Source organism: Pseudomonas sp. Leaf15, assembly GCF_001421425.1.
Classification (GTDB): domain Bacteria; phylum Pseudomonadota; class Gammaproteobacteria; order Pseudomonadales; family Pseudomonadaceae; genus Aquipseudomonas; species Aquipseudomonas salomonii.
On record NZ_LMKI01000019.1, the window covers coordinates 1 to 54,145 of the forward strand.

Sequence of the window (54,145 nt, forward strand, 5' to 3'; positions counted from 1 at the left end):
TGCCGAGCCACAGCGAGGCACCGAGTGTTGGGGCGAAGACTTTTTGGTTACTTTTGTGTCTTTACAAAAGTGACCCGCCGTCAGGGCGGAACCCTAAGCCGCCGTTACCTATATATCGGATATTCACCCAACCCAACCCAACCCACCCACCACGCCACGCCACGCCACCACCAAGTGCCATCACTTTGCACCTATCCCCCCGCCCTCGACTAGCGTAAAAAAGTGCCCCTAACTCCGTGAAGTCAGAGGCCTGCTATGCCTGTCGCCGTCATTGATGGACAACCGCTGCTCTACGTCGACCAGGGCACCGGCCCGGTCGTTCTGCTGGGCTCAAGCTACCTGTGGGACCGCCACATGTGGGCGCCGCAAATCGAAGCCCTGTCGCAACAGTACCGCGTGATCGTCCCCGAGCTGTGGGGCCATGGTGAATCCGGCCCGCTGCCGGCCCAAACCCAGTCCCTCGACGACCTGGCACGCCAGACCCTGGCCCTGCTGGATCAACTGGACATCGCACAGATCAACCTGGTGGGCCTGTCGGTCGGCGGCATGTGGGGCGCGCGCCTGGCATTGCTGGCGCCGCAGCGCATCAACAGCCTGGTGCTGATGGACACCTACCTCGGCGCCGAGCCCGAGGCCACGCGCCAGTATTACTTCTCGCTGTTCAAGATGATCGAGGACGCCGGCGCCATCCCTGAGCCGTTACTGGATGTGATCGCACCGATCTTCTTTCGGCCAGGCATCGACCGCGAGTCGGCGCTGTACCAGGATTTCCGCCAGTCGCTGCAGGCTTTCTCCAGGGAGCGCCTGCTGGACAGCATCGTGCCATTGGGCCGTCAGATCTTCAGCCGCGCCGATATCCTCGACCAACTGCACCGCCTGGACACCGACACCACCCTGATCATGTGCGGTGAGCAGGACAAACCACGCCCACCCGCCGAATCCAGGGAAATGGCCGAGCTGATCGGTTGCAGCCTGACCCTGATTCCAGACGCCGGGCATATCTCCAGCCGCGAAAACCCGGACTTCGTCAACGAAGCCCTGCTGACCTTCCTCGCCAACAACGCCTGATCGCGCGGTTCCGCCTTTGCTCATGGATCAAAGGCGGAAGTGCCCCACCATGCCCTTAAGTTCAGCCCCCAACTGCGCCAGCTGAATGCTCGACGCGGCGTTACCTTGCATGCTCAGCGCCGATTGGTCGGCACTCGCGCGGATACTGGTGACACTGCGATTGATCTCTTCGGCCACCGAGCTTTGCTCCTCGGCGGCGGCGGCAATCTGCTGGTTCATCTGCTGGATCAGGGACACGGCAGCGGCGATGCTGCCCAGAGCGCTCTCGGTTTCCAGTGCATCGCTGACGGCCAGTTTCACCAGTTCGCCGCTTTGCTGAATCTGCTGCACCGACGACTGCGCGGCACTGCGCAAGGTGCTCACCAACCGTTCGATTTCCTCGGTCGATTGCTGAGTGCGCTTGGCCAGCGCCCTCACCTCATCGGCCACCACTGCAAACCCTCGGCCTTGCTCGCCGGCACGGGCGGCCTCGATGGCGGCGTTAAGGGCCAGCAGGTTGGTCTGCTCGGCGACACTTTTGATCACCCCCAACACCGTGCCGATGTGCTGGATTTCGGCACTGAGGCTGTCGATACTGGCGCTGGCACTGGTGCTGGAGGACGCCAGCAACTCAATGCGCTGCAGACTCTGACGCACCACCTGCTGGCCGCTGTCGACCTTGGCATCGGCGGTCTGCGCCGCTTGCGCCGCTTCTTCGGCGTTACGCGCCACGTCATGCACCGTGGCGGTCATCTGGTTCATCGCCGTGGCGACCTGTTCGGTCTCCTCCTTCTGGCTGCTGACCTCCAGATTGGTTTGTTCGGTGACGCTGGAGAGTGATTGTGCAGAGCTGGCCAATTGCTCGATGCCGGCCTGCAAGCCGCTGACCATCTGGCTCAAGCCAGTGCCCATCTGTTGCATCGCTAGCATCAGCTGGCCGATCTCATCACGGCGACTGACCTCCATGCGCCCGCTCAGGTCTCCGGCGGCAATCTGCTGGGCCACGGCAATCACACTGCGCAACGGCGCCACGATCAGGCGGGTAATCAGCCAGGCGGCAATCAGCCCCACCAACAACGCCAACGCCGAAGAGCCGATGATCAGCAGCGTGCTTTTCTTCAATTGCGCCTGCATTGACTGGTCTTCGGCGGCATACGCCTGGTTGACCCGGCTGACCACCTGGTCGGCGCGGTCATGCAATTGCTTGTAGACGATTTTTTCCTGAGCCAGCAAACCGGTGTACTCAGCGAGTTTTTCGCTGAACGCGGCAATATGCCCGGACACCTCGTTGAGCACGGTCTGGTAACCCGCGTCCTTGACCGCGGTTTTCAACTGCTCGACCTGCGCCAGGGCCTGGTCGGCCTGTTCGATCTTGCCCTGCTCGGCGTTGTCTGCATCGGCCTTGCGGCTCTGGTCTAGGCGCACCCGCGCCTCGTTCATGGCTTGCAGCATCAACCGCGACACCTGGCCGACCTGCCCGGCCTGTTCGATAAACTCGGCGCCCTCCTTGCCTTGGCTTTCCTTGAGGCCATAGGCGCCATCGTCGGCCAGGCCGGCTTGCAGCACATCGAGGTTATTGGCCACGCTGGAGACCGACCAACTGGCCATCTCCAGCGCCAGGTCCTTGGTCTGGGTCAACTCGACAAATTCGTCGAACGCCTGGCGATACGCGGCCAACGCCTGCTCAACGTCGCCCATCACCGGCACATTGGCGGCGGACTGGGCCTTGAGCGTGGCCGCCAGGGCAGCCAGGGCATCGACGCTTTCATGCAAGGCATCGACGGCTTTGGGGTCGGCATGCAACGCGTAGTCCTGCTCGATCAAGCGCACCTTGAGCAAGCCGCTGTTGAGCGAGGACATCGCATTGAGGCCTTCGAAACGCTGGGCAACGGTTTGCAGCGACCACACGCCAATGGCCGCCACCAGCGCCGTCAGCAGCAGCACCAGGGAGAAGCCCAAGCCCAGTTTTTTTGCCATACCGAGGTTGGCGAAACGTCGTTGCACGGCCGAAATCATTGCACTTGAATCCTCTGCACGGGCAGCTGCCAGCAAGCCTGGTTGCCATGCAGCGAGATTCGCAACGAGACGCCATTGGCACAAGACGTTGGCGTCACAATAATGGCAAAAAGCTACATGCTCGTCGTTTTCAGAATGGTCGAGGTCGATCTGGCAGGCCCCATGGCCCGGAACAATGCCAACGCCCGCTGATCAGCAGCATAGGCCACATTAATGCGCAGCCAGTCACTGTGTTCGCCGCGGGGAGTGAACAGCGCCCCGCCCGACAGCAAGACGCCAAGCCTGCGCGCGCACGCCTGTAACCGGGAATGATCGCCCAGGCCCGGCCGCGCCCACACGAACATACCACCGGCAGGCACGGCAAACACCTGCCATTCCTCATCCTCCAGCACCTCCAGAGTGGCTGCCATTTGCGCATTCAAACGCTTGCGCAGGCGTTGCACCCACTTGCGGTAAGTGCCATTGGCCAACAGCGTGGCGACCACTGTTTCGGCAAACCGTGACGTGCCGATACCGGTCAGGGTCTTGAGGCTGGCCATTCGCGCAACGATCGCCGTGCCGGCACTGACGTAACCCACGCGCAGGGCACTGCTAAGGGTCTTGGAAAAGCTTGATACGTAGATCACGCGGTCATCATGGGGCAAGGCCGACAACCGCGTGCAACTGGCGTGCTGCAGGTCGCCGAAAACATCCTCTTCAATGATCAGGAAGCCATCACGTTGCGAAAGCTCCAGCAACCGCTCGGCCACGGCGCGGCACAAGCTGGTGCCCGTGGGGTTGTGGTACAGGCAGTTGATGAACAGGCACTTGGGGCGATGGCGCAGCAGCAGTTGCTCGAGCACCGGCATGTCCGGGCCGCCCACGGTGCGCGGAACTTCCAGCAACGTGACGCCATGGCGCTCCAACTGTCGATAGAGGTTGGCGTAGCCCGGCGTCTCGACCACCACCGTATCGCCGGCCTTGAGCAGCGAGCGTATCAACAGGTCCTGTGCGTGGCTGGCTCCATGGGTGGTCAGGATGCGATCCAGGCAGGTAGCCACCTTTATCTGGGTCAGCCGCTTGAGCAGCTGCTCGCGCAATGCCGGCAGGCCCAGTGGCGTGCTGTAGTTAAAGAGGCCGGCCGTGTCGGTGCGGCTGATTTCCCGTATCGCGTAGCACAGGTCATCGCTTTCACGCCAGGTGTCCGGCAGCCAGCCGCAACCGAGCTTCAACTCGCCCAACGGGCCATCGACGTAGGCGCCCCAGCCCAGCTCTGCACCTTCATACCAGTGGCTTTCAAGGCAGACAGGTGGCTGGGCGACCACAAATCCCGAGCCTTGCCGGGACGCCAGTAAACCCTGGGCAACCATTCGCTCGAAAGCCTCTATCACGCTGGACTGGCTGAGCAGGTTGTCGAGGGCCAGTTGCCGGATAGACGGCAAGCGCGTGCCGGGGCTCGCGCCGCTCTTGCGTATCCATTGCGCCACCGCGCTGACGATTTGCTGCACCACCGGTACAAGGGCTTGTCGATCGATCCCTAAATCCATGAGCCACTCACTTCAACTGTCTGTTATTCAACCCCAAACAGTTAAGCACAGAAGCTTGCCAAAACCGGTCGCTAACTTTTATTAAAGTATTGATTTTATTGACTTATTTACCTTCTGATACACATTCTGACGAGGCCTTGTGCCAGCCATGGAAACGCCCCACAGCGCCCCCATCCTTTTCGAAGAGTGCATGGCATTGCGTCCTAGATAGCCGTTGCGCCGCCATCCACCGCCAAAGCTTGCCCTGTGGTAAACGCCGCCCCATCGCTGCACAGGTACAGCACGGCACTGGCGATTTCCTCGACCTTGCCAATGCGCCCGACCGGGTGCATGGCGGCGGCGAACTCGGCTTTGCGCGGATCTGCTTCGTAGGCACGGCGGAACATGTCGGTGTCGATCACCGCCGGGCACACTGCATTCACGCGGATTTTCTTCTTCGCATATTCGATCGCGGCCGATTTGGTCAGGCCGATCACGGCATGCTTGGACGCCGCATAGATGCTCATCTTCGGCGCAGCGCCCAACCCGGCGACCGAGGCGGTGTTGACGATCGCACCGCCGCCCTGGGCCAGCAACAGCGGCAGTTGATACTTCATGCACAGCCATACGCCCTTGACGTTGACTCCCATGATTGCATCGAACTCATCCAGGCTGCCGTCGGCCAGCTTGCCCTTCTCGATCTCGATGCCGGCGTTGTTGAAGGCATAGTCCAGGCGCCCATAGGCAGCGATGGTCTGTGCCATCAATTGCTGTACGTCGGCGTCCAGCGTGACATTGCAGCGCACGAACAGCGCTTCGCCGCCTGATTGTTGAATCAACGCAACCGTGCCCTCGCCGCCCGCCACATCCAGGTCGGCAACCACTACTTTCAAGCCTTCTGCGGCAAATGCCAGCGCGGTGGCGCGGCCGATACCAGCGGCGGCGCCGGTCACCAGGGCGACCTGGCCGGAAAACGTCATGCTCATGGAGGATGTCCTATGCGAGAAATAGCCGTGGGCCGAGTCTAGCCAAGCGCATGGCGGGCGCGTCAGCACTATCATATGGCCGGTTGGAGTCGCATGAATGGCAGTGATAAGACGCACGGGCCAACTATCAGCCCGACCTATCGGCGGGCATTCGCACTCACCCTTAACCTTGCCCCCAAGCCGATGAAGGTCTATCACTCAAGGCTCACTTTTTGAAGAGTCCCTGCCATGACTGCCCAGACCAACCGCCAATTCCTGCTCGCCAAACGCCCGGTCGGTGCGGCCACGCGGGAGACCTTTACCTACCAGGAAGTGCCGGTGGGCACGCCAGCAGATGGGCAAGTGCTGGTGCGCAATGAATACCTGTCCCTGGACCCGGCCATGCGTGGCTGGATGAACGAGGGCAAATCCTACATTCCACCGGTCGGCATCGGCGAAGTGATGCGGGCGCTGGGCGTGGGCAAGGTGATTGCCTCGAACAACCCGAAATTCGCGGTGGGTGATTATGTGAACGGCGCGCTGGGCGTGCAGGATTATTTCCTGGGCGAGCCGCGCGGCTTTTATAAGGTTGACCCAACACTGGCACCGCTGCCGCGCTACCTGTCAGCGCTGGGCATGACCGGCATGACCGCCTACTTCGCCCTGCTCGACACCGGCGCGCCCAAGGCCGGCGAAACGGTGGTGATCTCCGGCGCCGCTGGTGCGGTGGGCAGCATTGCCGGGCAGATTGCCAAGCTTAAGGGCTGCCGCGTGGTGGGCATCGCCGGGGGCGCCGACAAGTGCAAATTCCTCATTGATGAACTGGGCTTTGACGCGGCCATCGACTACAAAAGCGAAGACGTCACCGCCGCCCTCAAGCGCGAATGCCCCAAAGGCGTGGATGTGTATTTTGATAACGTTGGCGGCGACATTCTCGACGCCGTGCTCAGCCGCCTGGCCTTGAAGGCGCGGGTGGTGATCTGCGGCGCAATCAGCCAGTACAACAATAAAGAAGCGGTGAAAGGCCCGGCCAACTATTTGTCGCTGCTGGTCAATCGTGCACGCATGGAAGGGTTTGTGGTGATGGACCACGCGGCGAACTTCGCCGCCGCCGGGCAGGAGATGGCCGGCTGGATGGCCCAGGGCAAGCTCAAGAGCAAGGAAGATATTGTCGAGGGCCTGGAGACCTTCCCGGAGACGTTGATGAAGCTGTTCAACGGCGAGAACTTTGGGAAGTTGGTGCTTAAAGTCAGCTGACCCACCGCAGAACCTGGTGTGAGCACTGTCAATGTGGGAGCTGGCTTGCCTGCGATAGCATCAACTCGGTATGGCTGAAAGACCGAGTTGCCCGCATCGCAGGCAAGCCAGCTCCCACAGGTATCAGGCGATTTCGGCGACGACTGCCGCCAATGCCTTGGCCGGATCCGCCGCCTGGCTGATCGGGCGACCGATCACCAGGTAGTCCGAGCCTGCATCCAGCGCCTGACGCGGCGTCAGGATACGGCGCTGGTCATCCTGGGCACTGCCCGCCGGACGAATCCCCGGGGTCACCAGTTGCAGCGACGGGTGCGCGGTCTTCAGCGCCTGGGCTTCCAGGGCCGAACAGACCAGGCCATCCAGGCCAGCCTTCTGCGCCAATGCCGCCAGGCGCAGGACCTGCTCCTGCGGCTCGATGTCCAGGCCGATGCCGGCCAGGTCTTCGCGCTCCATGCTGGTCAGCACGGTCACACCGATCAGCAAGGGTTTGGGGCCGCTGCGCTGTTCGAGCACTTCGCGGCACGCGTTCATCATGCGCAGGCCGCCGGAGCAGTGCACGTTGACCATCCACACGCCCATTTCGGCGGCGGCTTTAACCGCCATGGCCGTGGTGTTGGGGATGTCATGGAATTTCAGGTCGAGGAACACTTCGAAGCCTTTGTCACGCAGGGTGCCGACGATTTCGGCGGCGCAGCTGGTGAACAGCTCCTTGCCGACCTTGACCCGGCAAAGCGTGGGGTCCAACTGGTCAGCCAGCTTCAGTGCGGCGTCACGAGTGGGGTAATCCAGGGCGACGATGATAGGAGTCTGGCAGACGGACATTGGAATGGGCTCTCAGGCAAGTCGAAATCGGCGCGGATTGTAGCGCAAGCGGCGCCGTTGCGGGATCCGATGATCGGTAAAATACTGATCAAGCGCGCATAACCGGGGATTTCGAGTCATTGTGTCAAGACCGATACATTCCCGACATGCCCTCAACACGCCCCACGGCTAGCCTCGCGCACATGACCGCTCGCCCGGCACTTCCAGCCATGGAACCGGGCGCCTATGCTCAATGCAACAACCCAGGCAGATGATCGCACTATGCATACCCCTACCGTCTCTGTAAACGAAGAGCAAAAAGGCGCGGTGATTGCCGAAGACAAGCGCTGGAACACCCGCGCGCTGATCGTCGATGACGACCTGCCGATCCGCGAACTGCTGATCGACTACCTGGCCCGCTTCAATATTCTCGCCACCGGCGTCACCGATGGCACGGCCATGCGCACCGCCATGCAAGCCGAAACCTTTGACGTAGTAGTACTCGACCTGATGCTGCCGGGCGAAGACGGCCTGTCACTGTGCCGTTGGTTGCGCACTGAGTCGGACATCCCGATTTTGATGCTCACCGCACGCTGCGAACCCACCGACCGCATCATCGGCCTGGAACTGGGCGCCGATGACTATATGTCCAAGCCGTTCGAGCCGCGCGAGCTGGTGGCGCGAATCCAGACCATCCTGCGCCGGGTGCGCGATGACCGCACCGAGCAGCGCGCCAATATCCGCTTCGACAACTGGCGCCTCAATAGCGTACTGCGCCAATTGGTGGCCGACGATGGCCTGGTGGTGCCGCTGTCCAACGCGGAATTTCGCCTGCTGTGGGTGTTCATCGAGCGCCCGCGCCGTGTGCTGAGCCGCGAACAATTACTCGATGCTGCCCGTGGCCGCTCCATCGAAGCCTTTGACCGCAGCATCGATCTGCTCGTATCACGCCTGCGCCAGAAGCTTGGGGATGACCCGAAAGCCCCGCAACTGATCAAGACCGTGCGCGGCGAAGGCTACCTGTTCGACGCCCGGGATATCGGTTGATGCGCGCCACCTTCAATACGCTGTTTGGCAGGCTGTTCGGCGTATTGCTGGTGGCCATTGTGCTCGCTCATGTACTGGCCATTTTCTGGTTCCGCCACTACGGCCCGCCACCACCGCCGCCCCAGGAAACCTTCGTCGAGCAGCCTGACGGCACGATGAAGCCATTGGCCCGCCATCACCGGCCCTGGTACGGCGGCCCCGTGGTGCCGCTGACCTTTCAGTTTATCTCGCTGATCATCGCCGCCTGGTACGGCGCCAAACTGCTGAGCCGGCCGATCCAGCGCCTGAGTGCAGCCGCCGAACGCTTGAGCCTTGACCTCGACAGCCCGCCGCTCAACGAATCCGGGCCACGGGAAGCACGCCAGGCTGCATCGACCTTCAACCTGATGCAAAAGCGCATCCGCGAGCAAGTCAGCCAGCGCGCGCGCATGCTCGGCGCCGTCTCCCATGACCTGCGCACGCCGCTGTCACGCCTCAAGCTGCGCCTGGAGCAAATCGAAGACACCAAGCTGCAAGGCCAGATGCGCCAGGACCTGGACGACATGATCGGCATGCTCGACGCCACCTTGAGCTACCTGCACGAACAGCGCACCAGCGAGACCCGGCACTGGCTCGACGTGCAGGCGCTGGTCGAGTCTCTCAGCGAAAACGCCCAGGACCAAGGCTCGGACGTGCAATTCTGCGGCACTTGCGCGCCTTTGCAGGTGCAACCGATGGCACTGCGTTCGTGCCTCAACAACCTGATCGACAACGCCCTGCGGTATGCCGGCACAGCGCGTATTGAGCTGGCAGACAGCCGTGGCGCCCTGGTGATCCGCGTGATCGACCACGGGCCAGGGATCGCAGCCGATAAACGCGAGGCGGTGTTCGAACCGTTCTTTCGCCTCGAAGGCTCACGCAACCGCAACTCCGGTGGCGTTGGCCTGGGCATGACCATTTCCAAGGAAGCCGTGGAGCGCCTCGGCGGCCACCTGAGCCTGGAGGAAACCCCAGGCGGTGGCCTGACGGCCGTGATGTACTTACCGAGGGCCTAAAGCGCTTTATCTTCGCGACGTTCCTGGGACTGGGTTGCGCTCCAATCCGTCAGCAGGCTGTAGGCCACCGCCAGTAAGGTCGGGCCGATAAACAGGCCGATGAAGCCAAAGGCAATCAAGCCGCCAAACACGCCCAACAGCACGATCACCAGCGGCAGGTTGCCGCCTCGGCTGATCAGGTACGGCTTGAGCACGTTGTCCACGCCACTGATGATGAACGTGCCCCACACACCGAGGAACACCGCATAGGTGTAGTCGCCCTTCCATGCCAGCCAGGCCGTGGCGGGAATCCACACCAGCGGTGGGCCCATGGGGATCAGGCTGAGCAGGAAGGTGACGATGCCCAACACCAGCGCGCCCGGCACGCCGGCAATCAGGAAGCCGATCAGCGCCAGCAGGGCCTGGGCCGCCGCCGTACCAATCACGCCGTTGACCACCCGCTGCACAGTGCCGGCCACCAGTTCGATGTAGTAACCGGCGCGTTCGCCGATCAGGCGCTCCAGCAACCGATGGGCAAACATCGCCAGCCGTGGCCCATCACGGTAAAAGAAGAACACGAACACCAGGCTCAGGGTCAGCTCAAGAATACCGCCGCCAATTTGCGCACTGCGCGCCAACAGCCAGTTGCCCACCTGCCCCAGGTACGGCTTGATGCTGACCATCAGCGCCGCACCCTGTTGGTCGATGCTGTCCCAAGTCGCCACCAGTCGCTCGCCAACAAAGGGGATCGAGTTCAGCCAGGCAGGTGCGGCGGGCAAGCCGTCAACCTGGATATCCTTGATCAGGCCCACCGCATCGCGCACATGGTCGGCCAGGTTGAACCCCAGCCACACCAGCGGCACCGCCACCAGCAACATCCAGCCCAACGTGAGGATGCCCGCCGCCAGGGATTCGCGCCCACCCAGCCAGCGCGTGAGCAAACGCATCAGCGGCCAGCTGGCAAACGCCAGCACCGCGCCCCAGAACAGCGCCGACCAGAACGGCGCCATTACCCAGAAGCTGGCACCAAACAACACCAGCAGCAGGATTTGCACCAGTAGGCGATCGTTATTGAGCATCGGGTATCTCGAGAATAAGGCTGTAGGAAGAGAGCTTAGGCGAACGGCGCGGGTCCGTTCGCCTTGATAACGGTCAGCGTATCAGATGCAGGTGCAAACCCTTAGCGTCACCGCTGCCGGTTTCCAGGCGGGCGGCCCGCACGCCACTGTCGATCAGGCCCTGGCGCCAGGCTTCGGCGGTCGGCCCGGTGAGGCTCACGCGCAAGGTGGCGTCGAGGTTCAAGCCACGGGAAATCAAGGTCAGCCAGGTGGCGTCAGGCGCGCTGCCAAGTGCCGGAAAGTCCAGCTCGCCGGTGCTTTTAAGCTCGCGCAGCAAGGTTGCCGAGGTGGGCAGCAAGTCGCCCAATGGCGCGCCAGCGTCCAGTTGTTCTACATGCAGATAAGCACGGCGGTTGCCGCGCGTAATGCCATACAGTGCCACCAACGAGTGGTCCTGGGGGGCGGCCAGGCGCAACAGCAGGTATTCCTGCTGGCCGTCGGCGCCGACCAGCTTGGCGTTGCCGAACACTTCATTGGCCCACAGGCTGCTTTCGCCGCAATCACGCGCCTGGCACCAGAACAACAGCTGCGCGCCGTTTGCCTGCAACGCTTCACGCGTCGCGGTAAAGGCGGCGCTGGACGTGTGCTCGGCGGGCAGTTCATAGGTGATGGCAGTGGTTTGGCCGCGGGCCGTGGCCTGGCCTTCGTAGCGCAGCTGGCCGCTGATCTTGCGGATCGCGCCCATGGGGTAGATGCGTTCTTTTTCTTCAGCGGGGCGGTAATCGACGATTTGCGCATCGACCTGACGGGCCACGGCCGGCAGATCCCGGCTACCTGGCACATCGGCGGCGAACACCAGGGGGCTCAAACAGCACAGCCCAAGGGCACGGAGACATTCTTTACGCAGGCTCATCGGATGAGTGAGCCCTGGCCATCGAAGTGCACAGCAGTGTTGAGTTCGTACATGGTTGACTCCCTTTCAATCCGCCCAGCCTCGGCAGTTGACCCCGCCAAGTCAAGGCGTGGAGAAGAACCGATTGAAACAGTCTGCAACAAGGATCGCGCCGGGCTCATCATTAAGGTGCAAATGATGGCCGCCCGGCAGCGTGTTCACCGTAAAAGGTAGCTGAGAAAGCAATTCGGAATGTTTCGCCAACATGCCGTCAGCCGCGACGACCAACTGTGTAGCGCAACCTACGCGCCGCACGAAAGCCATCGCCTGCTCATCGGTCAGGCGCATCGGCGATGCCAGGGTCAAGCGCGCGTCGGTGCGCCAGGTGTAGCCGCCCGGCACGGGCATCAAACCGCGCTGGGCCAGCAGTTCAGCGGCTTCACGGCTGACTGCCACCACGCCTTTCATGCGCGCCTGCACCGCGAGATCCAGGGTGCTGTAGACCGGTTTGCGCTTGTCTTGCAGCCTCAATTGCGCCTGCAACGCCATGCCGAGGCGCTCGGCAGCGTTCTCGCCAGCGGCGGTCGGCGGGATCACGCCGTCGATCAACCCCAGGTGGGTGACACGCTCCGGCAATGCCCCGGCCAGCACCAGGGAAACGATGGCGCCCAGGGAATGGCCAAGTAATGCAAAACGTTTCCAGCCCAGTTGTTCAGCCACTTGCAGCACATCAAACACGTAATCCCACAAGGCATAACCGGCCCCGGCCGGCCGATGAGCCGAGTGCCCGTGCCCGGCCATGTCCAGCGCAACGATGCGCAGCCCCTCAAGCTTGGGCGCCAGCCGCGCAAAGCTGTTGGCGTTGTCGAGCCAGCCATGCAAAGCGATCACCGGCAGGCCGTCTTCGGGCCCGAACAGGTGCGCGGCCAATTCGATATGCGGCAGGCTCAGGCGCACTTCTTCGACCGGGTTGCTCATGCGCAGCTGCGCTCGCGGGCTTGCCAGCGGGAAAACAGGTGCTTGATCAAGGTCGCGGTGTCCTGGGGGCGTTCGAGGGGGAACATATGGCCGCCGGGCATGGTGAGCATTTCGCCCATGGGCAGGCGGTCGACACCACTGGCATGGTGACGCATCACCACCCGGCTCTGGCGACCGCGTACCACCGCCAGCGGCACTTTCAGCTGGCGAACCTGGCCTGGGCTGGTGTGGGGCACGCCCCGGTAGATACTGATTTCGGTGGCCGGGTCAAAGCGCAAGCGCAGGCGATCGCCCACCTGTTGCAGGCCGTGTTGCAGGTACGCGTCAAAGCACTCCGGGTCGAAGCCGCGAAACAGCGTCTTGCCGGCGAAGTAGCTGCGTGCGGCAGCCAGGTCGCTGAATTCTTCACGTCGACCCAAGGTGCGCCCCGCCGGCGTCAGGCGGTCGATAAAACCAAAGCGCTTGGCGGCGCGAATCACCCAGCGGTCAGCGCGGGTCAACACCGGCGAATCGAGCATCACCACGCCACGGTACAACTGCGGGCAGCGCATGGCGGCGTGCAAGTGCAGTACGCCGCCCAAGGAATGGCCAACGCCCCACACCGGCTCCGGTTGCTGTTCCAGGTGGTGGATCAGCTCGTCCACCAGGTTTTGCCAGTTGTCATCCACCGGAAACCTGGGGTCGTGACCGTGCTGCGGCAAATGCGCCACCGCGTATTCCGGGGCCAGGGCGGCAAACAACTTGCCGTAAGTGGCCGAAGGAAAGCCATTGGCATGGGCAAAAAACACGTGCTGCGACATACAGGATCCATCTACGAGAACAGAAGTGAATTGTCACCAGCCTTTAACCGCACAGCAATGACCGTAACCGCCAGGAATGATGACACTCACGCCACGCCTATCGTGCCGGAGGGTTCTCGCCCAACGGCACCACGGCCATGGTCAGGCGCGACACGCAACTGGCCTTGCCATCGTCACTGGTCAAGCGAATGTCCCACACCTGGGTAGTACGGCCGATATGAATCGCCCGTGCCACCGCCGTCACCCGCCCGCTGCGCACACCCCGCAAGTGGTTGGCGTTGACCTCAAGGCCCACGCAATAGAATTTGCTGGCATCAATGCACAGGTAAGCCGCCATGGAGCCGACGCTTTCGGCCAGTACCACCGACGCGCCACCGTGCAGCAGGCCATACGGCTGGTGGGTGCGATGGTCGACCACCATGCTCGCGGTCAGGGACTCGTCGTCGAAGCTTTCGAAACGGATATCCAGCAATTCACCGATGGTGTTTTTCTGGCTGGCGTTGAGTTGCTCGATATTCGGTTGGGTGCGCCACAAGCTCATGAAATCGTCCTTATTGGTTTTATTACGACCCTAATCCTGCCACACAATCGGCTCGCTGCGTTCGCTCCAGGCCGAAAATTGTGCGCCGTAAGTCGACTCGATCACGTTGCGTTTTATCTTCAGGGTCGGCGTCAGAAAGCCGTTCTCTACCGCCCAACTGTCTTTGACCACCACCAGTTGGCGCAACCGCTCGTGCTTGTCCAGCGCACCGTTGACCTGTTCCAGCCAGCGTTCCAGGCTGCTGCGCAGCGCTTGCCGGTCCTGGCTGCCGGCCGACAACACGCACAAGCCCATCGGCGCCAGCAAGCCATCGCCGACCACGCACACCTGTTCGATGCGTGCATGTTCAGCCAAGCGGTTTTCGATCGGCGCCGGGGCCACGTACTTGCCCTTGCTGGTCTTGAAGATCTCCTTGAGCCGCCCGGTCAGGCGCAGGCGGCCGTCGGCATCCTGCTCGCCCTTGTCGCCGGTGCGCAGGAAGCCATCCTCGGTGAGGGTTTCGGCGGTTTTCTGCGGGTCCTTGAAATAGCCGAGCATGGTCGCGCCGCTGCGCACCTGCACTTCGCCCATTGGGTCGATGCGCACTTCAACGCCAGGGCATGGCAGGCCGATCCAGCCCAGCGTTTGCTGGCCAGGGCGGCACACATGGGAATAGCCGCAGCTTTCGGTCATGCCATACACCTCCAACACATCCAGGCCCAGGCGTTGATACCAGCGCAGCAAGGCTTCCGGCACCGGGGCGGCGCCGGACAGCGCGATGCGCAACGCGTCCAGGCCCAGCCCGGCCAACACTTTGTGGCCGACGCGCTTGCCGATAAAAGGCAGGCGCAACAGGGTATCGAGGCGTTTTTCCGGAATTTTGGCGTAGACGCCCATCTGGAACTTGGTCCAGATACGCGGGACGCCGAACAAGGCCGTGGGGCGCGCCCGGCGCAGGTCGGTCAGGAAGGTGTCGAGGCTTTCGGCGAAAAACACGGTTTGCCCGGTATAGATCGCCGCCAGCTCGACAAACATGCGCTCTGCCACGTGACACAACGGCAGGTAGGACAGCAGCCGGTCGTCCTCGCCCAAGCCAAATATCTGCGTGCCGCGCGTGGCGGCAAACCCCAAGGCGCCGAAGGTTTGCATCACGCCTTTGGGCAAGCCGGTGGTGCCGGAGGTGTAAACAATGGTGGCCAGGTTCGCGGCCTCTGGCGAAGGGTTGTCCTGAATCGGTGAACTGGCTTGCAGGTCTGCCCAGCTGAAATCAAAGTCGCCGGCCGGGCACAACGGCAGGCTGATGGTCGGCAATCCGGCCGGGATGCCGGGCGCCATGGCGGGCCAGTCATCCAGCTTGCCGATCAACACCAGCGCTGCCTCCGAATGCGTGAGCACATGGTTGACGGAGTCCGCCGTGAGGTTGGGGTACAACGGCACCGACACATGCCCGGCCATCCAGATCGCCAGGTCGGCAATGATCCAGTGCGCGCAGTTTTTCGAGATCAGGGCAATGTGCGAGCCCTGGGGCAATGCCCGGGCGCGCAGCCAATGCGCGGCGCAACGGGCCTGATGGCCGACATCGCCCCAGGTGAGCGTCTGCACCTCGCCGCCGCCGATGGGTTGCACCAGAAAAGGTTTGCGCGGGTGTCGCGCTTCACGTTCGAAGAAGACCTGCAACGGCAAACGAAAAGCGACAGGCATGGGACGCGCTCCTTTGTGATCCGATGATAGCCAACCAAGCACTTGCTTGGTTGACTATATAGCACACAAAAAGAAGCGATCCAGCTTATGGGTTTTTTACGCTGACCAGGCTCATCAGCCCTGCCAGCGGAAAATCGCCTTCCAGCTCCGCCAGGCTGGCGGTGTGCATCGGCTCTGGCTGGCGCTGGTGACCATGCTGCAAAAAGCTGATCAAGCTGCCCACCAAGGGCTGATGGCTGACCAGCAGCACGTTGTCATCGGTGTCGAGCTTTTCCAGCACGTGCAGCGGGTTGCCCTCAGGCGTCAACCACGGCACCGTGCGGACCTGCGGCTCGAAACCCAGCGCCTCACGCACCAACTGCGCCGTCTGCTGCGCCCGCACATAGGGGCTGGCGATAATGGCGCTGATGGGCTGGCCAATCAGGTGCGCGGCACTGCGCAACACTTCGCCACGGCCATGCTCGGTGAGGTTGCGCTCGGCGTCGGTGCGCGCATGCCCTTCGGCTTCACCGTGACGCAAAATCCATAGCTTCACAGCTTCGGCTCCTCATCACGCACCGGGTGCGGCGCCGGCGGCACGCTGTGGGCGGCTTCGCCTTCAGGTGCACGTGGGGTTGGCCAATCGGCGAACGGCCAGGGTTTCTGTTCAGTATGAAAGCTGCCGAAACGGCCGATCTGCGCCAGGAACTGGCTGAGGCTGTCGCCAAAATTCATCAGGCCCAGATTCGGCGCGCCGTAGATCAGGCGATAAATCAGTTGCACCACCACCAGCGCACCGAGCAGGAACTGCGCCACTTGCCACACCAGGGCAAACACCAGCATCCACAGGATACGCAGCAGGATGGACTCGTATTTTGGGGCGTCTTTCGGATCGTTCATGTGCGCGTTCCTCAGTTGAAACCACTGGTGGAAATAAAGTCGACGTCGGTTTTGGGCTCGGCGCGCATCAGCAGCTCGATCACCTGGTTCAAGGTGCGCCCTTCAAACAGGATCGCGTGCAGCCCGGCGACCAGCGGCATGTACACACCGACTTCCTGGGCCTTGGCCTTCAGCACCTTGAGGGTGTTGACGCCTTCGGCGACTTCGCCCAGGCGCGTGACCGCGTCTTCCAGGCTCAGGCCCTGGCCGAGAGCGAACCCGACCTGGTAGTTGCGGCTTTTGGGCGACGAGCAGGTGACGATCAAGTCGCCTACGCCGGCCAGCCCGAGGAATGTCATCGGGTTGGCGCCCTGGTTCACCGCAAAACGGGTCATTTCCGCCAGCGCGCGGGTGATCAGCATGCTCTTGGTGTTCTCGCCCATGCCCAGGGCCACGGCCATGCCGGCGATGATCGCGTAGACGTTTTTCAGCGCCCCGCCCAGCTCGACACCAAAGCGGTCGCCACTGGCGTAGACGCGAAAGGTACGGCCATGCAGCACGGCCTGGACGCGTTCGCACAGTGCCTCGTCTTCGCTGGCCACCACTGTGGCGGTCAGCGCGTGTTCGGCGACTTCCCGCGCCAGGTTCGGCCCGGACAGCACGCCGATGCGCGCCTGCGGGGCGATCTCGGCGAGGATTTCGCTCATCAGCTTGAAGGTCTGCGCCTCAATGCCTTTGGTCAGGCTGACCAGCAGCTTGCCGGCCAGACGCTCAGCGTGGGGCGCCAATACCGAGCGCAAGGCGCTGGAAGGCAGCGCGACAAAACACAGGTCACAGTCGGTCAGCGTCGCCAACAGGTCGGTGACCGGCTCCACTGCCGGATGAATCTTGATGCCTTTAAGGTAACGGGGGTTTTCCCGATGCACGCGGATGGCCTCGGCCTGCTCGGGATCGCGCATCCACTGGCGCACCGCGTGGCCATTCTCAGCCAGCAGGTTAGCCACGGCGGTACCAAAACTTCCGCCTCCCAGGACCGCAATAGGGCGCTGTTCAGTCATATGCAATCCGTTAATCCTTACATGGCGATGGCGGCATTATACGGGGCGACCCGCTTGCGGCCAGCCCCTGCGTCAATTCGTGCGCTTGTCGGAAAATGCCACACTTGTGTGAAGTAATTGCAAGTCCCACGACTGGCAAATGGCCCCACCTCAGTTAACATGGGCGGCTATCCGTAATTATCAAGGCCGTGCCGTGTATCTGGGCCCTCCTCCTCGCTCATCGCTGTTGCTGATGTTGCTGTGCAGCACACCTGCGCTGGCTGATGACCTGTTTCTCGACAGCCAGCCGCTGCCGCAAGTGTTGACCGCCACACGCCTCAAGCAATCGGCCGCGGCCGTGCCCGGCAGCATGACGGTGATCGACAGCGAGCTGATCAAGGCCAGCGGCGCACGCGACATCGCCGAGCTGCTGCGGCTGGTGCCGGGGATGATGGTCGGCTACACCAGCGGCAACCAGGCGGCAGTGAACTACCACGGCACCAGCGCCAGCGACGCGCGGCGCATGCAAGTGTTGATCGACGGGCGCTCGGTGTACCGCGCGGGCCTTGCCACCGTGGACTGGAGCGACATCCCGGTGGCCATGGAAGATATCGAGCGCATCGAGGTGTTCCGTGGCCCCAACACCGTCAGCTACGGCGCCAACGCGCTGATGGCGGTGGTCAATATCCTCACGCGCTCACCGGCCAACAGCCACGGTTCGCGGATTAAAGTCATCCGTGGCCAGCGCGGCATCAACGACTACTACGCCAGCCAGGGCGTGGGTTGGGAAACCGGTGACTTGCGCCTGTCCTTGTCCGGTCAGCAGGACGATGGCTTTGACAGCGATGCCGTCGGTGCCGACCGCCGCGACGGCCGCCGCCTCAACCGCTTCAGCCTGGCGGTGAGCCAGACCCTGAACGCGCAACAGAGCCTCGACTGGCAATTTGACGCTAAGGAAGGCACCAACCAGCGTCCCTATACCTACACGCCGGTGTTTGCCGGGATTACCGAAGGCGGCACCAATTCCGATGCCGTCGCCAAGGACTATGCCGGGTCGTTGCGCTGGAACGTCGACTTCAACCCCGAGCACAGCCTGTACATTCAAGGCTCGGCCCAGCAATGGGACCGACAGCAGGTCTGGAAAGCCTGTGACGCAAAGGTCTCGTTCAGCCCGGAGCTGACGCAGTTGTGGCAGTTGAACCCCAACTATGCCGAACGGTTGGCGCGGCACATGGACACCTACAGCCAGGGCGTTGCACCACCCGGCAGTGCCGCCGAACAAACGCTGGGCAACCAGGTGCTCGACCAGTGGCGCAACGGCGCTAACCAAAGCGTCTGCGGCGACATCGACCAAAGCACCCGCGAAAGCCGCTACGATTTGGAGATCCAGGACACCCTGAGCCTGTCCGACAGCCTGCGCCTGGTCAGCGGCATGAACTACCGTTACGACCGCGCCGACTCCGATACCTACTTCAACGGCACCCTCGACGACACCACCTGGCGCTTGTTCGGCCACCTGGAATGGCGCGCCAGCGAACACTGGCTGTTGCAGGGCGGCGCCATGTACGAAGACACCCACCTGAGCGGCAACTCGCTGACGCCGCGGGTGGCGGTCAACTACCTGATCAACCCGCGCCACGGCCTGCGGGCGGTGTACTCCGAGGCGATTCGCTCGCCCGACATGTTCGAGAACAACGTCAACTGGAGCTACCGCGTCACCAATTTGAGCTCGCCGACCTACGGGCAGAACTCCGGGCAATATTTTGTGGTAACGCGGGGCCCCGGCAACCTCGATAAAGAGTTGATGCGTTCACGAGAGCTGGGCTACAACGGCTTCTTTGCCGACTTCGGGTTGAATGTCGACGTGAAACTGTTCTACGACGAAATCACCGAGATGATCAGCTCGCCGCTGCGCAACAACCAATACATTGCCAGCAACGCCAACAGCGCACGGTTCACCGGCGCCGAATCGCAGTTCGACTGGCGCATGAGCAATACCGACCGCCTGCGCCTGACCTATGCTTACGTCGACGCCGCTTCCAGCAACCCGCTGGACAAGGCGCAAACCGCGCGCAACAGCGGCTCGGCCGGTTGGCTGCGCGAGTGGGGCCACGGCTGGTCCAGTGCGCTGTTCTACTATGGCGACGATGCGCTCAACCAATATCGCTTCGAACGGGTCGACCTGCGGGTGGCCAAGCGCATTGCCCTGGGCAAAGCCAATGTGGAGCTGGCCGGCATGTTGCAACAACGCCTCGATAACCAGCCCACCACCTGGGCCGATAACCACTACGACAGTCGTCATGTCCTCTATTTCAGCGCGGAGCTGGAATTCTGACATGGGCGCTCAGTCACGGATGACCCTCTTCTTTATCTTTCGGCGCTGGCGCCGTGCCTTGCTGCTGGTGTGCCTGTTACTGACAGCACCGGCGTGGAGCGCCGATATCCTGTTGACCGCCGCCGAAGACGGTGCCGGCGTACAGGCATTTACCCAAGCCCTGGCCCGGCAGCGTCCCGAGGACCAGGTGAGCTTTGTCCCGCTCAAAGACTTGCCCGCGCCCAGCCAGTTGCCGCCCGGCACGCGCCTGATCCTGCTGGACCTGCCCGGCCTCGACTGGCGCCTGCAGGATGACCAGGGCCCGCCGACCCTGGTGTTGCGTATCAGCCGCCTGCAGGCACGCCAGCGCCTGGGCACCACCCACCCGGCAAAAATCAGCCTGTTGTGGAGCGACCCGCCGCTGGCGCGCCAACTCAAGCTGATCGCCAATATCCTGCCGCAGGCCCAACGCATCGGTGTGCTCTATGGCAGCGACAGTGAGTTCCTGCTGCCGGAGCTGCGCGAGTACGCAGCGCCCATGGGCCTGCAGATCGTGCCGCAGCGCTGGGACAACATCAGCGACAGCCGCCCGCTGCAAAACCTGCTTAAAAACAGTGACGTGCTGCTCGGCCTCGACGACCCGCAGTTGTACAACCCGAAAACCGTGAAGAACCTGTTGCTCAGCAGCTACGCCCAGCAACTGCCGCTGGTGGGCCCCAACGCCGGGTTCGTCAAGGCCGGCAGCCTGGCCAGCACCTACAGCGACCAGGCCGACTGGCTGGATGTACTCGACCGGCTGCTGGATCACCCGCCAGCCAACTGGCCACGCAGCGTGTACCCGCAACACTTCAAAGTCGTGGGCAACCCGCAAGTCGCGCGCTCACTGGGGATCGAACAGGTGGACGAAGCCGCCGTCGCCGCCCGCCTGGCCGAAGGAGAAAAACGCCCATGACCTTGCGTCGTCGCTGGGACATCAACACCCGCACCCAGCTCATCACCCTGGGCCCGGCGCTGTTGCTGACCCTGCTGTTGATCAGCTTCTTTACCTTCGTGCGTATCCAGGACCTGCGCCAGGAACTCGACCACACCGGCCAGTTGATCGCCAACCAACTGGCCCCGGCCACGGAGTACGGGGTGATTTCCGGCAACAACGATGTGCTCGAAAGCCTGCTGCGTGCCACGCTGGCCACCCCGCATGTGCGCTTCCTGGAGATTCAGGACAGCACCGAGAACATCCTGGTGTATGTCGAGCAACCTTCGGAGAAACACGACCGTTCGCTGTCGGTGAAAGTGTTCCAGGCACCCATCCGCTTGCAGCATATCCAGCTGGGCAATGACTTTTTTCAGGACAACCTCAACGAACCCAAGGCGCCGCGTGCCGATTACCTGGGCCGGGTGATCGTCGGCATGTCCAACGACGCCTTCAGCCAGCGCCAGCAGGAGATTCTGTTCAAGGCCGGCATCCTCGCACTGTTCGCCCTGCTGTTTACCTTCCTGCTCGCCCGGCGCCTGGCCGCCAGCCTGTCGCAGCCGATCAGCGCCATGGGCCACGCGGTAAAAGCCATCCAGCAAGGCGACTACAAGACACCGCTGCCGATTGTCGATGACTCGGAGCTGGGCGACTTGTCGCGACACATCAACAACCTCGCCGAAGGCCTTAACCAGGCCAGCCGCGAACAGCAGCAGGCCATGGCCCAGTTGATCCAGACCCGCGAAGAGGCCGAACGGGCCAACAACGCCAAGTCGGACTTCCTGGCGATGATGAGCCACGAGCTGCGCACGCCCATGAACGGCGTGCTGGGCATGCTGCAACTGCTGGAAACCACCGAGATGACCGAGGAGCAGACCGAATACGCGGCGCTGGCATCGGAGTCCACCGAGCACCTGCTTAAAGTCATCAACGACATCCTCGACTTCTCACGCATCGAACGCGCCGCGCTGGAGCTGGAACATATCCCCTTCAACCTCGCCGACCTGATCAACAGTTGTGCCCAGGCCTTCCAGCACAGCGCACAGCAGCGCGGGTTGAGCCTGGAGTTGCCGATTCCGCCGGGCATGGACGCCTTGCGCGTGCAGGGTGACCCGACCCGTATCCGCCAAATCCTGGTGAACCTGATCGGTAACGCGCTCAAATTCACCGAGCACGGCAGCGTCACCGTCGAGCCCCATTGGCAAACCCTCGACCATGAACTGGTGTGGTTCACCTGCACGGTGCGCGACAGTGGCATCGGGATTTCCGCCGAACGCCTGGAGCTGATGTTCGATGCGTTCCAGCAGGCTGACAGTTCCATTTCCAGACGTTACGGCGGCACCGGCCTGGGCCTGCCCATTGCGCGCACGCTGGCCGAACGTATGGGCGGCACGCTGCGCGCGCAAAGCCAGGAAGGCCGTGGCTCGGTGTTTACCCTGGAAATCCCCCTGGCCATCGACCAGCACAGCCTGCCGGCGATCGCCCTGGACGCCGAGGGCAAGGCCAGCGCGGGTGATGGCCGCCATGTGTTGCTGGTGGAGGACAACCCGGTCAACCGCACCGTGGTCGAAGCCATGTTGCGCAGCCTGGGCTTTGAAGTGAGCCTGGCCATCGATGGCGCCGAGGCGATCCGCAGTGCCGAGAGCCTGATTTTTACCGCGATCCTGATGGATTGCCGCCTGCCGTTGATCGACGGCTACGAAGCCACCCGCCGGATTCGCCAACTGCCCGGCTGCGCCGACCTGCCGATTATCGCGCTGACGGCCAACGCCTTGCAGGGTGATCGCGAAGCCTGTCTGGCAGCCGGAATGAACGATTACCTGGCCAAGCCGTTCAAACGCACGGATTTGCAGCAAATCCTGCAGCGCTGGGTGCAATAGCGCCGCGCCATCAACCAACTGCGACTGGCGCGAGAGACGAAAGTGCGGCAGTCTTAGGCACCCAAACGGGCCGATAAACAGGCTCGGTTTAAAATTTCAGTGAACAAGTGTACATTGAGTGCCTTGACGCTGTGACTTTCACTACAACGCAATAGTCTATGTGTAGGCTGCCGATATGAGGCATGAACGCTTCATTCGGTCCGGGAAGATTTACCCTGCCCTGCCGCATGGGATTATTGAGGAGCTCGCATGACCAAACAAAACGCCTTTACTCGGGAAGACCTGCTGCGCTGCAGTCGCGGTGAGCTGTTCGGCCCAGGTAACGCGCAACTGCCCGCCCCGAACATGCTGATGGTGGATCGCATCACCCATATCAGCGAAGAGGGTGGCAAGTACGGCAAAGGTGAATTGGTCGCCGAGCTGGATATCACCCCTGATCTGTGGTTCTTCGCCTGCCATTTCGAAGGCGACCCTGTGATGCCGGGCTGCCTGGGCCTTGATGCCATGTGGCAACTGGTCGGTTTCTACCTGGGCTGGCAAGGCCTGCCAGGTCGCGGTCGTGCCCTGGGTTCGGGCGAAGTGAAGTTCTTTGGCCAGGTCCTGCCGACCGCCAAGAAAGTCACCTACAACATTCAAATCAAGCGCGTCCTCAAGGGCAAGCTGAACCTCGCTATCGCCGACGGTTCGGTGACTGTCGACGGTCGCGAGATCTATACTGCCGAAGGCCTTCGGGTCGGCGTATTCACTTCCACTGACAACTTTTAAGGGTTATCCGCATGCGCCGCGTCGTTATCACTGGTCTGGGTATTGTTTCTTGCCTGGGCAATGACAAAGAGACCGTCACCGCTAACCTGCGTGCAAGTCGCCCTGGCATCCGCTTCAACCCGGAATATGCCGAAATGGGTCTGCGTAGCCAGGTTTCCGGCTCCATCGACCTGCCCCTCGAAGAACTGATTGATCGCAAGATCTATCGCTTCGTCGGCCACGCTGCCGCCTACGCCTACCTGGCCATGAAAGACGCCATCGCCGACTCAGGCCTGAGCGAAGACCAGGTTTCGAACGTACGCACCGGCCTGATCGCCGGCTCCGGCGGCGCATCAACCCTCAACCAGATGGAAGCGCTGGACATCCTGCGCGAAAAAGGCGTGAAGCGCGTTGGCCCGTACCGTGTCACACGGACCATGGGCAGCACCGTTTCGGCCTGCCTGGCCACGCCGTTCGCCATCAAGGGCGTGAACTACTCGATCTCCTCCGCGTGCGCCACCAGTGCGCATTGCATCGGTACTGCGGTTGAGCAGATCCAGCTGGGCAAGCAGGACATCGTCTTCGCCGGCGGCGGCGAAGAAGAACATTGGAGCCAGTCGTTCCTGTTCGACGCCATGGGCGCGCTGTCCACCCAGTACAACGAAACCCCGGAAAAGGCCTCCCGCGCCTACGACGCCAAGCGTGACGGTTTCGTCATCGCCGGCGGTGGCGGCATGGTAGTGGTCGAGGAGCTGGAACACGCTCTGGCCCGTGGCGCAAAAATCTACGCGGAAATCGTCGGCTACGGCGCTACGTCCGACGGCTACGACATGGTTGCGCCAAGCGGCGAAGGCGCCATCCGTTGCATGCAGATGGCCATGTCCACCGTGGACACCCCAATCGACTACCTGAACACCCATGGCACTTCGACTCCGGTCGGCGATGCCAAGGAAATGGAAGGTGTGCGTGCGGTATTCGGCGACAAGGCACCGGCCATCAGCTCTACCAAGAGCCTGTCGGGTCACTCCCTGGGCGCCGCCGGCGTTCACGAAGCGATCTACTGCCTGCTGATGATGGAAGGCAACTTCATGGCCGGCTCGGCCAACATCGACGAGATCGACCCGGTCGTCGCCGATATGCCGATCCTGACCAAGACCGTTGAAAACGCCAAGATCGACACCGTGATGAGCAACAGCTTCGGCTTCGGTGGCACCAACGCCACCCTGGTACTGAAACGCTGGCAGGGCAAGTAAGCCCCGCAGGTTGATCACCTGAAAAAGCCCCGACTGGTTCGGGGCTTTTTTGTGGGCAATGGAATGAGACCGAGTCGCCCTTATCGCAGGCAAGCCAGCTCCCACATTTGACGGTGTTCGCCAGCCAACATGTGGGAGCTGGCTTGCCTGCGATAGCATCACCTCAGTCCCAAGCCCTACACCGAAAACCGCGCCACCATGGTATTCAGGTCCACCGCCAACCGCGACAACTCCTGGCTCGCCGCACTGGTCTGGTTAGCCCCGGTCGACGTCTGATGCGCCAGATCGCGAATGTTCATCAAATTGCGATCCACCTCCCGCGCCACCGCCGCCTGCTGCTCCGACGCGCTGGCAATCACCAGGTTGCGCTCGTTGATCAAGGTAAAGGCCGACGCAATCTCCTCCAACGCCGTGCCCGCCGACTTGGCAATATCCAGCGTAGAGCGCGCCCGTGTATTGCTTTGCTGCATTGAACTGACAGCCTGATCGGTGCCTTGCTGGATCCCGCTGATCATCAACTCGATTTCCTGGGTCGACTGCTGCGTGCGATGGGCCAAGGCCCGCACCTCATCGGCCACCACCGCAAAGCCACGCCCGGCATCGCCTGCGCGCGCCGCCTCAATCGCGGCATTCAGCGCCAGCAAGTTGGTCTGCTCGGCAATCGAGCGAATCACATCCAGCACCTTGCTGATGCCATAGACCTTCTGCGCCAGGTCCTCGACCTGAGTGGCGTTGGAGGTGACATCATCGGCCAGCGCTTCAATCGACACCACGGTCTGATGCACCTGCGCGCGCCCACGCTGGGCAATGCGATCAGACTCGCGAGACGCCTGGGACGTGGCCACCGCATTGCTCGCCACCTCCTCCACCGCTGCGGTCATCTGGTTGACCGCCGTGGCCGCCTGTTCGATTTCCTGGTTCTGCTGATGCAAGCCACGGGTCGCATCTTCAGTCACACAGCTGAGCTCTTCAGAAGCCGAAGCCAATTGGTTCGAAGACTCGGCAATCCGTCGAATGGTGTCGCGCAGGTTCGCCTGCATGCCCTTGAGCGCCTGCTGCAAGCGCGCGGGCTCATCGTTGCCGGTCACGCTGATCTCACCGGTGAGGTCGCCGCCCGCCACGCCCTGGGCGACCTTCAGCGACTGCGCCAACGGCAGCACGATGCTGCGGGTCAGCCAGACCGCCAGGCCGATGGTGATCAATGCAGTGAGCACTATCATGCCGACCACCCACGTGCGCGATTGCGTGAATACGCTCTGCGCCAGGTTCGCGGCCTGGTTGGCACTGGCCTTGTTCAAGGTCACCAGGTCGTGCAAGGTCGCGGCCAACTCATCGGCCAGTTGATTCATCTCACCGTTGACGATCCTGATCGCGTCTTCCAGCTGATTGGCCCTGGAAAACCCCATCACCTGCTCCTGGCGTTGCAGGTATTGCTGCTCCTGGGCCTTGAAGCGATCAAACAGCGCACGCTCTTCGGGCAGTACGATCAGCCCTTCGTAGAGCGTCTGCGCCCGGTGCAGGCCGTTTTTCAGGTCAGTGAGTTTCTGCTCGTTCTGCGCCAGCGCCTGCGGGTCACGGTTGACCAGCAACCGCAGAGTGAGCGCACGCACCCGCAGCAGGTCCTGGGCCATCTCCCCCACCGCCATCACGCTGGGCAACCAATTGTTCTCTACCTGATCGGACTGTTGGCGCATATTGGCCATTTGCAGCAGGGCGAAACCGCCCAGAGCAAACACCATCAATGCCAGCACGCCAAAGCCCAAACCGGCGCGCGGGGCGATATTCAAACTACGGATACTCATGCCTGGATTCCTTCCGAATGCGCTGCATCCACCTGCAGCAGGTCTCCTGAAAGGTATCGGCCCGTTGTCCCGTTTGCGTAAGACGAAAACGCGATATCAACGCCCATTGCAATCGCGCGAGCTGCCATTGCAAAAAACGCGGAACACTGAAGTGCCAGCATGCTCTATAACTGCATGACCTTTTTCTGCCCTCGTGAGGTTTGCCATGCCTGTTACCGTCAATACCCTGAACCACGATAACTTTCGCCACAGCGTGAACATCAACAACCACGAACTGTTCACCGACCTGCCCAAAAGCCTGGGCGGTGACGACTCGGCGCCCTCGCCCCACGACTATTTCGACGCCGCCCTGGCCTCGTGCAAGGCGCTGACCGTGAAGCTCTACGCTCAGAAAAAAGACATCCCGCTCACCGGCGTCACCGTGGAAGTCACCCACGACAGCGCCGAGGAGCAAAAAGGCAAGTACAAGCTCAACGTCAAGCTGACGCTCAAGGGCGTACTCAGCGATGAGCAGCGCGATGAGCTGCATCGCGTCGCCGATAAGTGCCCGGCACACAAGCTGATGACCACCGCCGAAGTCACCATCGAGACCAAACTGTCCGAAGGTGCCTTCAGCCAGTAGCGCCAACCTCCCGTCGAGCGGGTTATGCTCAGTAGCACCTAACCCGCTTAGACAGGGACGCCCAATGACCACCCTCACCGTGATCCGCCCGCGCGCCGAAGACGTCGAAGGCCAGCCGATCCTGCGCCCGCTGCCGTCACGCGAATGCCGCAGCGTCGGGCCTTTTGTGTTTTTCGACCATATGTTGCCGACCCGCTATGCGCCCGGCACTGGCATGAATATCCGCCAGCACCCGCATATTGGGCTGTCCACCCTCACCTATCTGTTCGAAGGCGCCTTGCAGCACAAGGACAGCCTAGGCTCGGACCAGGTAGTGCAAGCCGGTGACGTGAGTTGGATGACCGCCGGCAGCGCGATTGCCCACGTCGAACGCACGCCCGATGCCATCAAGGCCAGCGGCTTCAGCCTGCATGGCCTGCAAGTGTGGCTGGCCTCGCCCAAAGACCACGAAACCGGTCCTGGCCACTACAGCCATCACCCGGCGGCGAGCCTGCCGGTGAGCGACAACCTGGGCGTGCAGATTCGCCTGATCGCAGGCTCGGGCTTCTGCCTTAAATCGCCGGTGCCGGTGCTGTCACCCACGCTGTATGCCGAAGTGCAGATGCAGACGGCCACCACCTTGCTGATCCCGGATGAGCATGAAGAACGGGCGGTGTATGTGCTGGACGGCGATGCGCAGTTGGACGGTGACGCAGTCGAGGCGCATAGCCTGGTGGTGTTGCCGAGCGGGCAGGCAATGACCTTGTTTGCTGAAAGCGATTGCCACGTGGTGGTGTTCGGCGGCGCGCCGCTGGATGGGCCACGGCGGATCAACTGGAATTTTGTCGCGAGCGATCCGGCGGTGATTGAACAGGCCAGACAGCGTTGGGCGGCCGGGGATTGGCCGACGGTGCCGGGTGAGTCTGAAAGGATTGAGTTGCCGGTGAGATGATCGTTCCCACGCGCGTGGGAATGCAGCCCGTGACGCTCCGCGTCACCAAGAGCGGACGCTGAGCGTCCAGCGAGGCGTTCCCACGCAGAGCGTGGGAACGATCAATGGGGCTATTTGAACACTTCATCCAGCAAGTTATGCATCGACTGGAACGCCCGCTTGGCCGTCTTTGCGTCGTACATCATCTTGCCCGGCACATTGGCGTGCGGGTCAGTAAAGGAATGCACCGCGCCGCCGTAGCTCAGTAACTGCCAATCCACACCGGCGGCGTTCATTTCCGCCTCAAACGCCGGCAGTTGCTCTTTTGGCACCAATGGATCGGAAGCGCCGTGCAGCACCAGCACCGAGCCTTTGACGTGCTTCGCACCTGCAGGATTCTGCGTGTCGATCGTACCGTGGAACGACACGGCAGCCTTCAACGGCGCACCGGTACGTGCCAGCTCCAGGGAGCAGAAACCGCCAAAGCAGAAACCGAAGGTGGCCAGCTTCGAGGTATCAACGGCCGCTTCGGTCTGGCTTTGCAGTTGCTCAAAGGCCGCCTGCATGCGCTTGAGCAGCGCCGGGTTATCGTTCTTCAACGGCGTCATCGCAGCGCCGGCTTCATCGCCATTCGTCGGGCGTACGGTTTGCCCGTACAGGTCGGCGATCAGCACCACGTAGCCTTGGCTGGCCACGCTTTTAGCGATTTCCTCGGCACCCGCACTCACACCCATCCAGTTCGGCGCCATCAGCAGGCCCGGCAACGGGCCGTTGTGGCTGGCGTCGAACGCCAGGCGGCTTTCATAAGACTGGCCATCAATCTGATAGACCACGGAACGTACAGTGACTTGGCTCATCATTTACTCCAGTTAAGGTGCGTTAGAACGAAAAAACCCGCCGAAGCGGGTTTTTCTACAACGGTGTTAAACCGACAGTTCAACCAACAGCTTGTTCAGGCGGCGCACATACGCGGCCGGATCTTTAAGGCTGTCACCGGCGGCCAGGGCTGCCTGGTCGAAGAGGATGTGCGACAGGTCGCCAAAACGCTCTTCACTCTGCTCGCCATCGAGTTTCTCGATCAGCGGGTGAGCTGGGTTGAATTCGAAGATCGGCTTGGAATCCGGCACTTTCTGACCGCTGGCTTCAAGGATCTGGCGCATCTGCATGCCAAGGTCCTGCTCGCCGATGGCCAGAATCGCCGGGGAATCGGTCAGACGGTGGGAAACCCGCACTTCGCTGACGGCATCGCCCAAGGCAGTCTTGATCCGCTCGACCAGGCCTTCTTTAGCCTTGGCGACTTCTTCGGCTTCCTTCTTCTCTTCTTCGGAGTCCAGGTTACCCAAGTCCAGGTCACCACGGGCCACGTCGACGAAGGTCTTGCCGTCAAACTCGCTGAGGTAGCTCATCAGCCACTCGTCGATACGGTCGGTCAACAGCAGCACTTCGATGCCTTTCTTGCGGAAGACTTCCAGGTGCGGGCTGTTCTTGACCTGGGCGTAGGTTTCGCCGGTCAGGTAGTAGATCTTGTCCTGACCTTCCTTGGCGCGTGCCAGGTACTCGGCCAGCGACACAACCTGCTCGCCGTCGTCAGCCTGAGTCGAGGCAAAACGCAGCAGGCCGGCAATTTTTTCCTTGTTGGCGAAATCTTCCGCCGGGCCTTCTTTCATGACCTGGCCGAAGTTTTTCCAGAAGCCCTTGTATTGCTCAGGCTCGTTCTTCGCCAGTTTTTCCAGCATGTCGAGCACGCGCTTGGTCAGCGCCGACTTCATGGAGTCGATGATCGGGTCTTTCTGCAGGATTTCCCGCGACACGTTCAGCGACAGGTCGTTGGAGTCGACCACACCCTTGATAAAGCGCAGGTACAGCGGCAGGAAGGATTCTGCCTGGTCCATCACGAACACGCGCTGCACGTACAGCTTCAGGCCTTTCGGCGCTTCACGCTGGTACAGGTCGAACGGAGCGCGGGCCGGTACGTAGAGCAGCGAGCTGTATTCCAGCTTGCCTTCGACCTTGTTGTGGCTCCAGCTCAGCGGGTTCTCGTAGTCGTGAGCGATGTGCTTGTAGAACTCCTGGTATTCCTCGTCTTTGACTTCGGTACGAGGGCGGGTCCACAAGGCGCTGGCACGGTTGACCACTTCCCATTCCTGGGCAGGTTTTTCTTCGCCCTCGACAGCCGCTTGTTCTTTCGGCAGTTCGATCGGCAAAGCGATGTGGTCGGAATATTTCTTGATGATATTGCGCAGGCGGTAGCCGTCGGCGAACTCATCTTCAGCCGCTTTGAGGTGCAGCACGATACGCGTACCGCGGTCAGCCTTGTCGACAGTGGCGATTTCGAACTCGCCCTCACCTTTGGAGGCCCAGTGCACGCCTTCGCTGGCGTCAAGGCCGGCGCGGCGGCTGAATACTTCAACCTTGTCGGCGACGATGAAGGCCGAGTAGAAGCCCACGCCGAACTGGCCGATCAGGTGCGAATCTTTCTTCTGGTCGCCCGACAGGTTCTTCATGAAGTCTGCGGTGCCGGATTTGGCGATGGTACCCAGATGGGTAATCGCGTCTTCGCGGCTCATGCCGATGCCGTTGTCTTCGAGGGTGACGGTCTTGGCGTCCTTGTCGAAGCTCACACGGATTTTCAGTTCGGCGCCACCTTCCAGCAACTCAGGCTTGGAGAGGGCTTCGAAACGTAATTTGTCGACAGCGTCAGAGGCGTTCGAGATCAATTCGCGAAGGAAGATTTCCTTGTTGGAATACAGCGAATGGATCATGAGGTGCAGCAGTTGCTTCACCTCGGTCTGGAAGCCCAGGGTTTCCTTTTGAGTTTCCACACTCATGGTCATCAAACTCCAATTGGATGGCAGTGGCCGCGCCCGAAAGGGTTAGCGGCGGGTTGTCATCAAAGTTGGGGGCTAAGACCAGGATTTCAAGGGCGCACCCATTCCTCAATTTTGAAATGGGCGCGGGCGGTGGCAATCGGCTCGGCGGCGGTGCTTTGCCAGGCGGTGACCGCCACATTCGCCACCCGCCGGCCTTGGCGCCACACCTGGCATTTGGCGTAGGTGTCGCGAAACTGCCCGGCGCGCAGGTAATCCAGGGAAAAATCGATGATTTTCGGCAAGCCCGGCGCGCCGGTAAATACCAGCAAATGTAACGCCGCCGACAGCTCCATAAAACCTGCGATCACGCCACCGTGCAGCGCCGGTAATATCGGGTTACCAATATTGTCCTTGTTGGCCGGCAGGCGAAACAGCAGTTCATCGCCGAGCCTTGAGCATTCAATACCGATCAGCTTCGCGTAAGGCACCAGGTTGAGCAGCGCCTCATAGTCACCGCGCTCATGGGCCTGTTCGAGGCGGGTCTTGAATCGATGTGTCATGCCTGCTCTCCCTTGATGGTGCTACCCAGTCCTTGCGTGCCCTTGAGGCGCTTGCCCATGCGCATGAACGTACCCACCACATGGGCGATGGGCTGTTGCGGGTCATCCTGGTAGGCGAACCCACGGGTGAAGATCACGTCGGTGGTCACCCGGTAGCATTGTGCAAAGCCATACACCGGCTTATGCGGCTCGGCGGGATGCATATAGTCGACACGCAAATCCAGGGTCGGGCACACCTCGAACTCCGGCAGCACGCACAGCGTGGCCATGCCGCAGGCAGTGTCCATTAATGAGGTCAGCGCGCCGCCGTGAATCACGCCGGTTTGAGGGTCGCCGACGATATGCGGGCCGTAAGGCAGGGCCAGCGTCATGCCCTCCTGGCTGGCGGCATGCACGATGATGCCCAGCACCTGGCAATGGCGCAGGGCCGAAACAAAGCGCGTGGCACGCTCTAACAGGGGGCTTTCGGTCATGTGTGCAGACTCTTATTAGTGTGGGTTTACGCAGTATGGGGTTAGGGCTAAAAGTTCCTTGGCGGTGGTGTTTTATATATCTTTGAAACAAAAGGAACTAATGCTGGCCGTCTAAGCTCGAAAGGCCAGTAGATATATCCATAAGGAGAAACACCCCATGCGCAAGACTTTAGCTATTTCCATGATGTTGGCCGCTGCCCTCGGTCTCGCTGCCTGCGATAAGAAATCCGAAGACAAAGCCCAAGATGCTCAATCGCATGCTGAGCAAGCTCAGAAAGACATGGCCAAAGCACAGGATAAAGTGAACGACGCTGCAAAAGAAAACGCCGATGCTGCCAAAGCTCAGGCTGATGCGAACGCTGAAAAAGCGAAAGAAGACGGCACCGCTACTCCAACAGCACCTGCCAAGCCTTAATAGCCTGGTCTTTGCTGCAAAAAGAAAGCCCGCTTATAGAGCGGGCTTTTCTTTGTCTGCGTTTTTATAAAACCGCGTTAACACCGGTGCTTCTCGTTAAGACACGGCGTCTTTAGCCGGCTCCGCCACTGGCATATCGGTCGGCGTGTACACCATCACCTGCAGTACGTCGGAATGAAACTCGCGGCGATACAGTACCAGCACCACCCCGCTGCTCATCAGCATGAACAACCAGGGGCTGACAAACCAGGCCAGCATGGTCATGCCGAAGTAATACGAACGCAGGCCAAAGTTGAACTGGTTGGCCGCCATCGAAATCACCCGCGCCGCCCGCAGGGCAAATGCTTTGCGCTCCTGCTCCGACACATGCCGCTCACCGATCATCGGCGCCGACCCCACCAGCACGGCGGCAAAGTTGTATTGGCGCATGCACCAACTGAACGTGAAGAACGCGTAGACGAACACCAGCGCCAGGCACAGCAGTTTGATTTCCGACATGCCCTGGGACGCCTGCTGCACCATGGGAATGTCCGCCAGTAACGATACCGCGCGCTCGGATGCGCCCAGCACCGTGAGAATACCCGCGAGGATAATCAACGTACTGGACGCAAAGAAAGAGGCGTTGCGCTCCAGGTTGCCGATCACGCTGGCGTCGGCAATACGGTTATCCCGCAGCAGCATGCGGCGCATCCAGTCTTCGCGATACAGATGCAGCACGCTGGCCAGGCAGGCGGTGTCACGGGCTTTCCAGCTGGCATAACGGGTGTAACCGCCCCAGCACAGGGCGAACCAGAAGGCGGCCAGCAGGTGGATTTGGTTGGTTTCGATGAACGACATGCGCGGGCCTTGTATGCGATGGATGAAGACGAACACGGTCCAAAATGTGGGAGCTGGCTTGCCTGCGATGGCGTCCATTCAGTCAACACTGCACTGACCGACACACTGCTATCGCAGGCAAGCCAGCTCCCACATTGACCAAGGTCCAACTTTAGAAGGTTGTGCTCTTGCAGGCATAAAAAATGCCCCGTATCGATTGATACGGGGCATTTCCGTGATGCGTGCGGTGCAGGTCAGGCGATCGCTTCGCTACGCTTGCCGAGCATACGGTCAACCACTACCGCCACGCCGAGCGTCATCACCGACGGCACCAGCCATGCCAGGCCTTGCTCACTCAGCGGCAGGTGCGCCAACTGTGCCGGCATCCAATCGGCCAAGCCAGCGCCTTTAAGCGCATCGATGCAACCAAAGATGAACGACACCAGCATCACTGGGCCAACAATACGGCCCTGCTCCTGCCAGAAGTCTTTGCAGAAACTCAGGGCCACCAGCACGATGCACGGCGGGTAGATCGCGGTGAGTACCGGGATCGAGAAGGCAATCAGCTTGGTCAGGCCCAGGTTGGACACGAACAGCGAGAACAGCGCCAGGATCACCACCAGCGTCTTGTAGGACAGTGGCAGGACCTTGCTGAAGTACTCGGCGCAGGCACAGGTCAGGCCTACGGCAGTGACCAGGCACGCCAGGGAGATCAGCACCGCAAGGAAGCCGCTGCCCAGGGAGCCGAACGTGTGTTGCACGTAGGCGTGCAGCACTGCAGCGCCATTGCTGGCGCCGGCCGCCACGGCATGGCTGCCCGAACCCAGGCGGAACAGGCTGATGTACACCAGCGCCAGGCCCACGCCGGCAATCAGCCCGGCGATGATCGCGTAACGGGTAATCAGCTTGGGCGACTCAACACCACGGGAACGAATGGCGTTGACAATAACGATGCCGAATACCAGCGCGCCGAGGGTGTCCATGGTCAGGTAACCATTGATGAACCCCTGGGAGAACGGTGCAGCGACGTATTCCGGGGTGGCGACACCCACATCACCGGCCGGCAAGGCAAACGCAGCGATGCCCAGCACGGCCAGGGCGATGATCTTCAACGGTGCAAGGAAACGCCCTACGGTGTCCAGCAGACGCCCTGGGTACAGGGAAATGAAGAACACCAGCAGGAAGTACACCGAGCTGTAGAGGAACAGCGCCAGCGGGCTTTCGCCGGTCAGCGGCGCCAGGCCCACTTCAAACGAAACGGTCGCGGTACGCGGAGTGGCGAACAGCGGGCCTACCGCCAGGTACGCCGCCGCCGCCAGCAGGCCACCAGCGATCTTGCCGATCGGGCTGCTCAACGCGTCCATGCCGCCGCCCACTTTGGCCAGGGCAATCACGGTAACCACCGGCAAACCGACCGCGGTGATCAGGAAGCCCAACGCTGCCATCCAGACGTGCGGCCCGGACTGCAAACCAACGATAGGCGGGAAGATGATGTTGCCGGCGCCCACGAACAGGGCAAACGTCATAAAGCCTAACGCCAGGATGTCCTGGCTTTTCAACACTTTCATTTCAGGAAATACCACACTACTGAATCGGAATTTAGAGAGGGATTCCCTGTGGATGAGGGAACTGCTGCCAGCCCTGATGGGGACCGACCGGTCTAGCGCGCGGCTTCCTTTTGGGAGGCGGACGCATAAAGAGGCGGCTAGAGTACAGAATTAAGCCGACAAACGCACTGTTGCGGGGCGGACTGTCCGATAAGCGACATTCAAATGTCGCGTTTTCATACTTAATCTGGCAATACATTCCACTGCGGGAGCTGGCTTGCCTGCGATAGCGATCTGTCTGTGCCAAATGTGTTGGCTGACACACTGCAATCGCAGGCAAGCCAGCTCCCACATTTGACCGAGTAAATCTGCAAAAAAATGGGCAAATCCAGAATGCACAAAGGCCACCCGAAGGTGGCCTTTGTGTGGTGAAGCGTCAGCTAAGCGCGAGGCTTACTTGACAGCCCAACCGGTCAGCTCGGACAAAGCCTTGCCGATGTCTGCCAGCGAACGCACGGTTTTAACGCCTGCGTCTTCAAGGGCAGCAAACTTCTCGTCTGCAGTGCCCTTGCCGCCAGAGATGATTGCGCCAGCATGGCCCATGCGCTTGCCCGCAGGGGCAGTCACACCAGCGATGTAGGAAACAACCGGCTTGGTCACGTTAGCCTTGATGTAGGCAGCCGCTTCTTCTTCAGCCGAACCGCCGATCTCACCGATCATTACGATCGCTTCGGTCTTCGGGTCTTCCTGGAACAGCTTCAGGATGTCGATGAAGTTGGAGCCTGGGATCGGGTCGCCGCCGATGCCGACGCAAGTCGATTGACCGAAACCGGCGTCAGTCGTCTGCTTCACAGCTTCGTAGGTCAGGGTGCCGGAACGCGAAACGATACCGACTTTGCCTGGCAAGTGAATGTGACCTGGCATGATGCCGATCTTGCATTCGCCTGGGGTGATCACGCCTGGGCAGTTAGGGCCGATCAGGACTACGCCCAGCTCGTCGCACTTAACTTTAGCGTCCAGCATGTCCAGGGTAGGAATGCCTTCGGTGATGCAAACGATCAGCTTGATGCCGCCGAATGCCGCTTCCAGGATCGAGTCCTTGCAGAAAGGAGCTGGAACGTAGATCACACTGGCGGTGGCGCCAGTGGCAGCTACAGCATCTTTCACGGTGTTGAACACTGGCAGGCCCAGGTGCTCGGTGCCGCCTTTGCCCGGCGTTACGCCGCCAACCATCTTGGTGCCGTATTCGATGGCTTGCTGGGTGTGGAAACTACCTTGCGAACCGGTAATACCCTGGCAGATAACTTTGGTGTCTTTATTGATCAGGACGCTCATTATTTGCCCTCCGCAGCTTTGACAACTTGTTGAGCAGCGTCGGTCAGGCTGGTAGCCGCGATGATATTCAAACCGCTTTCTGCCAGTACTTTAGCGCCCAGTTCAGCGTTGTTACCTTCAAGGCGAACAACAACCGGGATTTTAACGCCGACTTCTTTCACTGCACCGATGATGCCTTCGGCAATCATGTCGCAACGAACGATGCCGCCGAAGATGTTGACCAATACTGCTGCGACGTTGGAGTCGGACAGGATGATCTTGAACGCTTCGGTCACACGTTCTTTGGTAGCACCGCCACCTACGTCGAGGAAGTTGGCTGGTTTGCCGCCATGCAGGTTGACGATGTCCATGGTACCCATGGCCAGGCCAGCACCGTTGACCATGCAACCGATGTTACCTTCCAGGGCTACGTAGTTCAGTTCGAACTTGGCAGCGTGCGCTTCGCGCGGATCGTCTTGCGACGGATCGTGGAAAGTCTTCAGCTTAGGCTGACGGTACATGGCGTTGGCGTCGATGTTGATCTTGGCGTCGAGGCAGTGCAGATCGCCGTCAGCCTTGATCACCAGCGGGTTCACTTCCAGCAGGGCCAGATCGTGATCCTGGAACAGTTTGGCCAGACCTACGAAGATCTTGGCGAACTGGGCAACTTGCTTGCCTTCCAGGCCCAGCTGGAAAGCCAGCTCGCGACCCTGGAATGGCTGAGCGCCAACCAGTGGATCGATAGTGGCTTTCAGAATTTTTTCTGGGGTTTCTTCGGCGATCTTCTCAATGTCCACGCCACCTTCGGTGGAGGCCATGAACACGATGCGACGGCTCGAACGGTCAACGACAGCGCCCAGGTACAGCTCTTTAGCGATATCAGTGCACGATTCAACCAGGATCTTGGTGACTGGCTGGCCATTGGCATCAGTCTGGTAAGTCACCAGACGCTTGCCCAGCCACTGCTGTGCGAAGGCCTTGGCGTCTTCTTTGCTGCGAACCAGCTTAACGCCGCCCGCTTTACCGCGACCACCAGCGTGGACCTGGGCTTTGACAACCCATTCGGTACCACCGATTTTGTCGCAAGCTTCTGCTGCTGCTTCCGGGGTGTCTACTGCGTAACCCTTGGATACTGGCAGGCCGTATTCAGCGAACAGCTGCTTACCCTGATACTCGTGAAGATTCATGCTTTTTACCGTCTTCGTTAGGTACTGCGCATTCGGCGCTGCGCTCATTATGAGTGCCGCGCCACCTGTGACTGCTGCTTGCACAACTTGCTGGGCTTAACACCCGTAAAGCTGTGCAAGGCTGCGTCCAGCGGATATTCCGCGGTGAGTCTTGCGCGCAAGGCTCACGACGGGCAACTCCGCCGTGGTTTCTTATTATCTCGCTTAGCGCTTCTTGCGGTTGGCGATGTGGATGGCGCCGCCATTCACAGCCAACGCTGCTTCGTGCAACGCTTCGGACAGGGTCGGATGGGAGAAGACCATCATGCCCAGGTCTTCGGCACTGGTGCCGAATTCCATGCCGATCGCGCCTTGCTGAACCAGTTCTGCAGCGCTCGGGCCAATCACGTGGACGCCCAATACGCGGTCAGTCTTGGCATCAGCGATGACTTTGACAAAACCACCGGTGTCGTTAGCTGCCATGGCACGGCCAGAAGCGGCAAACGGGAAGGTGCCGACGTTAACTTCAACGCCTTCAGCTTTCAACTGCTGTTCGTTTTTACCGACCCATGCAATTTCCGGGTGGGTGTAGATAACCGATGGGATCAGGTCGTAGTTCATCTGGGTTTTGTGGCCCTTGATGCGCTCGACAACCATGATGCCTTCTTCGGAAGCCTTGTGCGCCAGCATCATGCCGCGCACCACGTCGCCGATGGCGTACACGCCTGGCACGGTGGTAGCGCAGTGATCGTCAACGTGGATGAAACCACGCTCGTCGATGTTCACGCCGCTGTCGGAAGCCAGCAGGTCGGTGGTCACTGGACGGCGACCCACCGCTACGATCAGCTTGTCGAAGGTGATGGTCTGCTCGCCTTCTTTGTCGGTGTAGGTCACAACGACTTCTTCGCCGTTGACCTTGGAACCGGTAACACGGGCGCCCAGCTTGATATCCAGACCTTGTTTGGTCAGGGTTTTCAGCGCTTCTTTGGACACGGCGGTGTCGGCAGCCAGCAGGAACGTGTCCAGGGCTTCCAGCACAGTCACTTCAGAACCCAGGCGCGACCATACCGAACCCAGTTCCAGGCCGATTACGCCAGCGCCGATCACGCCCAGACGCTTGGGAACCGATTGGAATTCCAGGGCGCCGGTCGAATCAACGATCACGTTCTGGTCAACTGGAGCAGGCGGAATGTCGATTGGACGCGAACCTGGTGCCAGGATCACGTTTTCGGCTTCGATGACTTCAACCGAGCCGTCCGGCTTGGTGATTTCAACTTTCTTGCCGGCCAGCAGCTTGCCGTGGCCTTGCAGGGAAGTGACGCCGTTGGCCTTGAACAAGGTGGCAACGCCGGAAGTCAGGCCTTTAACGATGTTGGCTTTACGGCCGACCATTGCTGGCACGTCCATGGTCACGCCAGCATGGTTGATGCCGTGGATCGCGAAACCGTCCTGGGCTTCGTGGAATTTCCAGGAGCTGTCCAGCAGCGCCTTGGAAGGAATGCACCCCACGTTCAGGCAAGTACCGCCCAGCGCCAGTTTGCCTTCCTTGTCGGTGTATTTTTCGATGCAAGCAGTCGAGAGGCCCAGTTGTGCGGCCTTGATCGCGGCAACGTAGCCGCCAGGACCGGCACCAATCACTACAACGTCAAATTTCTGTGTCATGAAAATAGATCCTCTATTCAGCGACAAGCTTCAAGCGACAAGCTGCAAGCCAAGCTGCTTTTTCCTACAGCTTGTAGCTCGCAACTTGCAGCTGCGTCTTTAGATGTCCAGCAGCAGACGAGCCGGGTCTTCCAGCAGGTTCTTGATGGTTACCAGGAAAGTCACGGCTTCTTTACCATCGATCAGGCGGTGATCGTACGACAGCGCCAGGTACATCATCGGGCGGATCACGACTTGGCCGTTGATGGCCATCGGACGCTGGATGATGTTGTGCATGCCCAGGATCGCAGCTTGCGGCGGGTTGACGATCGGGGTCGACATCATCGAACCGAAGGTACCACCGTTGGTGATGGTGAAGGTACCGCCGGTCATCTCGTCGATGGTCAGCTTGCCGTCACGGGCTTTCTTGCCGAAGCCGGCGATGCCGCCTTCGATTTCAGCCAGGCTCATCAGCTCGGCGTTACGCAGAACCGGTACTACCAGGCCACGGTCGCTGGACACGGCAACGCCGACGTCTGCATAGCCGTGGTAAACGATGTCGCTGCCGTCGATGGAAGCGTTGACTGCCGGGAAGCGTTTCAGCGCTTCGGTGGCCGCTTTCACGAAGAACGACATGAAGCCCAGGCGCACGCCATTGTGGGACTTCTCGAACAGATCCTTGTACTTCGAACGCAGGGCCATGACTTCGGTCATGTCGACTTCGTTGAAGGTGGTCAGCATCGCCATGTTCGACTGTGCTTCAACCAGACGCTTGGCCACGGTGGCACGTACACGAGTCATCGGTACGCGCTTCTCGGTGCGGTCGCCAGCAGCGAACACAGGCGCAGCGGCAGCAGGTGCTGCAGCCTTGGCCGGTGCGGCAGCCGGAGCGTTTTTCTTGGCTTCAACAGCCGCAACCACGTCTTCCTTGGTGACGCGGCCGTCTTTGCCGGTGCCCTTGAGGGACGCCAGGTTGATGCCGTTTTCTTCAGCCAGCTGACGCGCAGCCGGTGCAGCGATCGGGTCTTCACCACCTGCAGCCGGAGCGGCAGCGGCAGGTGCGGCAGCAGGAGCAGCGGCGGCCGGAGCAGGCGCAGCAGCGCCGCCCGCTTCGATCGAGCCCAGGATCTGGTTCGACAGGACGGTAGCGCCCTCTTCAGCCACGATCGCGCCCAGCACGCCGTCAGCTTCGGCCAACACTTCCAGAACGACTTTGTCGGTCTCGATGTCGACGATCAGGTCGTCACGCTTTACAGCGTCGCCTGGTTTCTTGTGCCAGGTGGCAACGGTGCCATCGGCAACCGATTCCGGGAATGACGGGGCTTTGATTTCGATAGCCATTATCTGTGGGTCCTTAAAATTCGGTTTCAGTCAGCGCGAAGGCGTTAAACAGTGAAAGCATCTTGCAGGAGTTTTTCCTGCTGCTCGGCGTGCATCGACGCATAACCACACGCAGGTGCAGCAGAAGCATCACGACCGGCGTACTCCAGGCCCAGGCCTATTTTGTGGTTACCGATGCTGCGACGCAAATGATGCTGGCTGCTGTACCACGCGCCCTGGTTCATCGGTTCTTCCTGGCACCACACGGCATTCGTGAGGTTGGTGTAAGGCGCGATGGCCTCCATCAGGTCGTCTTCCGGGAACGGGTAAAGCTGCTCGATACGCACGATGGCGATGTCTTCGCGGCCTTCGGCACGGCGTTTTTCCAGCAAGTCGTAGTAAACCTTGCCGCTGCACAGGACCAGGCGAGTGACCTTGGCAGCGTCCAGGGTGTCGATTTCCGGAATCACGGTCTGGAACGAACCGTCGGCCAGATCTTCCAGGGTCGAGATGGCCAATTTGTGACGCAACAGCGATTTTGGGGTCAGCACTACCAGCGGCTTGCGCAGCGGGCGGATCACCTGGCGACGCAGCAAGTGGTAGATCTGGGCCGGCGTAGTCGGCACGCACACCTGAATGTTGTGCTCGGCGCACAGCTGCAGGTAACGCTCCAGACGGGCCGAGGAGTGCTCCGGACCCTGACCTTCATAACCGTGTGGCAGCAGCATGGTCAGGCCGCACAGACGGCCCCACTTGTGCTCACCGCTGGTGATGAACTGGTCGATAACCACCTGGGCACCGTTGGCGAAGTCGCCGAACTGGGCTTCCCAGATCACCAGCGCGTTTGGCGTGGTGGTGGAGTAGCCGTATTCGAACGCCAGTACGGCTTCTTCGGACAGGAACGAATCGTACAGGTCGAAACGTGGCTGGCCTTCGTACAGGTGTTGCAGCGGTACGTAGGTGGTCGCGTCTTTCTGGTTGTGCAATACCGCGTGACGGTGCGAGAACGTACCACGGCCGATGTCCTGGCCGGTCATGCGGATCGGGTGACCTTCGAACGCCAGGGTCGCGTACGCCATGGTTTCGGCGTAACCCCAGTTGATCGGCAGGCCGCCGGCTTGCATCTTCTGACGGTCTTCGTAGATCTTCGCAACCTGGCGCTGCACCACGAAACCATCCGGAATTTCCAGCAGCTTGGCGGACAGTTCCTGCAGGGTTTTGAGGTCGAACGAAGTGTCGTGACGCGCCGTCCAGGCGTGGCCCAGGTACGGGCGCCAGTCCACGAACAGTTCTTTGTTCGGCTCTTTAACCAGGCTTTTCACTACATGCAGGCCGTTGTCCAGCGCGTTACGGTATTCATCGACTTTCGCCTGAACACGCGCATCGTCAACCACGCCGGCCGTAATCAGGCTGTCGGCGTACAGTTCACGGGTGGTGCGCTGCTTGGTGATCTGCTGGTACATCAACGGCTGGGTGCCGCTCGGTTCATCCGCTTCGTTGTGACCGCGACGGCGGTAGCAAACCAGGTCGATGACCACGTCACGCTTGAACTGCATGCGGTAGTCGATGGCGAGCTGGGTCACGAACAACACGGCTTCCGGATCATCACCATTCACATGGAGGATCGGCGCCTGGATCATCTTGGCAACGTCGGTCGCGTACTCGGTCGAGCGCGCGTCGAGCGGGTTGCTGATGGTGAAACCGACCTGGTTGTTGATGACGATGTGAACCGTACCGCCGGTCTTGAAGCCGCGCGTCTGCGACATCTGGAACGTTTCCAGGACCACGCCTTGACCGGCGAATGCCGCGTCACCGTGGATGGAAATCGGCAGGACTTTCTCACCGGTAGAATCGTTACGACGATCCTGGCGGGCACGCACCGAACCCTCGACCACTGGAGAAACGATTTCCAGGTGGGACGGGTTGAAGGCCATGGCCAGGTGAACTTCACCGCCGGTGGTCATTACGTTGGACGAGAAGCCCTGGTGGTATTTAACGTCACCGGAACCCAGCTCGACCTTCTTCTTGCCTTCGAACTCGTCGAACAGTTCACGCGGGTTCTTGCCGAAGGTGTTGACCAACACGTTCAGGCGACCACGGTGAGCCATGCCGATCACGATTTCCTTGGTGCCGTAGGAACCGGAACGCTGGATCAGCTCGTCGAGCATTGGAATCAGGCTTTCGCCGCCTTCCAGGCCGAAACGCTTGGTGCCCGGGTATTTGGTACCCAGGTATTTCTCGAGGCCTTCGGCCGCGGTCACGCGCTCCAGCAAGTGGCTGCGCACGTCGGCGGACAATACCGGACGGCCACGCACACCTTCCAGACGGTGCTGGAACCAGTGGCGCTGCTCGGAATCGGTGATGTGCGTGAACTCAGCGCCGATGGTGCGGCAATATGTCTGCTGCAACGCTTCGTGAATTTCGCGTAGGCTCGCTTCCTCTTTGCCGATGAACAGGTCGCCGGCACGGAAGGTCGTATCAAGATCGGCATTGGTCAAGCCGTAATGATTGATCGACAGGTCAGCAGGTGCAGGACGCTTCCAGAGCCCCAGCGGGTCAAGCTGGGCCGCCTGGTGGCCACGCATCCGGTAAGCCTGGATCAGTCGCAATACTTCAACTTGCTTCTTCTCATGCTCGCTGCTCACGCTACCGGCGGAAACCGGTTGGGCGCGGCGCTGGTTCTTTGCCAGCAGCACAAATTGATCGCGAATTGTTGCGTGCGATACATCGGTGGCAGCGTTGCCGTCTGAAGACAACGTCTGAAATTTGGTGCGCCATTCTTCTGGCACAGCGTTAGGGTCGTGCAGGTAGAGCTCATAAAGCTCTTCCACATAGGCAGCGTTACCACCTGAAAGATAGCCGCTGTTCCACATGCGCTGCATCACGCTTTCTTGCATGCTTGGTCACCCTCGATTTGGGGACACCACCGGCGAAAACACCGAGTTTGCTTGCAAAAGGCCAAGTGCAGCGACCAAAACAAGCCACTTAGGATCACGCTGATAGTTCGGGTACCAACCCGAATGCCCCTGCTTGTCTCATTTCTTCAAAATAAGAGCTGCGGCTTTGTAAGTCGCTGCTCAAGTTAAAACTACGGCGCCGGTTGAAGCCTGCGCCGTAGCATTTACGGGCACAACGGTCCTGCCTTGCTACAACGTCGCTTACACGCCGCTTTGCAGCAGCATGTTACGGATGTGACCAATGGCCTTAGTCGGGTTCAGGCCTTTGGGACATACGTTGACGCAGTTCATGATCCCGCGGCAGCGGAAGACGCTGAACGGGTCATCCAGTGAAGCCAGACGCTCGGACGTCTTGGTGTCACGGCTGTCTGCCAGGAAGCGGTACGCTTGCAGCAGGGCAGCTGGACCCAGGAACTTGTCCGGGTTCCACCAGAAGGACGGGCACGAGGTCGAGCAGCAAGCGCACAGGATGCACTCGTACAGACCGTCGAGCTTTTCACGCTCTTCAGGGGACTGCAGACGCTCGATGGCCGGAGCCGGCGTATCGTTCTGCAGGAACGGCTTAACTTTCTCGTATTGCTTGTAGAAGATGCTCATATCGACGACCAGGTCACGGATAACCGGCAAACCTGGCAGTGGACGAACGATCAGCTTGTTACCTTTAACAACAGCGGACAGCGGCGTGATGCACGCCAGGCCGTTCTTGCCGTTGATGTTCATGCCGTCGGAGCCACAAACGCCCTCACGGCAAGAGCGACGATAGGAAAAACCTTCGTCCTGCTCTTTGATCAGTGCCAGTACATCCAGCACCATCAGGTCTTTACCACCGGTATCGACCTGAAATTCCTGCATGAACGGCGCGGCGTCCTGATCAGGGTTGTAGCGGTAAACACTGACTTTCAACATGGCAGCCACCCTTAGTAAGTCCGAATCTTCGGTTCAAACGTCGGCACCGTCTTCGGCGAGAAGTTCACGGCACGTTTGGTTACGCGCTTGTCACCCGGGAAGTACAGGGTGTGGCACAACCAGTTTTCGTCGTCGCGATCTTCAAAGTCTTCACGGGCGTGGGCACCACGGGATTCTTTACGAACCTCGGCGGCGATCGCAGTGGCTTCAGCCACTTCCAGCAGGTTTTGCAGCTCAAGGGCTTCGATACGAGCGGTGTTGAACGCCTGGCTCTTATCGTTGATCTTGACGTTGGCGATGCGCGTGCGCAGGTCGGCCAGCTGGGCAATACCCTTCTGCATGTATTCGCCGGTACGGAATACACCGAAGTAGTTCTGCATGCAGCTTTGCAGCTCGCGACGCAGGGTAGCCACGTCTTCGCCATCAGTACGCTCGTTCAGCGCATTCAGGCGCGCCAGGGCGGCCTCGATGTTGGCGTCGGTGGCGTCATCGTATTCGATGCCGTCGGTCAGGGCTTTTTCCAGGTGCAGGCCGGCAGCGCGACCGAATACCACCAGGTCGAGCAGCGAGTTGCCGCCCAGGCGGTTGGCACCGTGTACTGATACGCAGGCCACTTCGCCTACGGCGAACAGACCGTGGATGATCTCGTCCACGCCTTCGGCGTTCTGGGTGATCGCCTGGCCATGAATGTTGGTCGGCACGCCGCCCATCATGTAGTGGCAAGTCGGAACAACCGGCACCGGAGCAACCACAGGGTCAACGTGCGCAAAGGTCTTGGACAGTTCGCAGATGCCTGGCAGGCGGCTGTGCAACACTTCCTCACCGAGGTGATCGAGTTTGAGCAATACGTGGTCGCCGTTCGGGCCACAGCCGTTGCCGGCGATGATTTCCTTAACCATCGAACGGGCCACAACGTCACGACCGGCAAGGTCTTTGGCGTTCGGAGCATAACGCTCCATGAAACGCTCGCCGTGCTTGTTGATCAGGTAACCACCTTCACCACGGCAACCTTCTGTAACCAGTACACCGGCGCCGGCGATGCCGGTCGGGTGGAACTGCCACATTTCAATGTCTTGTACCGGCACGCCAGCACGCAGAGCCATGCCGACGCCGTCACCGGTGTTGATCAGGGCATTGGTGGTCGACGCGTAGATACGACCTGCACCGCCGGTTGCCAGCACAGTAGCCTTGGCGCGGATGTAGGTGGTTTCACCGGTTTCGATGCAGATGGCGATCACACCGACGAAGGCGCCGTCGGCGTTCTTCACCAGGTCAACCGCGTAGTACTCGTTCAGGAACGTGGTACCGGCTTTCAGGTTGCCCTGATACAGGGTGTGCAACAGCGCGTGACCGGTACGGTCGGAAGCGGCGCACGTACGGGCAGCCTGCCCGCCTTTACCGTAATCCTTCGACTGGCCGCCGAATGGACGCTGGTAGATACGACCTTGCTCGGTACGCGAGAACGGCAGACCCATGTGGTCCAGCTCGAACACGGCGGCCGGGCCTTCCTGACACATGTATTCGATAGCGTCCTGGTCACCGATGTAGTCGGAACCCTTGACGGTATCGTACATGTGCCAGCGCCAGTCATCGTTCGGGTCGGCGGAAGCGATGGCGCAGGTGATGCCACCCTGGGCCGATACGGTGTGGGAACGGGTCGGGAACACCTTGGTGATCACGGCAGTCTTGTGACCGCCCTGGGCCAGCTGCAACGCTGCGCGCATGCCGGCACCGCCGCCACCAATAATGATGGCGTCGAAGGAAATAGTTGGAATGTTAGCCATGAATCAGATACCCCAAAGAATCTGCACACCCCAGACGAAGTAAGCGAACATCGCAATGCCGCAGACTGCCTGGAAGAGGAAACGGACTGCGGTCGCGGACTTGCCCAGCGCCATTGGCGTCAGGTAGTCAGTCGCGATGGTCCACATGCCAACCCAGGCGTGAGCGCCCAGGGCTACAAGGGCCAGCAGGCTGAAGATTCGCATCGCATTGTGGGCAAACAGGCCATGCCATTGCTCATAGCCGATGCCCGGGTTTGCGACGAGGTATCCGATCAGGAAAATGAAATAAGCCGCGAGAACGACCGCAGACACACGCTGTGCCATCCAGTCATAGAGGCCCGAACGCGAAAGGTTCGTAACGCTGGTTACCATATCCAAACTCCTGCCAGAACGATCAGCACCACGGAAATGGCGATGATGATTTTCGAGCCCAGGCGGCCGCCTTCGAGCGTCTCACCGATACCCGCATCCATGATCAAGTGGCGCACACCGGCAACCAGGTGATACAGCAAAGCGGACAGGAGGCCCCATGCTACGAACTTGGCCAGCGGGCTGGTCAAGCATGCCTTCACCTCGGCGTATCCTTCCTCGGAACCCAGGGATTTGCTCAATGCATAAAGCATGATGCCCAAGCCCAGGAACAGGATGATGCCGGAAACACGGTGCAGGAACGACGTAACGCCGGTGATGGGGAGTTTGATGGTCCTTAGGTCTAGGTTTACAGGTCGTTGGCTATTCACGGCTTTTTTTCACACTGAAGAGCCCCTAACAATCAGGGCAAAGTTGTTGGGGAGTGCACTGGTCAGGTAAGCACCACCCAGGGAGTGCGACCCCCAATGAAAGCAAGCCCAAAAGCCCTTGGCGGTCGGTGGCCGAGTATAGACAGTTAGGTTACTAATGACAACGCGCACTCCTCACCCTAATAGCTGATTGCGCTGGCGGTATAAAAGGCGTAAATGGCAGTCAATTTCGACGAAAAAGTATGGTTAAAGCCTTCTGGAGCAAGACTTTAGGCAAATTGACATCTGGATTTATATCAATATAGTGGTGCGGGCCCTGCGTGGGGGGTCTGTCTGATGATTTGAAGCATAAATAGGAGGCCACATGGCTGACAAAAAAGCGCAGTTGATCATCGAGGGCGCAGCCCCCGTCGAGCTGCCCATTTTAACCGGCACCGTTGGTCCCGATGTTATCGACGTACGGGGCCTGACGGCCACGGGCCGTTTCACATTCGACCCAGGCTTCATGTCGACCGCCTCTTGCGAGTCGAAGATCACCTATATCGATGGTGACAATGGCATTCTGCTGCACCGCGGCTACCCGATCGAACAGCTGGCTGAACAGTCGGACTACCTGGAAACCTGCTACCTGCTGCTAAATGGCGAATTGCCAACAGCTGAGCAGAAAGCCCAGTTCGTCAGCACCGTGAAGAACCACACCATGGTTCACGAGCAGTTGAAGACCTTCTTCAACGGCTTCCGTCGCGACGCCCACCCGATGGCCGTCATGTGCGGCGTAGTCGGCGCCCTGTCGGCCTTCTATCACGACTCCTTGGACATCAATAACCCGCAGCATCGCGAAATTTCCGCGATCCGCCTGGTTGCCAAGATGCCCACCCTGGCCGCAATGGTTTACAAGTACTCCATGGGCCAACCCATGATGTACCCGCGCAACGACCTGACGTACGCGGAAAACTTCCTGCACATGATGTTCAACACCCCGTGCGAGATCAAACCGATCAGCCCGGTGCTGGCCGCTGCGATGGACAAGATCTTCATCCTCCACGCCGACCACGAACAGAACGCCTCCACCTCTACCGTACGCCTGGCCGGCTCTTCGGGTGCCAACCCGTTCGCCTGTATCGCCGCCGGTATCGCCGCACTGTGGGGCCCTGCCCACGGCGGTGCGAACGAAGCCGTATTGACCATGCTGGATGAAATTGGCGATGTTTCGAACATCGACAAGTTCATCGCCAAGGCCAAGGACAAGAACGACCCGTTCAAGCTGATGGGCTTCGGTCACCGCGTTTACAAGAACCGCGACCCGCGTGCCACCGTGATGAAGAAGACCTGCGACGAAGTGTTGAAGGAACTGGGCATCAAGAACGATCCGCAACTCGAACTGGCCATGCGCCTGGAAGAGATCGCCCTGACCGACCCGTACTTCATCGAACGCTCGCTGTACCCGAACGTCGACTTCTACTCGGGGATCATCCTCAAGGCGATCGGCATTCCAACCAGCATGTTTACCGTGATCTTCGCCCTGGCACGTACTGTCGGCTGGATCTCGCACTGGAAAGAAATGCTCTCCAGCCCGTACAAGATTGGCCGTCCGCGCCAGCTGTACACCGGCTACGAGTCGCGTGACATCACCAAACTGGAAGATCGCAAGTAAGCATCTGATGGCTTGGTAATAAAAAGCGGCCTCCTTATCCAGGGAGGCCGTTTTTATTTGTGCAGCCTGATGATCGTTCCCACGCTCTGCGTGGGAATGCCTCCCGTGACGCTCCGCGTCACATTGCGCAAGACTTGAGGCCAGCGCCAACCGGGACGCGGAGCGTCCGTGGCTGCATTCCCACGCGGAGCATGGGAACGATCGGCGTACAGGCACTTTATTGATGCAAGCGTTGAGAAACTGTTTTGTGAATCCGTTACCAATATGCCCCGATCTCACACCAGGGCAATGGGAACGATCGGCGTACAGGCACTTTATTGATGCAAGCGTTGAGAAACTGTTTTGTGAATCCGTTACCAATATGCCCCGATCTCACACCAGGGCAATGATCGTTCCCACGCTCTGCGTGGGAATGCCTCCCGTGACGCTCCGCGTCACATTGCGCAAGACCTGAGGCCAGCGCCAGCCGGGACGCAAAGCGTCCGTGGCTGCATTCCCACGCGGAGCATGGGAACGATCGGCGTACAGGCACTTTATTGATGCAAGCGTTGAGAAACTGTTTTGTGAATCCGTTACCAATATGCCCCGATCTCACACCAGGGCAATGATGGGAACGATCGGCGTACAGGCACTTTATTGATGCAAGCGTTGAGAAACTGTTTTGTGAATCCGTTACCAATATGCCCCGATCTCACACCAGGGCAATGTTCGTTCCCACGCTCTGCGTGGGAATGCCTCCCGTGACGCTCCGCGTCACATTGCCCAAGACCTGAGGCCAGCGCCAACCGGGACGCAGAGCGTCCGTGGCTGCATTCCCACGCGGAGCATGGGAACGATCGGCGTACAGGCACTGTATTGATGCAGGAGTTGAGAAACTGTTTTGTGAAATCCGTTACCAATAAAAGTAAAAAAATGCCCCGATCTCACGACCGGGGCATTTTTTTAGCCGTTACAAATATTAGTGGTTAACCGCCCCGCTTGCCCCCAGGCCAGTCTGCGAACGCACAAACTGCGGGAAGTACAGCGCACGCTCTTTCTCTGCCGCCGCCGACTTGTCGGTGATCGAGAAGAACCAGATGCCGACGAACGCAATGATCATCGAGAACAGCGCCGGGTACTCGTAAGGGAAGATGGCTTTTTCATGGTGCAGGATCGACACCCAGATGGTCGGACCGAGGATCATCAGGCCGACGGCACTGATCAAGCCCAGCCAGCCGCCAATCATGGCGCCACGGGTGGTGAGGTTTTTCCAGTACATGGAAAGCAGCAGTACCGGGAAGTTACAGCTGGCCGCAATCGAGAATGCCAGGCCGACCATGAACGCAATGTTCTGGCTTTCGAACAGGATACCCAGGCCGATTGCCAACACACCCAACGCCACGGTAGTGATCTTCGACACGCGAATCTCATCTTTCTCGTTGGCCTTGCCCTTCTTGATCACACTGGCATACAGGTCATGGGACACCGCCGAAGCACCGGCCAGGGTCAAACCGGCAACCACTGCCAGGATGGTGGCAAACGCCACGGCCGAGATGAAGCCGAGGAAAATACTGCCACCCACCGCGTTGGCCAGGTGCACCGCCGCCATGTTGTTGCCGCCGAGCAAGGCGCCTGCAGCATCCTTGAACGCCGGGTTGGTACTCACCAGCAGGATCGCGCCAAAGCCGATGATGAACGTGAGGATATAGAAGTAGCCAATGAAACCGGTGGCATACAACACGCTCTTACGCGCTTCCTTGGCATCGCTGACGGTGAAGAAGCGCATCAGGATATGCGGCAGGCCGGCCGTACCGAACATCAGCGCCAGGCCCAACGAGAATGCCGAAATCGGATCTTTCACCAGGCCGCCAGGGCTCATGATCGCCTCACCTTTGGGGTGAACCTTGATCGCCTCGGAAAACAGCGTGTTGAAGTCGAAATTGACGTGCTTCATCACCATCAGCGCCATGAACGAGGCACCGGACAGCAACAGCACCGCCTTGATGATCTGCACCCACGTGGTCGCCAGCATGCCGCCGAACAGCACGTACATGCACATCAGGATACCCACCAGGATCACCGCAACGTGGTAGTCCAGGCCGAACAGCAGCTGGATCAGCTTGCCCGCCCCCACCATCTGCGCGATCAGGTAGAACGCCACCACCACCAGCGAACCACAGGCCGACAGGCTGCGGATCTGGGTTTGCCCGAGGCGATAGGACGCCACGTCGGCAAAGGTGTACTTGCCCAGGTTACGCAGGCGCTCGGCGATCAGGAACAGAATGATCGGCCAGCCCACCAGAAAGCCGATCGAGTAGATCAGGCCATCGTAGCCGGAGGTGAACACCAGCGCGGAAATCCCCAGGAAGGACGCCGCCGACATATAGTCACCGGCAATCGCCAGGCCGTTCTGGAAACCGGTGATCTTGCCGCCGGCCGCATAGTAGTCGGCCGCCGACTTGTTGCGTTTGGACGCCCAGTAGGTGATGCACAACGTCGCGCCGACGAAGACCACGAACATCAGGATCGCCGCAACGTTCAGCGGTTGTTTATGCACTTCACCGGTCAATGCATCCGCCGCCCAAACGGCGGGCGCAAAGACCGAAGCGCCAAGTACAGCCAATAGACGACGGATCATTGCGCAGCCTCCTTAAGAATCGCATTGTTCAGGTCGTCGAATTCGCCGTTGGCGCGTCGTACATAAATGCCGGTGAGGACAAAGGCCGAGACAATCAGGCCGACCCCGATGGGGATGCCCCAGGTGATGGATGAGCCGGGGCTGAGTTTGGCCCCCAGTATTTGTGGCCCGTAGGCAATCAACAGGATGAAAGCGGAGTAAAGCCCTAGCATGATCGCCGAGAGAATCCAGGCGAATCTTTCCCTTTTTCTGACCAGCTCCTTGAAACGCGGGCTGTTTTGAATCGAGAGGTAAATGCTGTCGTTCATTGTTTTTATCCTCGCAGCACAGCTTTTTATTATTTTGGAACATATCCACTGTATGCGGCTGCGGAACAGGTTCCAGACGACCTTAGTAGTAGATCGAGATGGCCACTTAGCAAGTTTTACAGTCAACAAATAAACAACAGCCTGAATACAGGCAAAAAAATGTGGGAGCGGGCTTGCTCGCGAAGGCGGCGTATCAGTCAATGCACAGGCTGACTGACACACCGCCTTCGCGAGCAAGCCCGCTCCCACATAGGGTTGTGGTGGGGCTTCTAAAGCGCTACTGCTTTATTTGGCGGTCCACTCGGCCACACGTTCAGGGTGCTTGGCGACCCAATCCTTGGCCGCGGCATCAGGTTTGGCGCCCTCTTGAATCGCCAGCATGACTTCGCCGATTTCGTCCTTGGAGGCCCACTGGAATTTCTTCAGGAAAGCGGCGACTTCCGGCGCTTTCTTCTCCAGGCCCTTGCTGCCGATGCTGTTGACGGTCTCAGCAGCACCATAAATCCCTTTTGGATCGTCGAGGAAACGCAGTTTCCACTTGGCAAACATCCAGTGCGGCACCCAGCCGGTCACGGCAATGGATTCCTGCTTGTCTTCGGCACGGGTCAGCTCGGCGATCATCGCCGCACCCGAGCTGGCTTGCAGTTTGTAGTCCAGGCCATAGGCCTTGATCGCTTCGTCGGTCTTGAGCATCACGCCTGAACCGGCGTCGATACCGACGATCTTGTTCTTGAAGGTGGTGTCGGTCTTGAGGTCTTCGATGGACTTGGCCTTGACGTACTCCGGCACGATCAAGCCGATCTTCGCATCCTTGAAGTTGGGGCCGTAGTCGACCACCTTGTCCTTGTTCTTGGTCCAATACTCACCGTGGGTCACAGGCAGCCAGGCGGACAGCATGGCGTCGAGCTTGCCGGTGGCGACGCCCTGCCACATGATCCCGGTGGCGACGGCTTGCAGTTTCACGTCGTAACCGAGTTTTTGCTTGATCACCTCGGCTGCCACATGGGTCGTGGCAACGCTGTCGGACCAACCATCTACATAGCCGATGCTCAGGGTTTTGCTGTCGGCGCTGGCCAGTGTGGAGCCCATCGCAACTACCAGAGTGGCAGCTGCGCCCAAGAGTCGTCGCATCTTCATAATACTTCCCCGAAAGTGCTGCGCTCGACGGATGCCGAGCGACGTCAACCTGTTGTTATAGGGTGCATCGCGCCCCCTTCACGCGCGTCGATCACGGTGGTGCCCCGCCAGTGGAGTGCTGACACTTGGATCATCAACCTGCCGGGGCCTTGGACCTGCTCTGTCAGCGACCTCGGGTAAGCAAGAAACGACATCACATCGCCAGCAGGACAGTTCCTAGGACTTGGCGTCAATTTCCCGCCCGAACTTTGCATGTCTAAATTATGCAGCCCCACTGGGACGGGCCAAATCCGGGTAAGATGCGCGCCTTTGCTCCCCCAGATAAGCTGACCATGCCCGCGACTGCCCGCTTCCCTGCCCTGCCCTATTTCTGCGCCTTGATCCTCGGCGTGCTTGCCCTTGTCGGCTACTGGTACGGCCTCGGCCGGCCGGTGGTGCTGCCGGATGTGGCCAGTGCCAGCCACAAGATGCAATGCGCCTCCTATACGCCGTTCGACAAGGACCAGTCGCCGTTCGACCAGCCGTTCAAACTGCGCCCCGAGCGCATGGACGCCGACCTGGCACTGCTGGCCACCCGTTTTGAATGCATCCGCACTTACTCCATGACCGGCCTGGAAGCCCTGCCGGGCATGGCGCGCGCCCATGGCTTGAAGTTGATGGCCGGCGCCTGGGTCAGCAGTGACCCGGTGGCCACCGAAAAAGAAATCAAAGAACTGATTGCTGCTGCCAATGCCAACCCCGATGTGGTCACTTCAGTGATCGTCGGTAACGAGGCCCTGCTGCGCAAGGAAGTCACCGCCAAGCAGTTGGTAGCACTGATTCACCAGGTTAAAAGCCAGATCAAGCAACCGGTCACTTATGCCGATGTGTGGGAATTCTGGCTGCAGCACCCGGAAATCGCCCCGGCGGTGGATTTCCTGACCATTCACCTGCTGCCGTACTGGGAAGATGACCCGTCGGGCATCGATCAAGCCCTCAAGCATGTGGGTGATGTGCGCCAGACCTTCGGCAACAAATTCGCGCCTAAAGATGTGCTGATCGGCGAGACCGGCTGGCCCAGCGAAGGCCGCCAGCGCGAAACCGCGGTGCCAAGCCGGGTCAACGAGGCCAAGTTCATGCGCGGTTTTGTGGCCATGGCCGAAGCCAATGGCTGGCGCTACAACCTGATCGAAGCGTTTGACCAACCCTGGAAACGCGCCAGCGAAGGTGCCGTCGGTGGTTACTGGGGCTTGTTTGATGCCGACCGCCAGGACAAGGGCATCCTTGCCGGGCCGGTGAGCAACGTACCGTATTGGCCGCTGTGGCTGGGCGTCGGCGGCCTGATCCTGCTGGGCACCCTGGCGCTGGGTGGCCGGGTGCGCAGCACGCGTGCCGCGCTGTTGCTGCCACTGCTCGGTGCAGTGGCGGCCTGCTCGATCGGCACCTGGGCTGAACTGACACGCGTCACAGCGCGCTTCAACGATGAATGGGTGTGGGCAGGCTTGCTGGTGATGCTGAACCTGCTCGTGCTGGCCCATGCTGCACTGGCGCTGAGTGCCCGGGAAGGCTGGCGTGAACGGAGCTTCAACTGGCTGGAACAACGCGCCGGCTGGCTGGTGGCAATCGCCGGGTTCGCTGGGGCGGTGATGATGCTGGCGCTGGTGTTCGACCCGCGCTATCGCAGCTTCCCGAGTGCGGCGCTGGTGTTGCCGGCTCTGGTTTACCTGGTTCGCCCGGTCACCGGCCCGCGTCGCGAGATTGCGCTGCTGGCGTTCATTATCGGCGCCGGCATTGCGCCGCAGCTGTATCGCGAAGGGTTGCTGAACCAGCAGGCGTGGGGTTGGGCGGTGGTCAGCGGGTTGATGGTGGTGGCTTTGTGGCGGTGCTTGCGGGTGCGTAAGGCATAAGACCGCTTTCGCGAGCAAGCCCGCTTGTGTCTTGATCTGGGAATAAACTCTGTGGTGAGAGGGGTGGATGGCAAGCTGTGAGTCCGCGGTGCTAGAAGCACGAG

46 protein-coding genes and 2 pseudogenes are annotated in these 54,145 nt (G+C 60.4%); 14 read left to right on the forward strand and 34 right to left on the reverse strand.

Annotated features, from left to right (window positions below):
- Window positions 1-255: 255 nt before the first annotated feature.
- Window positions 256-1,068 (forward strand): alpha/beta fold hydrolase, encoded by an 813-nt coding sequence (locus ASE80_RS15525; protein WP_056859703.1) that lies wholly within the window; start codon window positions 256-258, stop codon window positions 1,066-1,068.
- 27 nt (window positions 1,069-1,095) lie between these two features.
- Here the strand turns inward: ASE80_RS15525 and ASE80_RS31860 are convergent, their stop codons facing one another.
- The 4 genes and pseudogenes from ASE80_RS31860 to ASE80_RS15540 all read right to left on the reverse strand — a co-directional run bounded on the left by ASE80_RS31860 (window position 1,096) and on the right by ASE80_RS15540 (window position 5,554).
- Entirely contained in the window at window positions 1,096-1,977 is an 882-nt protein-coding gene (locus ASE80_RS31860) for a methyl-accepting chemotaxis protein (protein WP_413470078.1), read from the reverse strand.
- A pseudogene (locus tag ASE80_RS31865) lies at window positions 1,954-3,063 on the reverse strand (HAMP domain-containing protein); the annotation flags it as partial. The gene ASE80_RS31860 and the pseudogene ASE80_RS31865, both read right to left, overlap by 24 nt.
- Before the next feature lie 113 nt (window positions 3,064-3,176).
- Window positions 3,177-4,589 (reverse strand): aminotransferase-like domain-containing protein, encoded by a 1,413-nt coding sequence (locus ASE80_RS15535; RefSeq protein ID WP_056859705.1) that lies wholly within the window; start codon window positions 4,587-4,589, stop codon window positions 3,177-3,179.
- A gap of 203 nt (window positions 4,590-4,792) precedes the next feature.
- Window positions 4,793-5,554, reverse strand: a complete 762-nt coding sequence (locus ASE80_RS15540) for an SDR family oxidoreductase (RefSeq protein ID WP_056859706.1) — start codon at window positions 5,552-5,554, stop codon at window positions 4,793-4,795.
- Between the two features lie 228 nt (window positions 5,555-5,782).
- Here ASE80_RS15540 and ASE80_RS15545 point away from each other — a divergent pair, with 228 nt between their 5' ends.
- Window positions 5,783-6,790 (forward strand): NADP-dependent oxidoreductase, encoded by a 1,008-nt coding sequence (locus tag ASE80_RS15545; RefSeq protein ID WP_056859707.1) that lies wholly within the window; start codon window positions 5,783-5,785, stop codon window positions 6,788-6,790.
- Window positions 6,791-6,913: 123 nt separating this feature from the next.
- On the opposite strand, the gene pyrF is transcribed toward ASE80_RS15545, so the two are convergent.
- Complete coding sequence (pyrF, locus tag ASE80_RS15550) at window positions 6,914-7,612, reverse strand: orotidine-5'-phosphate decarboxylase (RefSeq protein WP_056859708.1); 699 nt, start codon at window positions 7,610-7,612, stop codon at window positions 6,914-6,916.
- Window positions 7,613-7,873: 261 nt separating this feature from the next.
- On the opposite strand from pyrF, the gene ASE80_RS15555 reads away from it, so the two are divergent.
- Together ASE80_RS15555 and ASE80_RS15560 are read left to right on the forward strand one after the other, a co-directional pair.
- Window positions 7,874-8,638: a response regulator gene (locus ASE80_RS15555; RefSeq protein WP_056859738.1), complete on the forward strand. Its 765-nt coding sequence runs from the start codon at window positions 7,874-7,876 to the stop codon at window positions 8,636-8,638.
- Window positions 8,638-9,672 carry a sensor histidine kinase gene (locus ASE80_RS15560; RefSeq protein WP_056859709.1) on the forward strand — a complete coding sequence of 345 codons (1,035 nt, stop codon included), beginning with the start codon at window positions 8,638-8,640 and terminating at the stop codon, window positions 9,670-9,672. The genes ASE80_RS15555 and ASE80_RS15560 overlap by 1 nt, the downstream gene beginning before the upstream one ends.
- On the opposite strand, the gene ASE80_RS15565 is transcribed toward ASE80_RS15560, so the two are convergent.
- The 9 genes from ASE80_RS15565 to ASE80_RS15605 form a co-directional block, all read right to left on the reverse strand.
- On the reverse strand, window positions 9,669-10,730 hold the full coding sequence (locus tag ASE80_RS15565; protein ID WP_056859710.1) for an AI-2E family transporter: 1,062 nt from the start codon (window positions 10,728-10,730) through the stop codon (window positions 9,669-9,671). The two genes, ASE80_RS15560 and ASE80_RS15565, sit on opposite strands and share 4 nt — an antisense overlap.
- A gap of 73 nt (window positions 10,731-10,803) precedes the next feature.
- Window positions 10,804-11,622: a DUF4892 domain-containing protein gene (locus ASE80_RS15570; protein WP_056859711.1), complete on the reverse strand. Its 819-nt coding sequence runs from the start codon at window positions 11,620-11,622 to the stop codon at window positions 10,804-10,806.
- A 102-nt stretch (window positions 11,623-11,724) separates the two neighbouring features.
- The gene (locus ASE80_RS15575) at window positions 11,725-12,579 is read right to left on the reverse strand and encodes an alpha/beta hydrolase (protein WP_056859712.1); all 855 of its coding nucleotides are present in this window, start codon (window positions 12,577-12,579) and stop codon (window positions 11,725-11,727) included.
- Entirely contained in the window at window positions 12,576-13,379 is an 804-nt protein-coding gene (locus ASE80_RS15580; protein WP_056859713.1) for an alpha/beta fold hydrolase, read from the reverse strand. Before ASE80_RS15580 ends, ASE80_RS15575 begins: the two co-directional genes overlap by 4 nt.
- 97 nt (window positions 13,380-13,476) lie before the next feature.
- Window positions 13,477-13,920, reverse strand: coding sequence for a hotdog fold thioesterase (locus ASE80_RS15585; RefSeq protein ID WP_056859714.1), 444 nt, complete (start codon window positions 13,918-13,920; stop codon window positions 13,477-13,479).
- 30 nt (window positions 13,921-13,950) lie between these two features.
- Window positions 13,951-15,600: an AMP-binding protein gene (locus tag ASE80_RS15590; RefSeq protein ID WP_056859715.1), complete on the reverse strand. Its 1,650-nt coding sequence runs from the start codon at window positions 15,598-15,600 to the stop codon at window positions 13,951-13,953.
- Window positions 15,601-15,685: 85 nt separating this feature from the next.
- Window positions 15,686-16,135 carry a phosphohistidine phosphatase SixA gene (sixA, locus tag ASE80_RS15595; RefSeq protein WP_056859716.1) on the reverse strand — a complete coding sequence of 150 codons (450 nt, stop codon included), beginning with the start codon at window positions 16,133-16,135 and terminating at the stop codon, window positions 15,686-15,688.
- Window positions 16,132-16,479, reverse strand: a complete 348-nt coding sequence (locus ASE80_RS15600) for a DUF4389 domain-containing protein (protein WP_056859717.1) — start codon at window positions 16,477-16,479, stop codon at window positions 16,132-16,134. The genes sixA and ASE80_RS15600 overlap by 4 nt, the downstream gene beginning before the upstream one ends.
- An 11-nt stretch (window positions 16,480-16,490) precedes the next feature.
- Window positions 16,491-17,516, reverse strand: coding sequence for an NAD(P)H-dependent glycerol-3-phosphate dehydrogenase (locus ASE80_RS15605; protein ID WP_056859718.1), 1,026 nt, complete (start codon window positions 17,514-17,516; stop codon window positions 16,491-16,493).
- A 193-nt stretch (window positions 17,517-17,709) separates the two neighbouring features.
- Between ASE80_RS15605 and ASE80_RS15610 the strand changes: the two genes are divergently transcribed.
- From ASE80_RS15610 to fabB, 5 genes are all read left to right on the forward strand, one after another.
- The gene (locus ASE80_RS15610) at window positions 17,710-19,830 is read left to right on the forward strand and encodes a TonB-dependent receptor plug domain-containing protein (RefSeq protein ID WP_330219943.1); all 2,121 of its coding nucleotides are present in this window, start codon (window positions 17,710-17,712) and stop codon (window positions 19,828-19,830) included.
- Between the two features lies 1 nt (window position 19,831).
- Entirely contained in the window at window positions 19,832-20,761 is a 930-nt protein-coding gene (locus tag ASE80_RS15615) for an ABC transporter substrate-binding protein (RefSeq protein ID WP_056859720.1), read from the forward strand.
- A complete protein-coding gene (locus ASE80_RS15620) occupies window positions 20,758-22,659 on the forward strand; it encodes an ATP-binding protein (protein ID WP_056859721.1) in 1,902 nt (633 codons plus the stop codon). Before ASE80_RS15615 ends, ASE80_RS15620 begins: the two co-directional genes overlap by 4 nt.
- 249 nt (window positions 22,660-22,908) lie before the next feature.
- Window positions 22,909-23,424, forward strand: coding sequence for a 3-hydroxyacyl-[acyl-carrier-protein] dehydratase FabA (gene fabA, locus ASE80_RS15625; RefSeq protein ID WP_003210552.1), 516 nt, complete (start codon window positions 22,909-22,911; stop codon window positions 23,422-23,424).
- An 11-nt stretch (window positions 23,425-23,435) separates the two neighbouring features.
- On the forward strand, window positions 23,436-24,656 hold the full coding sequence (fabB, locus tag ASE80_RS15630; RefSeq protein ID WP_012723103.1) for a beta-ketoacyl-ACP synthase I: 1,221 nt from the start codon (window positions 23,436-23,438) through the stop codon (window positions 24,654-24,656).
- A 176-nt stretch (window positions 24,657-24,832) separates the two neighbouring features.
- Here fabB and ASE80_RS31870 read toward each other — a convergent pair whose 3' ends face one another.
- Window positions 24,833-25,696 (reverse strand): methyl-accepting chemotaxis protein, encoded by an 864-nt coding sequence (locus ASE80_RS31870; RefSeq protein ID WP_371920519.1) that lies wholly within the window; start codon window positions 25,694-25,696, stop codon window positions 24,833-24,835.
- Window positions 25,688-26,458, reverse strand: a pseudogene (locus ASE80_RS31875) (MCP four helix bundle domain-containing protein); the annotation flags it as partial. The pseudogene ASE80_RS31875 and the gene ASE80_RS31870, both read right to left, overlap by 9 nt.
- Window positions 26,459-26,663: 205 nt before the next feature.
- Between ASE80_RS31875 and ASE80_RS15640 the strand changes: the two are divergent.
- Window positions 26,664-27,080, forward strand: coding sequence for an OsmC family protein (locus ASE80_RS15640; RefSeq protein WP_056859723.1), 417 nt, complete (start codon window positions 26,664-26,666; stop codon window positions 27,078-27,080).
- Between the two features lie 64 nt (window positions 27,081-27,144).
- Entirely contained in the window at window positions 27,145-28,011 is an 867-nt protein-coding gene (locus tag ASE80_RS15645) for a pirin family protein (RefSeq protein ID WP_056859724.1), read from the forward strand.
- Window positions 28,012-28,121: 110 nt separating this feature from the next.
- On the opposite strand, the gene ASE80_RS15650 is transcribed toward ASE80_RS15645, so the two are convergent.
- From ASE80_RS15650 to ASE80_RS15665, 4 genes are all read right to left on the reverse strand, one after another.
- Window positions 28,122-28,847, reverse strand: a complete 726-nt coding sequence (locus ASE80_RS15650; RefSeq protein ID WP_056859725.1) for a dienelactone hydrolase family protein — start codon at window positions 28,845-28,847, stop codon at window positions 28,122-28,124.
- Window positions 28,848-28,913: 66 nt separating this feature from the next.
- A complete protein-coding gene (htpG, locus tag ASE80_RS15655; RefSeq protein ID WP_056859739.1) occupies window positions 28,914-30,818 on the reverse strand; it encodes a molecular chaperone HtpG in 1,905 nt (634 codons plus the stop codon).
- Window positions 30,819-30,907: 89 nt separating this feature from the next.
- Window positions 30,908-31,360 (reverse strand): PaaI family thioesterase, encoded by a 453-nt coding sequence (locus ASE80_RS15660; RefSeq protein WP_056859726.1) that lies wholly within the window; start codon window positions 31,358-31,360, stop codon window positions 30,908-30,910.
- Window positions 31,357-31,833 (reverse strand): PaaI family thioesterase, encoded by a 477-nt coding sequence (locus ASE80_RS15665; RefSeq protein WP_056859727.1) that lies wholly within the window; start codon window positions 31,831-31,833, stop codon window positions 31,357-31,359. The genes ASE80_RS15660 and ASE80_RS15665 overlap by 4 nt, the downstream gene beginning before the upstream one ends.
- A gap of 157 nt (window positions 31,834-31,990) precedes the next feature.
- On the opposite strand from ASE80_RS15665, the gene ASE80_RS15670 reads away from it, so the two are divergent.
- Window positions 31,991-32,248: a hypothetical protein gene (locus ASE80_RS15670; protein WP_056859728.1), complete on the forward strand. Its 258-nt coding sequence runs from the start codon at window positions 31,991-31,993 to the stop codon at window positions 32,246-32,248.
- Window positions 32,249-32,344: 96 nt separating this feature from the next.
- Here the strand turns inward: ASE80_RS15670 and ASE80_RS15675 are convergent, their stop codons facing one another.
- The 11 genes from ASE80_RS15675 to sdhC all read right to left on the reverse strand — a co-directional run bounded on the left by ASE80_RS15675 (window position 32,345) and on the right by sdhC (window position 46,439).
- The gene (locus ASE80_RS15675; RefSeq protein ID WP_056859729.1) at window positions 32,345-33,085 is read right to left on the reverse strand and encodes a DUF599 domain-containing protein; all 741 of its coding nucleotides are present in this window, start codon (window positions 33,083-33,085) and stop codon (window positions 32,345-32,347) included.
- 233 nt (window positions 33,086-33,318) lie between these two features.
- A complete protein-coding gene (gene brnQ, locus ASE80_RS15680; protein WP_056859730.1) occupies window positions 33,319-34,632 on the reverse strand; it encodes a branched-chain amino acid transport system II carrier protein in 1,314 nt (437 codons plus the stop codon).
- A gap of 432 nt (window positions 34,633-35,064) precedes the next feature.
- Window positions 35,065-35,946 (reverse strand): succinate--CoA ligase subunit alpha, encoded by an 882-nt coding sequence (gene sucD / locus ASE80_RS15685; protein WP_056859731.1) that lies wholly within the window; start codon window positions 35,944-35,946, stop codon window positions 35,065-35,067.
- Window positions 35,946-37,112, reverse strand: a complete 1,167-nt coding sequence (sucC, locus tag ASE80_RS15690; RefSeq protein ID WP_003210567.1) for an ADP-forming succinate--CoA ligase subunit beta — start codon at window positions 37,110-37,112, stop codon at window positions 35,946-35,948. The genes sucD and sucC overlap by 1 nt, the downstream gene beginning before the upstream one ends.
- 204 nt (window positions 37,113-37,316) lie before the next feature.
- Window positions 37,317-38,753 carry a dihydrolipoyl dehydrogenase gene (lpdA, locus tag ASE80_RS15695; protein ID WP_056859732.1) on the reverse strand — a complete coding sequence of 479 codons (1,437 nt, stop codon included), beginning with the start codon at window positions 38,751-38,753 and terminating at the stop codon, window positions 37,317-37,319.
- Window positions 38,754-38,852: 99 nt separating this feature from the next.
- Window positions 38,853-40,073: a 2-oxoglutarate dehydrogenase complex dihydrolipoyllysine-residue succinyltransferase gene (gene odhB / locus ASE80_RS15700; RefSeq protein WP_056859733.1), complete on the reverse strand. Its 1,221-nt coding sequence runs from the start codon at window positions 40,071-40,073 to the stop codon at window positions 38,853-38,855.
- Window positions 40,074-40,117: 44 nt separating this feature from the next.
- Window positions 40,118-42,949 carry a 2-oxoglutarate dehydrogenase E1 component gene (locus ASE80_RS15705; RefSeq protein WP_056859734.1) on the reverse strand — a complete coding sequence of 944 codons (2,832 nt, stop codon included), beginning with the start codon at window positions 42,947-42,949 and terminating at the stop codon, window positions 40,118-40,120.
- 261 nt (window positions 42,950-43,210) lie between these two features.
- A complete protein-coding gene (locus ASE80_RS15710) occupies window positions 43,211-43,915 on the reverse strand; it encodes a succinate dehydrogenase iron-sulfur subunit (RefSeq protein WP_003172807.1) in 705 nt (234 codons plus the stop codon).
- An 11-nt stretch (window positions 43,916-43,926) separates the two neighbouring features.
- Window positions 43,927-45,699 carry a succinate dehydrogenase flavoprotein subunit gene (gene sdhA / locus ASE80_RS15715; RefSeq protein WP_017134444.1) on the reverse strand — a complete coding sequence of 591 codons (1,773 nt, stop codon included), beginning with the start codon at window positions 45,697-45,699 and terminating at the stop codon, window positions 43,927-43,929.
- 3 nt (window positions 45,700-45,702) lie between these two features.
- A complete protein-coding gene (gene sdhD, locus ASE80_RS15720; RefSeq protein ID WP_003233245.1) occupies window positions 45,703-46,071 on the reverse strand; it encodes a succinate dehydrogenase, hydrophobic membrane anchor protein in 369 nt (122 codons plus the stop codon).
- Window positions 46,065-46,439 (reverse strand): succinate dehydrogenase, cytochrome b556 subunit, encoded by a 375-nt coding sequence (sdhC, locus tag ASE80_RS15725; protein ID WP_016979564.1) that lies wholly within the window; start codon window positions 46,437-46,439, stop codon window positions 46,065-46,067. Before sdhC ends, sdhD begins: the two co-directional genes overlap by 7 nt.
- Before the next feature lie 364 nt (window positions 46,440-46,803).
- Here sdhC and gltA point away from each other — a divergent pair, with 364 nt between their 5' ends.
- Complete coding sequence (gene gltA / locus ASE80_RS15730; RefSeq protein WP_003210575.1) at window positions 46,804-48,093, forward strand: citrate synthase; 1,290 nt, start codon at window positions 46,804-46,806, stop codon at window positions 48,091-48,093.
- Between the two features lie 958 nt (window positions 48,094-49,051).
- Here the strand turns inward: gltA and ASE80_RS15735 are convergent.
- From ASE80_RS15735 to ASE80_RS15745, 3 genes are all read right to left on the reverse strand, one after another.
- Window positions 49,052-50,710, reverse strand: a complete 1,659-nt coding sequence (locus ASE80_RS15735; protein ID WP_056859735.1) for a cation acetate symporter — start codon at window positions 50,708-50,710, stop codon at window positions 49,052-49,054.
- On the reverse strand, window positions 50,707-51,018 hold the full coding sequence (locus ASE80_RS15740; protein WP_017134441.1) for a DUF485 domain-containing protein: 312 nt from the start codon (window positions 51,016-51,018) through the stop codon (window positions 50,707-50,709). The genes ASE80_RS15735 and ASE80_RS15740 overlap by 4 nt, the downstream gene beginning before the upstream one ends.
- Window positions 51,019-51,303: 285 nt before the next feature.
- Window positions 51,304-52,155, reverse strand: a complete 852-nt coding sequence (locus ASE80_RS15745; protein ID WP_056859736.1) for a glycine betaine ABC transporter substrate-binding protein — start codon at window positions 52,153-52,155, stop codon at window positions 51,304-51,306.
- A 332-nt stretch (window positions 52,156-52,487) separates the two neighbouring features.
- Between ASE80_RS15745 and ASE80_RS15750 the strand changes: the two genes are divergently transcribed.
- Window positions 52,488-54,041, forward strand: a complete 1,554-nt coding sequence (locus ASE80_RS15750; RefSeq protein ID WP_056859737.1) for a glycoside hydrolase family 17 protein — start codon at window positions 52,488-52,490, stop codon at window positions 54,039-54,041.
- Window positions 54,042-54,145: the final 104 nt, after the last annotated feature.

Bases quoted from the DNA above. Each gene is read 5' to 3' on its own strand.
- ASE80_RS15605 (WP_056859718.1), bottom strand. From the start codon at position 17,516: ATGACTGAACAGCGCCCTATTGCGGTCCTGGGAGGCGGAAGTTTTGGT.
- ASE80_RS15675 (WP_056859729.1), bottom strand. From the start codon at position 33,085: ATGTCGTTCATCGAAACCAACCAAATCCACCTGCTGGCCGCCTTCTGG.
- sdhD (WP_003233245.1), bottom strand. From the start codon at position 46,071: ATGGTAACCAGCGTTACGAACCTTTCGCGTTCGGGCCTCTATGACTGG.
- ASE80_RS15555 (WP_056859738.1), top strand. From the start codon at position 7,874: ATGCATACCCCTACCGTCTCTGTAAACGAAGAGCAAAAAGGCGCGGTG.
- sucD (WP_056859731.1), bottom strand. From the start codon at position 35,946: ATGAGCGTCCTGATCAATAAAGACACCAAAGTTATCTGCCAGGGTATT.
- brnQ (WP_056859730.1), bottom strand. From the start codon at position 34,632: ATGAAAGTGTTGAAAAGCCAGGACATCCTGGCGTTAGGCTTTATGACG.
- ASE80_RS15750 (WP_056859737.1), top strand. From the start codon at position 52,488: ATGCCCGCGACTGCCCGCTTCCCTGCCCTGCCCTATTTCTGCGCCTTG.
- ASE80_RS15600 (WP_056859717.1), bottom strand. From the start codon at position 16,479: ATGAACGATCCGAAAGACGCCCCAAAATACGAGTCCATCCTGCTGCGT.
- ASE80_RS15570 (WP_056859711.1), bottom strand. From the start codon at position 11,622: ATGAGCCTGCGTAAAGAATGTCTCCGTGCCCTTGGGCTGTGCTGTTTG.
- ASE80_RS15670 (WP_056859728.1), top strand. From the start codon at position 31,991: ATGCGCAAGACTTTAGCTATTTCCATGATGTTGGCCGCTGCCCTCGGT.
- sdhA (WP_017134444.1), bottom strand. From the start codon at position 45,699: ATGGCTAACATTCCAACTATTTCCTTCGACGCCATCATTATTGGTGGC.
- ASE80_RS15710 (WP_003172807.1), bottom strand. From the start codon at position 43,915: ATGTTGAAAGTCAGTGTTTACCGCTACAACCCTGATCAGGACGCCGCG.
- fabB (WP_012723103.1), top strand. From the start codon at position 23,436: ATGCGCCGCGTCGTTATCACTGGTCTGGGTATTGTTTCTTGCCTGGGC.
- ASE80_RS15735 (WP_056859735.1), bottom strand. From the start codon at position 50,710: ATGATCCGTCGTCTATTGGCTGTACTTGGCGCTTCGGTCTTTGCGCCC.
- ASE80_RS15535 (WP_056859705.1), bottom strand. From the start codon at position 4,589: ATGGATTTAGGGATCGATCGACAAGCCCTTGTACCGGTGGTGCAGCAA.
- ASE80_RS15540 (WP_056859706.1), bottom strand. From the start codon at position 5,554: ATGAGCATGACGTTTTCCGGCCAGGTCGCCCTGGTGACCGGCGCCGCC.
- ASE80_RS15640 (WP_056859723.1), top strand. From the start codon at position 26,664: ATGCCTGTTACCGTCAATACCCTGAACCACGATAACTTTCGCCACAGC.
- ASE80_RS31860 (WP_413470078.1), bottom strand. From the start codon at position 1,977: ATGCTAGCGATGCAACAGATGGGCACTGGCTTGAGCCAGATGGTCAGC.
- ASE80_RS15575 (WP_056859712.1), bottom strand. From the start codon at position 12,579: ATGAGCAACCCGGTCGAAGAAGTGCGCCTGAGCCTGCCGCATATCGAA.
- odhB (WP_056859733.1), bottom strand. From the start codon at position 40,073: ATGGCTATCGAAATCAAAGCCCCGTCATTCCCGGAATCGGTTGCCGAT.
- ASE80_RS15745 (WP_056859736.1), bottom strand. From the start codon at position 52,155: ATGAAGATGCGACGACTCTTGGGCGCAGCTGCCACTCTGGTAGTTGCG.
- ASE80_RS15650 (WP_056859725.1), bottom strand. From the start codon at position 28,847: ATGAGCCAAGTCACTGTACGTTCCGTGGTCTATCAGATTGATGGCCAG.
- ASE80_RS15740 (WP_017134441.1), bottom strand. From the start codon at position 51,018: ATGAACGACAGCATTTACCTCTCGATTCAAAACAGCCCGCGTTTCAAG.
- ASE80_RS15565 (WP_056859710.1), bottom strand. From the start codon at position 10,730: ATGCTCAATAACGATCGCCTACTGGTGCAAATCCTGCTGCTGGTGTTG.
- sucC (WP_003210567.1), bottom strand. From the start codon at position 37,112: ATGAATCTTCACGAGTATCAGGGTAAGCAGCTGTTCGCTGAATACGGC.
- ASE80_RS15705 (WP_056859734.1), bottom strand. From the start codon at position 42,949: ATGCAAGAAAGCGTGATGCAGCGCATGTGGAACAGCGGCTATCTTTCA.
- fabA (WP_003210552.1), top strand. From the start codon at position 22,909: ATGACCAAACAAAACGCCTTTACTCGGGAAGACCTGCTGCGCTGCAGT.
- ASE80_RS15525 (WP_056859703.1), top strand. From the start codon at position 256: ATGCCTGTCGCCGTCATTGATGGACAACCGCTGCTCTACGTCGACCAG.
- ASE80_RS31870 (WP_371920519.1), bottom strand. From the start codon at position 25,696: ATGCAGGCGAACCTGCGCGACACCATTCGACGGATTGCCGAGTCTTCG.
- gltA (WP_003210575.1), top strand. From the start codon at position 46,804: ATGGCTGACAAAAAAGCGCAGTTGATCATCGAGGGCGCAGCCCCCGTC.
- pyrF (WP_056859708.1), bottom strand. From the start codon at position 7,612: ATGTCCGTCTGCCAGACTCCTATCATCGTCGCCCTGGATTACCCCACT.
- ASE80_RS15615 (WP_056859720.1), top strand. From the start codon at position 19,832: ATGGGCGCTCAGTCACGGATGACCCTCTTCTTTATCTTTCGGCGCTGG.
- ASE80_RS15585 (WP_056859714.1), bottom strand. From the start codon at position 13,920: ATGAGCTTGTGGCGCACCCAACCGAATATCGAGCAACTCAACGCCAGC.
- ASE80_RS15645 (WP_056859724.1), top strand. From the start codon at position 27,145: ATGACCACCCTCACCGTGATCCGCCCGCGCGCCGAAGACGTCGAAGGC.
- ASE80_RS15665 (WP_056859727.1), bottom strand. From the start codon at position 31,833: ATGACCGAAAGCCCCCTGTTAGAGCGTGCCACGCGCTTTGTTTCGGCC.
- ASE80_RS15560 (WP_056859709.1), top strand. From the start codon at position 8,638: ATGCGCGCCACCTTCAATACGCTGTTTGGCAGGCTGTTCGGCGTATTG.
- htpG (WP_056859739.1), bottom strand. From the start codon at position 30,818: ATGAGTGTGGAAACTCAAAAGGAAACCCTGGGCTTCCAGACCGAGGTG.
- ASE80_RS15580 (WP_056859713.1), bottom strand. From the start codon at position 13,379: ATGTCGCAGCACGTGTTTTTTGCCCATGCCAATGGCTTTCCTTCGGCC.
- ASE80_RS15590 (WP_056859715.1), bottom strand. From the start codon at position 15,600: ATGCCTGTCGCTTTTCGTTTGCCGTTGCAGGTCTTCTTCGAACGTGAA.
- ASE80_RS15660 (WP_056859726.1), bottom strand. From the start codon at position 31,360: ATGACACATCGATTCAAGACCCGCCTCGAACAGGCCCATGAGCGCGGT.
- ASE80_RS15620 (WP_056859721.1), top strand. From the start codon at position 20,758: ATGACCTTGCGTCGTCGCTGGGACATCAACACCCGCACCCAGCTCATC.
- ASE80_RS15545 (WP_056859707.1), top strand. From the start codon at position 5,783: ATGACTGCCCAGACCAACCGCCAATTCCTGCTCGCCAAACGCCCGGTC.
- lpdA (WP_056859732.1), bottom strand. From the start codon at position 38,753: ATGACACAGAAATTTGACGTTGTAGTGATTGGTGCCGGTCCTGGCGGC.